Genomic DNA, 57,202 nt, shown 5'->3' with positions numbered 1-57,202 from the left:
GCCCAGATGGTCTTGCCCTCCTGGGTGTGGCGGCAGCCCCAGCGCTGGGTCAGCTGGGCGACGATGAACAGTCCGCGGCCGCTCTCGTCGAGGGTGCGGGCCCGCCGCAGGTGCGGCGTGGTGCTGCTGCTGTCGGAGACTTCGCAGGTCAGGCCGTCGTCGTGGCGGATGAGGCGGAGCCGGACCGGCGGAAGGGCGTGGCGGATGGCGTTGGTGACGAGTTCACTGACGATGAGTTCCGTCGTCGGTGTGGCGTCCGGAAGCCCCCAGGCGGCCAGCTTCCCCGCCACGTGCTTGCGCGCGTGGGAGACGGCGGCGGGGTCGGCCGTCAGGTCCCAGGTGGCGACGGCGCAGCTGTCGAAGGTGCGGGTACGGGCGGCGAGGACCGCGGTGCAGGGCCGGTCGGCCTCGGGCAGGGCGCGCAGGACGGAGCGGCACACGGCGTCGAGGGTGGGGCCGTCCTGGCGCACGCTGGTGAGGGTGCGCAGCAGTTCCTCGGTGGCCGGCCCGCCGAGGCGGGTGTCGGTGTGCACCAGCAGGAGACTGCCCGCGGGCAGGTCCAGCTCGGTGGCCTCGGAGGACGGCCGTGCCTTCCCCAGCGGCCGGGACGGCGGGAGCGCGACCGTCGTGACCGCGCCGTCGGGAGTGAGGACGACCGGCGCGGGGTGCCCGGCGCCGGCGAGCGAACACCGGCCGGACACGGGGTCGTAGACCGCGTACAGGCAGGCGGCACTGACGCCCGTGCCCGCGGGGCGCAGCCGGCCGAGCACGTCGTCGAGATGGGTGAGCAACTCGTCCGGCTGGAGGTCGATGTCGGCCAGCGTGCGCACCGCCGCCCGCAGTTCGGCGGCCGCCTCTCCCGCCGCCGACCCGTCCTCGGCGCAGACCGAGCCGGCCACGAGGGCGACCCGGGCGCCGGGCAGCGGGATGGCGTCGAGCCAGTGGGCGCTCGGCCCGGAATGGTCGCAGGCGGGCAGGCAGCGGCCGACGACCTCCACCGCCGCCGACCGCGGCAGGGACGTGACCGGAAGGCCGTCGGGGGGCGCCGGTGCGGTCTCGCTCCCGTTGTGCGGGGGTTCCGCCGACGCCGTGACGGCGGGTTCCGCGGAGAAGCACGACCCCGCGACCGCGCACTGCCGGCGCTGCAGCCACAGGCGGACCCGGCACAGGACGAGGCTGAGGGCGAAGGACAGCGCGGCCGCCAGGATGACCACGGTCCGGCCGCCCACCGACACCCCGTGGATCGCGAAGCCGTAGATCACCACGCTGGCGGCGAGCGTGGCGGCGCCGATGAAGAGGGTGCGCCTGACGGGCAGCAGGGAGGCGGCGACGAGGGGCACGAACGCCGAGTACTCCGACCAGCGGACCAGGCCGCCCGAGGACGCCTCCAACTGGACCGCGCAGATCGCCCCGAGGTAGCCGAGGAGCAGCAGGGGGCCGATGCCCCACGGGAACCGGAGCGCGGTCATGCTCGCCAGCAGCCTGCCGTGACCGGTGTGTCCGTTCGCGCGCACCGTCCGCCCGCCGTTCACGGGGCGGCCTCCGCCGGATGGTGCGACCGTGGGGCGGGCGGGCCCTGGCCGGCGCCCGGCACGGACGGGCGCTGCACCGCCACCATCGCGAGGTCGTCGTCGAGGTGCCGCCCGGTGTGGGCGTCCAGGTCCTCGCCGACGTTCCGCAGCAGTTCGTCCGGCGCCTCCCAGCCCCAGGTGCCGGCCCGTTCGTGGAGCGGGTAGAAGCCGCCCGAGGCGTCCCGGGCCTCGATGGCGCCGTCGGTGTACAGCAGGAGGGTGTCCCCGGCGCCGAACGCGAAGGTGTCGAGGTGGTAGTCGTCCGGGGCGTCGCCCGCCAGCCCGAAGGGCGGTGCGGGCCGGTGCGCCTCCAAGGTGGTGACCCGGCCGCAGTGCCGCACCAGCGGCGGCGGGTGCCCGCAGCTGACGACCCGTACGACGTCGGTGTCGTCGGGGACCTCCACCAAGAGGGCGGTGACGAAGCGCTCACCGGCCTCGGGGTCGGCGTCGGTGAGCTGGGCCAGATGCCTTTCGACACTGAGTTCCAGCGAGGCCGCCAGCCCGGGCAGGGTCGCGTGGTGGTGGGCGGCCTCGCGGAACGCGCAGAGGAGGACGGACGCGTCCTCCACGGCCGGCAGCCCCTTGCCGCGGACGTCGCCGATCAGGAACCTCGACGTCCCACCGGTGCGGGCGGCGCCGAACAGGTCCCCGCCCACCAGGGCGTGCGCGGCGGCCGCACGGTAGACCGAGGCGACCCGCAGCGGGCCCATGCGTGGCGGGATCGGCCGCAGCAGCACCCGTTGGGCCGCCTCGGACACCGCCCGCACCTCGTTGAGTTCCCTCAGGTCGCGGTCGTGCAGCGTGCGCGCGGCGATGACGAAGCCGGAGACCGCCAGCAGCGCACCGATGTGGATGGGCAGGACCGACGAGTGCAGCAGCCCGTCGTGGCGGTCGACGACCAGCATCGCGGCGCTGGCGACGAGGGCCACGAACGCGGTGAACCGGGCGCGCGCGAACGCCGCCGTGGAGGTGGGGGCGGCCACCAGCAGCGGGGACAGATGGATGGCCACGGGGGCGACGGATCCGGCCAGCGTGATCGCCGCGATCAGTCCGGCCGGCAGGGACACCTGGGTGTGGATGCCCGGCTTGGGGACGCGCTCGCCGGCCCGGCCGGTGCTGCTGAGGTGCCTCCCCCGTCCGCCGGCGGGCCGCGCTCCGGATGGGCGGATGCGGGGCCCTGCCTGCGCTGTTTTCGGGACGGGGGAAGAGAAGAGATTCATGGGGGGTCCTGCGGGTGGTTCGTACGCCGTGCGCGGACGGGACGCATGCGGTGCGCCTGCGCCTTCCGTCTTCCTGCACGGTGGGAACGCGTGGCCGCGTCCCTGCGGACGGACGGGACGTCACCCGGCCCGGTGGGGGTCCGGCCGGTCGGCCGGTACGGTCAAGGGCGGCCAGCGCGGGGGGACCGGGACGCGGCCGCCCGGGCGGGGCCGTAGGGGGCGGGCGGTAACACCGGCAACCGCCGGTCCATGACGGGGCATCCGTCGCCGCCGGGTGCCAGGGGCGGGTGAACGGAGCCGGCACCGGCTGTGTCCGGGCACGGGCAGGCGCACGGACTCGTCTGGATCATGGCTCCACCGTCCTCACTTTGCCGCATCGTGGAAGCCATTGCCGCAATGCGGTTTCCACTGTGCGACCCGCATGGGACATCGTCAAGGCAACCGGGTCGGCGCCGGGACGCGGCGGGTGCGGCCCGCGTGCGCTAGCCGTCGTTGCCCCGCCACATCCGCCCCTCGGCGATGGCCGACGCGCAGTCGATCGCCTGGACCGCGAGGTCCTTGGCCCGGGCGGAGGTGAGGCGGTGCGAGGGGCCCCCGAGGCTCACCGCGGCGATCACCCGGCCGTCGCTGGAGCGGACCGGGACGGCCAGTGAGTTCAGGCCGGGCTCGAGCTCCTCCTCGGAGAACGCCCAGCCCTGCTCCCTGACCTCCTCGAGCTGCCCCCGCAGGACCGCCGGGTCCACCACGGTCCGCGGGGTACGGGCCGTCAGGCCCTCGTCCAGGACGAGGGCGAGGACCTCCGGGTCGAAGGCCATGAAGACCTTGCCCGCCGCGCTGGGCTGCAGGGGCATGACCTGGCCGACGTGGCCCCGGTAGACGATCGAGTGCGTCGACTGCGCCCAGATCACGGTGACGCGCCTGCCGCCCTGCCGGACCTGCAGGCCGCAGCACTCGCCGCACCGGTCCCGCAGGGCCGTCACCAGGGGTCTGGCCGTGGCGATGAGGTCCGAGGCGGCGGTGGCCGCGGCTGACCAGGCGATCACCCGCAGACCGATGCTGTAGGAGGTCCCCTCGCGCTGGAGGAGGTTCTCCCGGACGAGCGTGCGCAGGATGCGCGCGACGGTGGAGGACGGCAGCCCGGTCCTGCGGACGATCTCCGACGCCTGGAGGCGGGGGGTGGTCGCGGAGAAGCAGTCCAGGATCTGGGCGGACTTCTGGACCACCTGCACGGAGCCGTTCGCCGTCCCGTTGCGATCGCGATCGGCGCTCATGGGCGCATCGCCTTCTCTCGTCCTCGCATCGCGGGAAGTGGTCCCGCATCGTGGCACCTCCCTACTGTCGGTGCCGTGCTGCGAGGGGTCAAGCAAGGCGTCCCTTGCCGTGCGGGCCGGGCCGCCGCAGGTCAGGACCGGTCGAAGGTCGCGGGCACCGGCAGCGTGGACCACCGTGGCACCGGCCAGGCGACGACGAAGGCGCGGCCGACCACGTCGTCCAGGGGCACGAAGCCCCCTCCGGGTTCGTTCACGTGGGCGCGTGAGTCCCACGAGGCGTCGCGGTGGTCGCCCATCACCCACAGGTGGCCCTCGGGGACCGTGACCTTTCCGACCGGGAGGTCGTCGCACGGCGTGGCGCCGGGGTAGACGTACGGCTCGTCCAGCGGCTTCCCGTTCACCGTGACCGGCTCGCCGCGCTCGCACTCCACGGTGTCGCCGCCGACCGCGATCACGCGCTTGATGAGGTCCCGCTCGTCGGAGGAGGGCGCCAGTCCGATGAACGCGAGAGCCTTCGTGATCACGTTGCCGCCGCTCTGCTGCGGCTGACCGTCCAGCCAGCCGCCGGGATCGCGGAAGACGACCACCTCGCCGCGCTGCGGGGTCGCCCCGAACCACGGGGTGAGTTTGTCGACCAGGACCCGGTCGCCCACCTGCAGGGTGTTCTGCATGGAACCCGAGGGGATGGAGAAGGCCTGCACGAAGAAGGTCTTGATCCCCAGGGCCATGACCAGTGCCACGACGACCAGGATCGGCAGCTCCTGCCACCAGGGACGCTGCGCCCGGACCCTTCGGGGCCGTCTCCGGCGGGCCGGCGCCTCCGGTGCGTCCTCGCCGGTGCCGCGGAACCCCGTCCGGCCGTCCTCCCCAGCGGTCATGCCTGCTCCTTCACGGTGTCGGTACGACGGGCGCGGTGCGTGCCCGTACACCTGAACGATCAGGAGTTCCCGCCGCACCCTCCCGCGGGCGAGGGAACCGGGACACCGGCCCGCGCGTGGTGAAAGGACATGATCGGGAAGAGCGAAGCGACCGCTGTGGCGGCACATCTGGCGGCGGTCTGGTGCGTGGGCTGGGCCCTGACCGGCGTCCAGTTCCAGGCGGTGCTCTTCGCGCTGTTCCTCGGCAGGCCGGCGGTCCTGGTGGTCGTGCTCGCCTGCGGGGCGGCCCTGGCGGCGGCCCTGCTCGCGGGCCTGGGCAGGGCCGCCCGGCCCGTCGTGCCGCTCACCCGCCGGGCGGCGGGACTGTGGGCCTGGACGGCCGGGGTGTACGCGTCCGGCACCGGCGGTGCGCTCGCCGTGGCGGTGGTGCTCCACCAGGTCGACCACCTGGCGGACTGGGGAGTGCTGTTCACCGCCGGAGGGACCTGTCACGCGCTCGCCGCCGCGTTCCTCCTGCCCGGCGCCAGGGCCCGGCTGACCGCTCTCGCGGTGGCCGCCGTCCTCGCGTCGGGCGGGGCGTACGCCGCCTGGGACGCCGCGCGCCCGCCCACCCTCGACGCGTGGCTGAGCGCCAACGGCGTGGACCGCGCCCTGCTGCGCGTCGGCGACCCGCCGCCCGGCTACACGCTGCACGTCGGGGGTGCGAGCGCCGACGGTTTCGGCGCCCGCTACGAGAGCACCGGCTCGCCGGCCCTGGGCCTCCATGTCGAACGGGCCGGACACGACACACGGCGCGTCGACGCGCGCGGCTGCCCCGTCCCGTTCGGCCAGGAGATCCACTGCCGCGACGACGGGGGCGGCCGCCTGCTGATCGTCCACGGCGGCGGCCATCCCACCCGCGAACTGCGGCTGCCTCGCGACGGCCTGGTCCACACCGTCACCCTGGACGGATCCGGCGAGGCCGGGCTGCCCGCGGCCCGCCGGGTCCTGTCGTCGCTCCGGCCGGCGACGCGCGCCGAACTCGCCGCTCTGGTGGAGCTGCCGATGCCGCGCTGACGGCGCCCGTTCCCGGTGGGCCGGGGCCGGCGTGCGCCCCCGGCCCACCGGACGCACCATCAGCGGCAGTCGCCCGCCGGGCGGTTGCGGGTGACCAGGTCGAAGGACGTGGTGGTCGTGTCCAGCCACAGCACACGGCCGCCGGTGGCGGCCACCGCGTGCGTCTGCCGGCCCGGGGCGCACGAGACGCGGCCCAGCGGCGCGCCCTCGGACGTGTACTGGTAGAGCTTCGTGTCCAGGTACGGCAGGCCCGTCGGGGCCATCGGGTCGACCGTGAGCGTGACGGCCGTGTCCGACGCGGTCAGGGTCCAGGCCCCGATGGTCGCGGACGAGGTCGCGGGGATGACGTCCGTCGTGCCCGTGGCGTCGAGGCCGCTCCTGCGCAGGGCCGACTGCCCCTCGTCGAAGGGGTCCTCGTCGGCGAGCCAGTACACGCCGGAGGAGGTCGCCACCGGCGGGCTGGTCCACACCGCGCGGTCCGGGGTGCCGAGCGCGGTCCTGCCCGTCCGTGTGTCGTAGACGTCGACGACGGCGCGCCGGTGGCCGGGGTCGTCGCCCCACCAGCCGCTGACGGTGTAGGCGATGCGCCCGTCCTTCACCGAGGGCGACTCGGCCCGGACGTCCGCGTCGCCCGCGGTGGCGTCGGGACGGTTCAGCGGGACGGTGCGCGGAGCGGGGTCGGAGCCCTTGAGGTAGCGGAGGGTGGTGTGGGCCTGGTCGTCGTTCTCGTACCAGGCGACCGTGTCGCCGTCCATGCTCAGGCTGCCGATCGAGGCGGAGGCGGTGCTGTAGAGCCGCTTCGCCGGCCCGCCGGTCACGGGGGCGGACATGAGGTCGTACGTGTCGCCGACGGCGAGCCACACCACGCGCTTGCCGTCGGTCACCGGGCTGAGGTGGTAGCGGCCGTCCTCCGGTGAGACCTGGCGGGGCTTGCCCTTGCCGTCGGTGCGGCCGGTCCACACGGAGTATGGTGCCGCGCTGTCGGCGCTGGAGCGGGGGACCGCCCACCAGCCGCCGCCCGTGGCGGGGCCGATGTCGTTGGCGAGACCGGTCTCCAGGGTGCCGAGCCGGCCGAGCAGGACGTCGCTGTCGAGGCCGAGGTCCTGCTCCCAGCCGGGGACGATGCCGTGGGCGTCGAAGGCCTTCTTCACCTTGGCCAGGCGGTCGCCCTTGACGTGCAGCGACTTGGCGGCGGCGATGACCGCGTCACGGCCCTCGTCGAAGCCGTCGAGGGGGGTGATGTAGGAGGTGAGGGCCGTGTAGACGATTCTGTCGGCGAGTTCGCCGCCGAGGCTCTCGCGGATGTCCCACAGCGCGCCGCCGAAGATGTGCGAGTTCAGGTGCACACCTCCCTGGTCGTTGCGCGAGCCGAGCGGCATGCTGATGAAGTCCCCGGTGCCCGCACCGTCGTTGAGGTCGCGGAAGGCGCACTCCTTCGGCGTCAGCGTGCGGCACAGGTCGCCGCCGATCAGACCGGCCTCGGGATCGTCCATGCGCGTGCGGCTGACGGTGACGTCGATGGCGTTGCCGAGGTAGTCGGCGATGGCCTCGTTCATGGCACCGGACTGGCCGGCGTAGACGAGGTCGGCGGTGTGCTCGACCACGCCGTGCGTCATCTCGTGGCCGACGACGTCCAGGTCGGAGGCGAGGGAGCGGTACTCGTCGTCACCGGTGCCGTACACCATCTTGCTGCCGTCCCAGAAGGCGTTCACCCAGGGGTAGCCGAGTTCGGCGGTGACGCCGACGAGGGAGTTGATGGCCATGCCCTCGTCGTCGAGGCTGTCGCGCCGGAAGGTGCCGCGGTAGAACTCGTACACCTTCCCGGCCGCCCAGTGGGCGTCCACCGCGCCGCTGTCGGTCATCTCCTGCGGCGCCTTCGTGGTCGGCATGGCGAACGGGACCACGCCTTCCGGCCACCCGCCGTCGAGGTCCATCCACCACAGGCTGGAGGCGTCCCAGGTCTGGATGACGTTGTGGGTCTTGGTGTCGGCCATGTGCGCGGTGTCGCGCAGCAGGTACCCGCCGGTGGCGGCGTCCTTGGTGAGGTTCAGCGGCACGGTGGTGCCGCTGAGCAGCCTGCCGCTGCCGGTGACGCCCGCCGATGCGGTCGCGGGAGCGGTGGACGTCGCGGCTCTCGTCGAAGTGCCCTTCCCTGCCGCCCCGGTGGCGGGTGCCGCGGGCGTGAGGGTGCGCAGCGCTCCGGCCTCGAAGCGGAGGACGCCGGTGGCGGCGTCGACGTAGACCTCCTGGACCACGGGGGCGCCGGTGGCCGGGTCGGTGCCGCGCACGGTGACGTGGCGGGCGAGCACGCCCTTGCCGGTGGGGAGCACGGTCAGCCCGCGGTCGGTGCCGGTCAGACCGGCCGTGGCCGCGGAGCGGGACGGTGCGGCCCCGCCGCCGGTTGCGCGCGGCCCGCGGGCGAGGGAGTCCTCCACCTGGCGCACCGCACGCTGCACGGCGGTGGGGGCGGGGAGGGTGGGTTGCGTGGTGTCGAGGTCGAGGGCGGTGAAGTAGGAGCCGGAGGTGCCGGTGACGGTGCGTTTGCCGTCCTTGTGGTTCATGCGGACGACGTACTGGGCGCCCAGGACGGGGATGCCGCGGTACTTCTGGCCCAGGCGGACGGTCTCGGTGCCGTCGGCGTCGGTGGTGACGGCGTCGGTGGTCAGGTCGCGGTCGGGGGCGGGGATGCGGTAGCGGTCCCGGTGGCCGGCCAGGTGGGTGCGGGCGGCGGTGGCGGCGGGGACGGAGGCGTCGGCCGTGTCGGTGAGGCCGTCGACGAGGGCGGGGGTGTCGGTGGCCGGCTGCGGCGCGGGCACCGCCCCGGTGCCGGTGCCGGTGCCGGTGGTGGGGTCGGCGGCGTGGGCGGGGCCGGTCAGGCCGGTGACGCCCAGGGCGACGGCGGCGGCGAGCAGGACGGACAGGCCGGTGCGGCCGGATCGGTGAACCGGTCTGGGCCGTATGCGTGTTGACATGGACGAATGCCTCCGGCAGCCCGGAGTGACCCGGGCTCGGTAGTGGGACATCGGATGCACGGCGCACCTTCGCGCCCGCGGCTCGCCCTGCACCCTCGTGGTGATCACACCCGGGTGACAAGACGAAAACCGGGGGAGTACGCGCAGTTGCACAGATGCGAAGCCGGAGGGCGGCACCGGACGCCCGCCCGTCGGGTCAGGCGTCGCCGTAGCGGACGAGCAGCGCCGCGAGGTAGGTCTCCAGGCGCGTCGCGAGCGTCGCCGGGGTGAGGTCGGTGCGGCCGAGTTCGCGCCAGGGGACGGCGACCTTCTCGGCGTCCGGCGCGAAGGCGAGGGCGTCCAGGAGCCGCCAGTAGAGGTGGGCGCGGGGGGAGTCCGCCAGCCGGCCGCCCGCGGCGGTGTAGAGGTCGGCGAAGCGCAGTCCTGCCGGGGGTCCGTGCAGCAGCGCGAGTGCCGTGGCGCAGTGGGCCACGTCGAGGTCGGCGGGGCCCCAGGAGGTCTCGACCCAGTCGACCACGCCGGAGATGCGCAGGTGGGCGCCGTGCCCGGAGAACAGGGCGTTGCCCGGGTGGAAGTCGCGGTGCAGGAACAGGCCTTCGTGGGCGGGCGGGTCGCGGTGTATGACGTCCACCGCCCGGGCCCACAGGTCCGGACGGCTCGTGGCCCCGGGCGGGCGGACGCGCTCGGGCGCCGTCCAGGGCTGGTAGGCGCGGGGCCGGTCCGTCTCGCCGACGTCGAGCCCGTGGACGCGGACGAGTTGACGGGCCAGCAGCCACGCCCGCGCCCCGGCCTCTGCGTCCTCCAGGCGTACCTCCCCCGGGAGGAGGGACATGAGCAGCGACGGATGGTCGCAGTGCTCCGCCGTCGCGTCGACGGCGTGGAACTCGGCGGCGGGGACGGCGGTCGGGCCGAGCAGCGCCAGGATCCGCGCCTCACGGGTGAGCAGGCCCTCCGCGTGCCGGAGGTAGAAGGGCTTCACGAAGGAACGCAGCACCAACTGGCGTCCGCCTCCCGGCCCCGTGACCCGCAGGCGGCGCATCTGCGAGGTCCAGCCGCCGCGGAGCGGCTCCGCGGACTCGAGGTGTTCCCCGTCGCGGAGGTGCCGCTGCACCCAGGCGCGGGTGGCCGTCCAGCCGGGCTCGTTCCCCTCCGTCGCCGTCATCCGGGCACCCTACCGGGCCCGTTGATCAGGCGGTGGCCCGCTGCCGTGCGCCGAGCACCATCGTGATCAGGGACCTCGCGGTCGCCCGGAGCCGGTCCGCGTCCTGGTAGACGCGCTCGATGACGACGGTGCCGCGGGTCATGGTGACCAGGACCCGCGCGGCCTCGGTGGGAGGGACGGCGAGCAGGCCGGCCGCGTCGCCGCGGGAGAGCCGTTCGGCCATGACGCCCTCGAGCCGGTCCAGCAGGCCGCGGATCGCGGCCCGGATGGGTTCGGCGTCCGCCTGGGTGTCGGTGGCGGTCTTGGTCGACAGGCAGCCGCGGGCGGGGGTGCCGTGGGTCATGGAGGCGATGGTGAAGTCGAAGAAGTCCTCCAGCGCCCGCCGGACGTCCGGCTGGTCCAGCGTGGCGGCGGCCTCGGCGACGAAGGCGTCGGCGTAGTCCTGGAAGACGCGCAGGAACAGCGTCTCCTTGTCGCGGTACGCGTTGTAGAGCGAGCCGCGCTGCACGCCCGTGGCGGTCGCCAGGTCCTGCATGGAGGTCGCTCCGTACCCCTGGTTCCAGAAGACGTCCAGGATCCGGCCCAGGGTGTGCTGCTCATCGAACTGACGCCGTCCAGCCATGCCCCCACGCTAATTCATCTTTGACGGCTCCGTCAAAGTTTGCAAGGCTGTCAAACATGACGGGGTTGTCAAAGATGGCCCGGAGTGCAGACGGGCCGGGCGCCGCCCGGACCCGTCGCGGCCGGGCGGAAGGCGGAAGCGAGCACATGACCACCACACCACCGGGACCCGCCGCATGGCGGGCCATAGCGGCGGGCGCGAGCGCCAGCTTCGTCGGCATCGGCCTCGCCCGGTTCGCCTACACGCCTCTGGTCCCCGAACTGATCAACGCCCACTGGTTCTCCCCGTCCGCGGTGGCGTACCTCGGCGCGGCCAACCTCGCCGGCTACCTGGCGGGCGCGCTGAGCGCCCGGTGGGTGGGGCGCCGGCTGGGCGACCGCCGGGCCCTGCGGTGGATGATGGCGCTCGCCACGCTCGCGCTGCTGGCCTGCAGCGTTCCCGTCTCGGTGCCGTGGTTCTTCCTCTGGCGCCTGGCCTCGGGGCTCGCCGGCGGCGTGATCATGGTGCGGGTGGCCGGTGCGGTGCTCCCTTACCTGAAGGGGGAGCGGCGCGGGCTGGCGGGCGGGGCGATCTTCGCGGGGCTCGGTGTCGGCATCGCCGCCACGGGGACCCTGGTGCCCCTGCTGCTGCACCTCGGACTGCGCGGGACCTGGGCGGGGCTGGCCGTCCTGTGCGCGATCCTCACCGTACTGAGCTGGCACGGCTGGCCGACGCCGGTCGCCGCCCCGTCGCCGTCCGCGGTCGCCGCGGCGCCGGTGCCGGTGCCGGGGGAGCGGAAGCCCGCCCGTTCGCCGCGGCTGCGGCTGCTGCTCGTGGAGTACGCCCTGATCTCGATGGGTCTCACCCCGGCCATGGCGTTCCTCGCCGACTTCGTCAGCCGGGGCCTGGGCCGCGGTTCCGCCGGCGGCTCCATGATCTGGATCCTGTACGGGGTCGGCGCCCTCGTCGGCCCCACCCTCTACGGCCTCCTCGGTGACCGCCTCGGCTTCGCCAGGGCCCTGCTGCTGATCACCCTGGTGCAGACGGGGGCCCTCGCCGCGCTCGCCATGGCGCACGACCTGCCCGAGATCGCGGTGCTGAGCGTGGTCATCGGCTCCTTCCCGCCCGGTGTCGTGCCCGTCGTGCTGGGCCGCGTCCACGAACTCGTACCGCGGCACCCCGAGGCGCAGTCGGCGGCATGGGGCAAGGCGACCGTCGCCGGAGCGCTGTCGCTGGCCCTCTCCGCCTACCTTTACTCCTACGTCTTCGCCCGGACCGGCCAGGACCACCGGACGCTGTTCCTCGTCGGCGCGGGAGCCCTCGTGCTGGCTCTGGTCGTCGGCGTCGCCGCGCGGTTCGTCCGTGCGGACGTGCCCCTGGAGGCGGACGCGGAAGCCGTGCACCGCGCCGCCTCGGTCACGGGCTGAGGAGGACCGAGGGCAAAGGGCGTGGCGCGCTTGCGACATGTCGCACAGTGGACACGCCGTCAGGTTCCCGCCTCGCGCGGTCCGCGCCCGGCGGGGCCCCGGCCGCCGACCGCCGGGCGCGTGCCGTGACCCCGGGCCGTTCGGTATGGCGAACGACGTGGTCAGCGGCCCCGAGGAGCCGTGGCGGCGGTGGACGCGGCGGTGGCGGCGCCTGCGGGGAGCGGAGGCGCCGGTTCCCCCTCGCTCGGGCGCCGGCATGCCGCGGCAACTTCACATATCCTCACCAGCCAACAAATGTCATCGGCGCATTGATCAACACCGCTGGCAACTCGCATATAGTGACCGCGAGTTCCCCGCGAACACGGAACCCGCCCGGGATTCGTGCCCGTGGTGGTGCCCGTTTTTGTTGGATTCCGCTTCGCCCATCCCATCCGTCCGTACGGCCCCGAGGTCCTGATCGATGACAGCGCAGACCGCGCTCCCGCGCCCGCGGACCGGGCGCCTGCGCATCCCGGCACGGCGGCGTGAGCAGCGCGCTCCGTTCGCGTACCTGGCGCGGGCCCTGGCGGTGCCCCTGGTGGTCACCGTCCCCGTCGCCGTGTGGCTGGTGGTCGCCGCCCCCGGGTCGCTGCGTGCCCCCGCGGTGACCGGCGCGGCCGCCGGGATCCTGGCGCTGGCCTGCGCCGTGGCCGTGGCGGCGCAGGAGCGCTGGCGGGCCCGGCGCCTCGCCGGACAGCTCGACGCCCTGCGGGCCGAGGCGGAACGATTCGCCGACGAGCTGCTGCCGGCCGCCGTCGGCCGGATCGCCGCCGGTGAGACCGTGGACCGGGTGCTCACCGCGGTGCGGGAGCCGCTGACCGGCCCTCAGCGCCGCATGCTGGCCCTGATCGCCGACCGGGTCGGCACGAGCGAGTCGCGCCGCGCCGCGGCGATGGCCGTCGGTGCCAACGCCGCGGGACGCATGCAGGCGCTGGCCACCGGAATGCTGGCCGACCTGCGGCAGATGGAGCACCGCCACAGCGACCCGGCCGTGCTGCACGACCTGCTGCACCTGGACCACCGCACCGCCCAGGCCGGCCGCCTCGCCGACAGCATCGCCGTGCTGACCGGGGCCCGTTCCGGACGCCGGTGGGCCAAGCCGATCCGGATGGAGTCGATCCTGCGCGGCGCGATGGGGCGTATCGCCGGCTACCAGCGGGTGCGGCTCCACTCCACCAGCGAGGTCGCCGTCGTCGGCCACGCCGCCGAGGGCGTGATGCACGCGCTGGCCGAACTCATGGACAACGCCGCCAACTTCTCCCCGCCCACCGCCGAGGTCCACGTGTACGTGGAGGAGGTGCCCGCGGGCGCGGTCATCACGGTCGAGGACAGCGGCCTGGTCATGGGCGAGGTCGCGCTGCGCCGGGCGCAGAGCGCCGTGGCGGCCGGGTCCGGGGACCTGACCGGCCTGTCCGGGACCAGGCTCGGCCTGACGGTCGTCGGCCGGCTGGCCCGCAAGCACGGCCTGACGGTGTCCTTCCGGCCCTCGGCCCGCGGTGGCACCGGCGCGGTCATGATGATCCCGCAGGAGATGCTCACCGTCCCGCGTCCCGGCATGGACGCCGGCCCCGACGCCGAGCCCGTCCTGCCCCCGGAGGCCCCGGCCGCCGCCCCGTCCGTCCCGGCCCCCGCCGAGACGTCCGACCGCGACGAGGAGGCCCGGCGCACGGCGCCGGAACTGGGCGAGAGCGGCCTGCCCAAGCGCCGCCGCGGCCAGACGCTGTCCTCCGCCGGCCACGACCGGCCCACCGCACGAGCCGGTTCGAGCTCCGGCGGCCACGGCACGGCGGCCGAACGGGCCGCACGGTTCAGCACCTTCCGCAGCGCGGTGCACGGCACCACCCCCGCCGCACCCGCACCCGCCCCCGACCACCCGTCACCCGCGTCCGCGCCCCCCGCGGACCGCGACGAGTACAACGCGACGGCCCCATCCCCAGAAAGCGACGCGCGATGACCGCACCGGCCACCGGCCACACCAGTACGGACGAGCGGCTCAACTGGCTGCTGGAGAACCTGCTGGAGCGCACCCCGGGCGCCCGCCACGCCCTGGTCCTGTCCCGGGACGGGCTCAAGCTGTGCCGCACCCCCGAGCTCTCGGTGGACCAGGCGGACCAGCTCGCGGCGATCTCCGCCGGCATCCAGAGCCTGTCGCAGGGCGCGTCCATGGAGTTCGGCGACGGCAGCGGCGGCGTGCGGCAGGCCATGGCCGAGTTCTACGGCGGGATCCTGTTCATCGTCGAGGCCGGTGACGGCGCCCACCTCGCGGTCGTCGCCGCCGACGACGCCGAGGTCGGCCTGATCGGCCACAACATGCACGAGCTGGTCGAGCAGCTCGGTGAGCACCTGAGCGCGCCCCCGCGCGAGGTGCCCGGTGAGGACGGCGACGGCGCATGACACCCCGCCCGGGCCGGGAGGAGGATCCGGACCGGCTGTACACCCTGACGTCGGGCCGCAGCCGGCCCGCGTCCGACGCGTTCGACCTGGTGACCCTGGTGGTCGCCGAGTGCGATCCGGTCCCGGGGATGCAGTCCGAGCACGCGGCGATCCTGCGGATCTGCCGCCGGCCCACCGCCGTCGTGGAGCTCGCCGCCGACCTGGGACTCCCGGTCGGCATCACCCAGGTGCTGCTGTGCGACCTGCTGGACACCGGCCGGATCAGCGCCCGGCACCCCCGTACCGCCCGGACGGCGGCTCAACTGCCGGACCCCGAGATCCTGGAGCAGGTGCTCGTTGGACTACGCAACCTCTGACCCCGGCCTCGTTCCCGGCCCGCCGGGGCCGCGGGCGCCGCTCGACGCGAGCGCCGACAACGGGCTGAAGATCGTCATCACCGGTGGGTTCGGCGTCGGGAAGACGACCATGGTCCGCTCGGTCAGCGAGATCCGTCCGCTGAACACCGAGGAGACCATGACCCAGGCCGGTGCCGGGGTCGACGACCTCGCCGGTGTGGGGGCGAAGACCTCCACCACCGTGGCCTTCGACTTCGGCCGGATCAGCGTCAACGCGCGCACCGTGCTCTACCTGTTCGGCGCGCCCGGGCAGGAACGGTTCTGGTTCCTGTGGGACCGGCTGTTCTCCGGCACGCTCGGCGCGGTGGTGCTGGTCGACACCCGCCGGCTGGACGACTCCTGGTACGCCATCGACCGCCTGGAGCACCACGGCACCCCGTTCGTGGTGGCCCGCAACGACTTCGGCGGGCCGAAGCACACCGAGGAACAGGTCCGCGACGCGCTGTCGCTGGCGGACGGGGTACCGCTGGTGGACTGCGACGCGCGGTCCCGGCAGTCCTCCAAGGACGTCCTCATCACCCTCGTCCAGCACCTGCAGACCCTGTCCGGCGCCCGCCCGCGCCCCCGGGAGAGGACCGCCCCGTGACCAGTCAGCCCTCCGCGGCCGCCGGCGCCTGCCCGTTCGCCGGGGCGGTGCCGTTCAGCGGTCCGCGCTTCCACGTCGAACCGGCCGCCCTGTACCGGGAGTTGCGCCGCGAGCACGGGGCCCTGGCCCCCGTGGAGCTCGACGGCGGCATACCGGCCTGGCTCGTGCTGGGCTACCGGGAACTGCTGCACGTCACCGGCGACCCGGTGCTCTTCAGCCGCGACTCGGACCTGTGGAACCAGTGGGACCGCATCCCCGACGACTGGCCGCTGCTGCCCATGATCGGGCGCAAGCAGCCGTCGATCCTCTACACCGTGGGCGAGCGGCACCGGCAGCGCGCCGCGATGATGGGCAACGCCATGGAGGCCATCGACGCGGTCGAACTGCGCCGCCACGCCGAGCGCTACGCCGACGGGCTGGTCGACACCTTCTGCGGCAGCGGCACGGCGGACATCCTCGACGAGTTCGCGATGCTGCTCCCGGTCCGCGTGCTGGCCCGGCTCTACGGCTTCCCCGAGGAGCAGGGCCCCCGCCTGGTGAAGGCGGTCAAGGACCTGGTCGACGGCGGCGCGGACGCCATCTCCGGCCAGAGTTACGTCTACTCCGCGATGACCGAGCTGCTCGAGGCGAAGAAGGAGCAGCCGGGCGCGGACGTGGTCTCGCGGATGCTCGCCGACCGGTACGACTTCTCCGACGAGGAGATCGTGCAGGACCTGATGGTGATGACCGTGGCCGGGCACCAGCCCACCGCGGACTGGATCGGCAACTCGCTGCGGCTGATGCTCACCGACGACCGCTTCGCCGCCTCGTTCACCGGCGGCCGGAACAGCGTGGGGCAGGCCATGAACGAGGTCCTGTGGGAGGACACCCCCAGCCAGAACATCGCCGGGCGGTGGGCCAGCCGCGACACCCGGCTCGGCGGGCGCCAGATCGCCTCCGGCGACCTGCTCATCCTGGGCTTCGCCGCGGCCAACGCCGACCCGCAGGTGCACCTGGAGGCCGGGGCCTCCACCAACGGCAACAACGCCTGGTTCTCCTTCGGCCACGGTGAGCACCGCTGCCCGTTCCCGGCGCAGGAGATCGCCGAGGCCATCGCCCGCACCGGCATCGAGGTGCTGCTGGACCGGCTGCCCGACCTCGAACTGGCGGTCGACCCCGCCGAACTGGTGCGCCGTCCGTCCCCGTGGCTGCGGGGCATGACCAAGCTCCCCGTGCGTTTCACACCCACCCCCGTGCTAGGAGAACTCTGATGGAATGCCCGGTCACCGGCCACCGCGCGGCCTCCCCGATCGTGCTGGACCCGCTGGTGGGCGACCTGGTCGCCGAGAGCGCCGCGCTGCGCGAGGAGGGCCCGCTGGCCGCGGTCGTCCTGCCCGGCGGGGTGCCGGTGTGGGCCGTGACGCACCACGCCGAGGCCCGCGCGCTGCTGACCGACCCGCGGCTGGTGAAGGACATCGCCCACTGGGACGCTTTCACCCGCGGTGAGATACCCGCCGACTGGGCGCTGATCGGCCTGGCCAACCCCGGCCGCTCGATGCTCACCGTGGACGGCGCCGACCACCGCCGGCTGCGCGCCCTGGTCGCCCAGGCGCTCACCCCCCGCCGCGTCGAGCAGATGCGGGCCCGCATCGAGGAGCTGACGGCCGGTCTCCTGGAGCGCGTCGAGGAGGCGGCACGTGAGGGCGAGGTGCTGGACCTGAAGGCCACCTTCGCCTACCCGCTGCCGATGTACGTCGTGCAGGAGCTGATGGGCATCGACGAGGCCCACCTGCCGCGCCTGAAGGTGCTGTTCGAGAAGTTCTTCTCCACCCAGACCCCGCCCGACGAGGTCATCGCCACCCTCGGCGAGCTCGCGACCCTGATGGCCAAGACCGTCGCCGACCGGCGCGCCGAGCCCGGCGACGACCTGACCAGCGCGCTCATCGCGGCCTCCGAGGACGGTGACCACCTCACCGACGCGGAGATCCAGAGCACCCTGCAGCTGATGATCGCCGCGGGCCACGAGACCACGATCTCCCTCATCGTGAACGCGGTCGTCAACCTGCTCACCCACCCCGACCAGCTCGCGCTGGTGCGGGAGGGCAAGGCGAGCTGGGAGTCGGTGGTGGAGGAGACGCTGCGCCACTCCACGCCCACCTCCCACGTGCTGATCCGCTTCGCCACCGAGGACGTCCTCGTCGGCGACAAGGTCATCGCCAAGGGCGAGGCTCTGATCGTCTCCTACGCGGCGATCGGCGGCGACGAGAAGCAGCACGGTCCGAGCGCCGGCGTCTTCGACATCACCCGCGAGCACCCCATCCGGCACATCGCCTTCGGCCACGGCCCGCACGTGTGCCCGGGCGCCGCGCTGTCCCGGCTGGAGGCCTCGGTGGCGCTGCCCGCCCTGTTCGAGCGCTTCCCCAAGCTCGACCTGGCGGTGCCGGCGACGGAGCTGCGGAACAAGCCCGTGGTCACCCAGAACGACCTGTACGAGCTGCCGGTCACCGTGAACTGACCTACGGTCGGTGTCCGGCACCGTCCCGCCCCGCTCGAGCCGGAGCGGGGCGGTGCCGGTCCCGCCCGACCCCGCGACGAGGAGGGCGCCGTGCCGTCGTACGGCAGGCCGCTGCGCAAGCTGGGCTTCCTGACCATCGGGCTGTTCGACGAGGCCGACCCGCGGCGCGGGCACGAGGCGACGCTCGAGATGATCCAGCTGGGCGAGCGACTGGGCTTCGACAGCGCGTGGGTGCGCCACCGCCACCTGCAGTTCGGCATCTCCTCGCCCGTGGCCGTCCTCGCCGCCGCCTCGCAGCGCACCAGCCGCATCGAACTCGGCACGGCCGTCATCCCGCTGGGATGGGAGAACCCGCTGCGACTGGCCGAGGACCTGGCGACGGTGGACCTGCTGTCCGGCGGCCGCCTCAACCCGGGCGTCAGCGTCGGCCCGCCGATGCACTTCGACGAGGTCGGCGGCGCCCTCTACCCGGACACGGCAGGCCAGGAGGACTTCTCCTACACCCGGGTGGAACGCCTGCTGGGCTTCGTCCGGGGCGAGCAGGCCACCGCCTTCAGCGGCACCGAGGGCTTCGAGGTCTTCTCCGACCGCGTCCAGCCGTACTCCCCGGGGCTCGGCGACCGCATGTGGTACGGCGCCGGGAGCCTGCGCTCGGCGCGGTGGGCCGGGGAGCACGGGATGAACTTCCTGACGAGCAGCGTGGTCAAGGCGGAGGAGCCGGAGGAGTCCGAGGACTTCGCGGCGATCCAGCTGTCCCACATCCGCGCCTTCCGTGCCGCACACCCCGACGGCGAGCGGGCCCGGGTCTCGCAGGGACTGGTCGTCGTCCCCACCGACAGCGCCTCGTCCGGCCAGCGCGAGAAGTACCTGGAGTACGCCCGCCGGCGGCTGCCGCGCACCGCCGGCCCGCAGGGGCCCGGGCGGCTGCTGTTCGCCCCCGACCTGGTCGGCACCTGCGAGGAGATCGCGGAGCGGCTCTCCGCGCACGTGGCCTTCCGTGAGGTCGACGAGGTCGCCTTCGCGCTGCCGTTCGCCTTCGAGCCCGAGGACTACGTGCAGATCCTCACCGACATCGCCACCCGGCTCGGACCGGCCCTCGGCCGTCCGGCAGCCATGGCTCCCTGACGGCCACCGCGGAGCGGCCCCGCCCGGCACGCCGGGCAGGGCCGTGGGGTCACACGCCGATGTCGCGGCCGTCCTTGCGCCACACCACGACGACGGAGGGGCGGGGGATCCGCTTGCCGCCGTCCGGCCAGCGCGAGGACGGGTTCTCGTACGTGGAGCCGTCGGTCTCGCCGGGGTGCTGCACCGCGACCAGGACACGCTGGTCCTGGACGATCGGGCCGCACGTCTCGGCGCCCTTGGGCACGCTCAGGAACTGCCGGACCTGACCACGCTTGTCACCCTTGACCGCGACGCCGAAGAGGGCGTCGTGGGTGCCGAGGGTGCCGGGCGCGCCGTCGGTGGAGATCCACAGGTTGCCGTGCGGGTCGAAGGCCACGTTGTCCGGGCACGAGATCGGGCTGACGTCGTCCTTCGGGAAGCCCGCGAAGTAGGTGGCGGGGTCCGAAGGGTCTCCGGCGACCAGGAACAGCCGCCACGCGAAGCGGTCGGCGGCCGGGTCGTCGAAGAACTCGGCCAGCTCCAGCACGTGCCCGTGCTTGTTGTTGCTCCGCGGGTTGGCCTCGTCGGGGCCGGCGGAGCCGGCCTTGCCGCGGTTGGTGTTGTTGGTCAGCGCCACGTAGACGCGACCGGTGCGCGGGCTGGGCTCGACGTCCTCGGGGCGGTCCATCTTCGTGGCGCCGGCCTTGTCCGCCGCCATCCGGGTGAAGAGGTAGACCTCCTCGGCGGTCATGCCCTCCACGAAGGAGGTGGTGCCGCTCGCCAGCTTGATCCACTCGCCCGAGCCGTCGAACTCGCCGTCCGAGGGCAGCTTCCCGCTGCCGTCGAACTCCGCGGCCGGGCTGTCGCCGGTGAGCCGGGCGACGTAGAGCGTGCCCTCGTCGAGCAGCGACAGGTTGTGCTCGCGGACGGCCCGGCCGCTGCCGTGCCGCATCGCCTTGCTGGCCACGAACTTGTACATGTAGTCAAAGCGCTCGTCGTCGCCCATGTAGACGACGGGGCGGCCGTCATCGGTGAGCCGCGGGTGCGCGGCCTCGTGCTTGAAGCGGCCGAGCGCGGTGTGCTTGCGCGGCGTCGAGTCCGGGTCGAAGGGGTCGAGCTCCACGATCCAGCCGAAGCGGTTGACCTCGTTGGGCTCCTTGGCCAGGTCGAAGCGGTCGTCGAACCGCTCCCACTTGCGCTCGCTGGCCGCGCCGGCGATGCCGTAGCGCTTCAGCCGCTCCGCGGTGACCGGGTCGGTGACCGAGGCCGCGTTGCCGAAGTACTGGTTGAAGTTCTCCTCGCCCGAGAGCACGGTGCCCCACGGGGTGGTGCCGCCGGCGCAGTTGTTGAGGGTGCCGAGGACCTTCGTGCCGGTGGGGTCGGCCTTGGTGCGCAGCAGGGGGCTGCCCGCGGCGGGGCCGGTCAGCCGGAAGGCCGTCTTGGTGTGGACCCGCCGGTTCAGGCCGTGCCGGTTCACCGGGTACAGGCGGCCGGAGTGCCGGTCCTCCTCGACCACGACCACGCTGAGACCGTGCGCGGCCCACGCGATCTCGACCTGCTCGCGGGTGGGGTCGGCCGCGTCGTAGCCCGGGAACATGAGGATCTCGTCGGTGTACTCGTGGTTGGCGACGAGCACCTGACGGCCGCGTTCACCGGGCAGGTCGAACAGGTGCAGGAAGTCGTTGTTGTAGCCGAACTGGCCGGCCTGCGCCGCGGCGGTCTGCCGCGCCTGGTCGAACGCGGGGGCGCCGCGCAGGATGGGGTCGCCCCAGCGGATCACGACGCTCTGCGCGTAGCCCTCGGGGACGACGAGGGCGTCCACGGTGTTCGGCTCGACGGGCCGGAAGCGCAGGCCCTTGGCGGCGTCGGGGTCGACGGTGCCGCCGCCGTGACCCCCGTGCTTCGGTTCGGGGGCGGCGGCGGCCACGTCGGTACCGGACGTGACGGCTATGCCTCCTGCGGCGGCGGCCAGGGTGACCACGGCACCGGTCCGCAGCATGGTGCGGCGGGAGAGGGCGTCGGCGACGACGTCGCCGAGGTAGGCGTTGCCGCTGGTGTTCGGGGCCTCGTGGGCGCAGGCGTCACCGCACTTGAACCGGCAGGTGAGGGCGGACCTGCCACCGTCGTGGCGGGGGAGGAGCGGAAGAAGTCTGTGCGGCCGCACAGTGCCTCCAAGTCTATGTTCCGGTATAGCGAATCCCATGGGACGGTAAAGAGCCCTGTTCTCGCGGGGGTGGCCGGAACGTGAACCGCGCATGAACCGGTGAGCGCGGCCGGGGGTGCCGCCGGGCGGTTGCCCCCGCGCGGAGGCCGCGTACACGGCCGTGGCCGTGCCCGTCCTCACGGCTCCCGACGGCACGACGCTTGCTCGTGCGGCGACCGGGGCCCGCCCGTGATCTGCCTGCTGGGGGGCGGGCACACCGCGTACCGGCGGGTCGCGGCCGGTTCCGGCAGGGCGAGCCTTGGTACGACGCGGGCTGCACGGCCTTGGAGGAGGTCGTCGAGGGGCGCGGGGAGGACGGCCGCGGGGAGGCTGTCCCGCCCTTCCCCCACGGGCGTTGGGACGCGACCGCGCGGGCGCTGGAGGCCGGAGGCGCCGAGGCACTTCCCGTGGCGGGGCGAGCGGGAGCGGTTGGTACCCGGCCGACTCGGACAGCCCGGCGCGGGCGGCGGGTTCACCGGGCGGGATCCGTCCCCGCCCGCCCCGCTCACGCCCGGTCGGCCGCCGGCAGCGTCACTTCCCAGGTGTCCACCGCGAAGTGCAGACCCATGCCGTGCGCGGTGTACAGGCGCAGGGCCCCCGTGGTGTTGTCGGTGTCCACCCCCAGGCCGAGGGTGTCGCGGCCGCGGGCGGCGTAGACCCCGAAGGCGTGGCGCAGCAGGTGGCCGGCGATGCCCCGGCCCCGCGCCTCCTTGCGCACCCCGAGGCTGCGGATCCACGCCATGGCCGCGCGGTCGTCGCGGGTCAGCGCCACGCCGACGTCCCCCGCGCCCTCCAGCGAGGCGATCCACACCAGGGACCAGTCGATGCCCGAGCCGAGGTCGTCCAGCCACTGCGGGTAGGTGCGCCGGTGGTGGTCGAAGTGTTCCGCGAAGGTCTCCTGCAGGAGTTCGTGGGCGCGGCGTCGGTCGGCCTCCTCCGTGCAGTCGCGCAGCGTCAGCCCGGGCGGCGGCTCGGGGACGGTGTCCGCGGCGGCGGACAGCGGGCGGGTCAGCACGTGGTAGCGCCGTACGGTCTTCCAGCCGCGCCGCGTCAGACGGGAGGTGTCCATGGTGGGCGCGGTGTTCAGGGAGAGATGGACGACGGCCCGGGCCACGCCGTTCTCCGCGGCGCGCCCGGCGGCCCGGTCCTGCAGGAGGTCCAGCAGCCGCTCCCCGGCCTCCTGGTGCGCGGGCAGGACGTAGTGGTCGACGTCGATGCGTTCGGCGCCGGAGTCGTCCCACAGGAGCCCGAACGCGACGGGCGTGCCGTCCTCGAAGACCAGCCAGGAGTTGTGTTCCAGGTCGGCCTCGGGGTGGACCAGTGACGACTCGACCGTTCCCAGGTCGGTCTCGGGCTGCCCTAGCTCCACGACGTCGACGGCGTTGAGCAACTCGCAGATGACGGGGGCGTCCTCGGGGGCGGCCGGCCGTACGGTGATGGGCATGCCGCCACTGTCGGTACCGGTACCGGCCCCGCGCAAATGTTTTTCGCCGCGGAGCCGGTCCGGCGGGGACGGTGTCTGCGTCAGGCGTCGGCCGCCTCGGTCGCCGGACGGTCGGCTTCCGCGTCGGCCTCGGCATCTGCGCCGCGCTGGGCGGGGACGGTGACTTCCACGGCCCCGCCGCTCTCCTCCGCCGTGTCGGCGTCCTCGGCGGCGGGTGCGGACGGTACGGCCGGTACGGACGGTACGGCGAGGGCGGACGGTGCGGTTCGTACGGCCGCCGCGACCCCCCTCGGCACGGCGGGCGCCAAGACGTCGAGGTCGGCGTCGTCGGGCCGACGGTCGCGGCGGACGTCGCCGACGATCAGGGCCACCACCGCCGCGGAACCGACGAACTCCAGCAGGCTCTGCGCGGTGTCCACGGCGGTCACGGGCATCGTGCCGACCGCGTAGCCCCACAGCTCCGTGAAGGCCGACGGCATCATGAACAGCGACAGGCCCACCGAGAAGCCCGGGGCGGTGGGCCGCCGCCGGGCCGCGAGCAGCATGCCGGCCCCGCACAGCACGGTCAGGCACACCCACTGGTACGGCGACGGCACCGCGAGGATCGCCCGCCCGCTGCCCTTGCCGACGATCAGGTCGCTGAGCACACCCGGCCCGACCTGAACGGCCGTCACCGCGTTGCGGCCGATGTAGAAGACGTTGAGCACCGCGAGCAGCAGCCCGGAGGCGGTGGCCGTCACCTTCACCGGGCGGATGCCGCCCGTCACCGAGTCCGCGGCGGCGGCCTCGTACTCCATGTGCCGGGCGAGCAGGAGGAGCGCTCCCAGGATGAGCGTGAGCACCACGGCGAGGACGGCGGTGCTGCCCACGGCGTTCAGCGAGGCACCCTTCAGGGTGCCGAACCACGGGTCGGACGGCGAGTCGAGCAGCAGGTACCAGACCGCGGGGAGGCGGAAGCCGAGGGTCACGGTGCACGCGGTCACCAGCAGGCCGCCCGCGCCGCGGGTGCGGAACAGCGCCGCCAGACCGGCGCAGAGCTGCAGCGCCGCCAGGCCGAGGTCGAGCGAGGAGGTCGCCGACAGCCCCGGCACCCACCCGGTGGTCCACAGCGACCAGGCGCCCGGAAGACCGCGGACAACGATGTCGTAGAGCAGCCAGAACGCCGTCTGGGCGAACAGCGCGAGGCTGAGCAAGGCCACGGCTATCCGCACTTGATTGATCGACATCCCCGGACGGTTCATGGCGCGCTGTCCCCTCGACGGCCAAACGTGGTTGAGTTCACAACTATCCAATGACGGTGCAGAGCATAAACGGTCCCCCATGGGCCCGCGCCAATCCGCCCCCGGCGTGCCGGGCTTGCGAAACCGCACGGGAACGCCATGCCAACGGAGAGTGAATGACGCCCCGTCAGGGAGATCCGCCACCGACCCGTGGAATGATCCGGTGCGCGACGGAACGGGCTTTGCGGGACGAGGAGTTGGCCATGACGGTGGGAGCGCTGGCGATCACGGGCGCGGCGGGCACCATCGGCTCCGTGGCGCGCGCCGCACTGCGCGGGGAGACGGCACGGCTGGTCCTGCTCGACCGGGTCCCGCTGGTCGCGGAAACCGCGAACGAGGAGGTGCACACCGTCGACCTGCGCGACGCCGACGCCGTGCGGTCCGCCCTGGTGGGCGTCGACCGGGTCCTGCACCTCGGCGGCATCCCCGACGAGGCCCCGCTGGCCGACCTCCTGGAGGCCAACGTCCTCGGCACCCACCACGTCCTGGAAGCCGCCCGGCGGGGTGGCATCCGCCGCGTCGTGCTGGCCGGGAGCAACCGCGTCACCGGTTTCTACCCCGCCGGGCACCGCACCGCCCCGGACGAACCGGTGCGCCCCGACGGCCTGTACGGGGTCAGCAAGGCGGCCGTCGAGGCGCTGGGACGGCTCTACGCCGACAAGTTCGGGCTCTCCGTGATCTGCCTGCGCATCGGCAGCTTCGAGGCGCAACCCGGCGAGCCCCGCCACCTGGCCACCTGGCTCAGCCACCGCGACGCCGTCGGCTGGATCCGGGCCGCGCTCACCGCGCCGCCCGGCGTGCGCCACGCCACGGCGTACGCCGTCTCCGCCAACACCCGCCGCTTCTGGGAACTCCCGGACCCGTCGGTACTCGACTACACCCCCGTCGACGACGCCGAGCAGCACGCCTCGCGCCTCACCGCCGCGGACGGCCACGCCGAACCGGACCCGGCCGCGCCCCAGGGCGGCCCGTACGCCCTGCCCGAGGTCACGCTCGCGCACCTTCGGCGCTGACCCGGAAGAATGTTGTCAGAGGCCTGTGATGGGATACCGGAGAACACCGCAGCCACCATCCACGGGGAGAACACGCCCATGCCTCAGTACCCTTCGCTGACCCACGCCCTGGCGGAGGCGCTCGTGGACGTCACCTGGTTCATCGACGGCACGGACGACGAACAGATGGACGAGGACGACGCCGTGACGGCACTGGAGGGCGTCGCGGCCGTGGTGGACCGCATGTCGGAGGCCCAGCGGGCCGAGTTGCTCGACGTGCTCGAGGCGATGGCGGCAGCCGAGGCCGACCCCCGGCGCCGCGCGTTCCTGGAGACGTTCCCGGAGGACTTCGGCGTCGTCGAGTGACCACCCCGGTCGCCTCCTCGGCGCGGGCCCTGCGCGAGGTCAGCCCCGCAGCAGCCGCGGGTCGAGGAGGCGGTGCAGCCGGTGGGCGACGGGACGGAAGCCGCGACGCGGCCAGAACGCCGAGGACAGCGGGTTCGCCGCCCGCCAGTCCGTCACGCACACGCGGAACCCGCGCCGGGCGGCGTCCGCGAAGGCGTGCTCGGTGAGCCGGCGCCCCACACCGCTGCCGCGGTGCTCCGGAACGGTCGCGGCGAGGAGCAGTTCGACCGAGTCGCGCGGCGCCGTCAGCGAGACCTCGTCGTCGGGCACCGGCCGCATGACGCAGAAGCCCCGGACCCCTTCCGGCCCCTCGGCGAGCCAGTACGACACGGCCGGGTCCTCCAGCAGCTCCAAGTGGCCGGGGCGCAGACCCTCGTAGAAGGACGGCTCGATGAAGGCGAAGACCGGCGGGCCCGCGTGCGCGTCGGCGACCAGGCGGAACAGCGGCTCCAGTGCGGCGAGGTCCGACGGCCCCGCGGCGCGCACGTCGTCGTGGCAGCCGGCCGCCTCCGTCGCCAGGTCCGTCACGGCGTGGACCTGCTCGTAGGCGAAGCACTGCGACAGCCAGACCGGCAGGTCGCCGGAGGCCGCGACGACGTAGTGGTGCAGCCGGCCGTCGGCGAGCCACGGACCCGACAGATCCGCGTAGAGTCCGCGCAGTACGTCCTCGCCGCGTGCCGCGTAGTGCCCGGGGCCGGTCCAGACGTGCCGTCCCCGGCCGTCGTCGCCGGGCACGGCGAGGAGGTACCCGGCGGGCGTGCCGTCCGCGGTCTCCGCGACCGCGCCCCGCGCGCCCTGCTCCCAGGCGTCCCGCAGCAGGGCCGCGCAGGCGGCCGGTTGGATGAAACCCGCGTCGAGCGCGGCGTCCCGGGCGAGGTCGCGGCGGTGGCGGGCGGCGAGCAGGCCGGCCGCGGCATCGACGTCGGACGCCGCGAACGGCCTGGTGGTCGTGGTCGGCGCGATCACAGGGGTGTCTCTCTTTCGGTGGTCAGCCCTTGCGGGCCTCGATCAGATAGCGCTGCGAGTACGCCACGAAGGGTCCGTGCCGTTCCATGAAGTCGTGCAGCCGCGCCAGCTGCTCGCGGTAGGCGTCCACCGTGAACCCGGGCACGATCCAGATGACCTTGCGCAGGAAGTGGACCACGGCGGCGATGTCGTGGAACTCCATGCGCAGCGCCTCCTGGCGCAGGTCCACGACCTCCAGGCCCGCCGCTTCGGCGCGTGCGGTGGCCTCGACCCCGCTGGAGCCGGCCGCGGTCGTGAAGGGGTCCCGTGTGTGCGTGGCGACCGGCCGGGGCCCCATCAGGTAGTCCGTCAGCTCCCGCACCGAGCCGGCGCCGACCTGCTGGGACAGGTAGGTGCCCCGGGGACGCAGCACCCGCCGTACCTCGTCCCAGCGGGTCACCACCGGATGCCGGCTGACGACCAGGTCGAAATGGCCGTCGGGGAAGGGCAGGTCGGCCGTGTCGTCGACCTCGACGACGGTGGCGCCGAAGGGCGCCAGGTTGCGGCGGGCGATCTCCAGGTTGGGCGCCCAGGACTCCGTCGCCGCGACCACCGGCGGGGCGGTGGACACGGTGGCCAGGACCTCCCCGCCGCCGGTCTGGATGTCGAGCACGGCCTGGGCCCGCGCCGTCCGCTCGGCGAGGAGCCCGGTGTACCCCCAGGACGGGCGCTGCTCGGTGGCGCGGCCGGTGAACCAGGAGAAGTCCCATCCCTCGGTCGGGACGGCCTCCCCTTCGGCGAGGAGATCTTGGAACGTGGACATGGGCGCGAGGATGGCAGAGGCGCCGGGCGGAACGCATCCGGATTACGCCGGGCCGGCGCCGCCCGGCGCTGCGCCGTCAGCAGCCGGACGCCAGGGGGGTGAAGGACATCGGGGTGCCCTCCTCGGCGCCGACGGCCGTGCCGTAGGTCGTGGCGTCCACCTTGTACCAGACGTCGTCGCGGGTGCGGTCGCCGCCGACGTCGTCCAGTTCGACGCACCAGCGTTCCGCCGACACCACACGGGTGTAGGACTCGGTGCCCTGCTGGACCTTGCGGCAGTCCTGATAGTGCTCGGTGGTGTACCAGGTCCGGGTCGACTTGCGCTTGCCGGAACCCTTGGAGGAGGTGTGCTTCACCCGCCGGGTGCGGTCGGTGCACCGCTGCACCATGTGCGGGCGCCGCGCGGGGGCCGTCCTGCGCGCCACGTGCCGGTGGTCGTCCAGCGCTCCGGTGACGGGGGGGACCGCCTTCACCACCGGGGTGCCGGTGCCGGCGGAAGCGGTGGCCGACGGTCCGGATCCGGCCACGGCGCCGGAGTCCGGGCTCCCGCAGGCACCCAGCAGGGCGGCCAGGAGCACGGCGGCCACGGCGGCGGAGTACGGGCGGCGGTGTCTGTGCACTTCTCTCCTCGATGAAGGTGAACGTGGACACGAAGGTGAACGCGAGGGTGAACGCGAAGGCGAACCCGAACGGTGCGGGCGATCGGTGCCCGCCCGGATCATGACGCATCGTGGACGGACCGGGTTCCCGTCCGCCCGGTTTCGACGGAGCTCTGACGCCGGCTGCCCGTTCCGGGCGTCCGGAAGTCGAACGCTGGGTAGGAACCGGGACGGGGATGGCTGGAAGTCGTAGTCCTTGCCCGGGTCGCCGACGGCCCGGGAAGGGGGGAATCCGGTGGGGAAGACATCTGCGTTCGTTCGTTTCGACGGCCCGGGGGCATGGGCCGCGCACAGTGGGACCGCACGGGGCCGGGCCGGGGGGCCCGTCCGCGTACCGGGCCCGTCGCTGCTCAACCCCGGCCTGCGGCAGGTGGAACCGCACGTCATGGCCTGGGCGCTGCGGGCCGGGTTGCTGTCCGCGCTGACCTCGGGGCAGGCCGGCCGGGAACGGCAGGTCGCCATGGCCGCGCACGTGTGGCCATGGGCGACCCCGGCCCGTCTGACGGAGCTGGCCCGGCTGACGCTGTGGATGTTCGCCGTCGACGACGGCAGCGACGTCGGCCCGTCCAAGGGCACCGGCGCGGAACTGGAGGCCATGGCACGCGCCGTCGGCGGCTGCGGGTGGGAGGTCCCCGCGTCGGCGCCGCCGGCCGTCCGCGTCCTGGGCGAACTCATGCCGCGGGTGACCGGCGCCATGGGGCCCGCCTGGGGCGACCGTTTCCGCCGTCACCTGCTCGGGTGGATCCGTACCAACCAGGACATGATCAGGATCCGCGCCGGCGACGAGGTGCCCACCCCCGAGGCCTACGTCTCCTGGCGGCGGGTCTCCGGCGCGACCGGCTGGTGCTTCGACCTCATCGAGTACGCCCAGGAGGCGGAACTGCCCCCGGCGATCTGGTTCTCGCCGGCCTGCCGCGCGCTGCGCGAGGCCGCCGCCGACGTCATCGGCTGGACCAACGACCTGTTCTCGGTGGAGAAGGAGCTGCGCTCGGGGGAGACCACCAACCTGGTCCTCGTCCTGCGCCACCACCACGGCCTGACGCTGGACGAGGCGATCGACGAGACACGGCTGTGGCACGCCCGCCGCGTCGCCGCCCTGCGCACCGCGACACGCGACCTGTACGCCACCGCCCTCGCGACCGACCTCACCCCGGGGCAGCTGGCCGCGGTCTGCCAGTACGCGGACGGCATCCACGCCTGGGCCCGCGGCTTCCTCGACTTCTCCCTGGCCTCCGCCCGCTACCACGCCCCCGGTGGGTAGCCGGCGGCGCCACCGGGAATGCACCACGGCAGGGGACGACCGGGGGAACGGGGGAGTACGCGATGGCTGCCGGGAGGGACCGCACCACGGGCGCCGCGGGTTACCTGCTCAGGGTGTTCTCCGGTCTGGCCCGGCCCGCCCTGACCCTGCTGTTCGGCCCGGCGGGAGCGGTCGCCGGGGCGGCGACGGAGACCGTGGCCGCCTCGGGAGGCAGGGCGCTGGAGCAGTCGGCGGGCCGTAGACGGGCGCTGCCGGGTCTGCTGCGGATCTCCCGGCGCGGCACGGCGCCGCTGGTGGCGGACGTGGACGACCCCATCGGTCTCGGCGTCCACCCGGCCGCGCCGGGCGGCGGCGGGACGGCCGGCTTCGGCCGTGTCCCGGTGTTCGTCGGCCGGGACGCCATGCCGCAGGCGGAGGCGGTGCTCAGCGGGGGCCAGGGCTTCCTGCTGCTGGTGGGGGACTCCACGGCGGGCAAGACGCGCCTGGCCTACGAGGTGGTGCGCAAGCACTTCCCGCGCTACCGGCTGGTCGTCCCGGACAGCCGTGAGGCGATGGTCGCCCTCGCGGACACCGTGCCACGGCTGAAGCAGGCCGTGGTGTGGCTGGACGACCTGGAGAACTACCTCGGCGCGGGCGGGCTGACGGCAGGTCACGTGCAGCGGCTGCTGGAGGCCGGGCCGGCGCGGGTCGCCGTCGTGGCGACCATGAGCGCGCGTCAGCACATCCGCTTCGGCGCCCGCTCCGCCGCCGACGACGAGCCCGGCGGTGACGTGCTGCGCTCGGGGCGCGAGGTGCTGCGGCTGGCCTCGGTCGTCCGGGTGGACCGTACCTGGAGCGAGGCGGAGCTGGCCCGGGCCCGGCGCCACACCGACGACCCGAGGATCAGGGCCGCCGTCAACGACGCCCGGTCCGGCAGCCGCGGGGTGGCCGAGTACCTCGCCGCGGCGCCCCAGTTGCTCGACGACTTCAGCAACGCGTGGGCGGCCGGCGCCCGTCCCCGGGCCGCCGCCCTCGTCGCAGGGGCCGTGGACGCCCGGCGCGCGGGCTACCACCAGCCGCTGCCCGAGGACGTGCTGCGCCGCCTGCACGAGATCCACCTGGACCTGCGCGGCGGCACCAGCCTGCGGCCGGAGGCGTGGGAGGAGGCACTGCGCTGGGCCACCGACCCCCTGCACGCCACCTCCAGCCTGCTGCTGCCCCGTGACGACGGCGCCTACCTGGCCTTCGACTACCTGCACCAGACTCTGGACGAGCAGGTGCCGCCGCCGCGCATCCCGGACGCCGTGTGGGAGATCCTCATCGACCACGCCGACCCGGTGCGCGCCCTCGACATCGGCGCGACCGCCTACCAGCGCGGTGACCTGCACCACGCCATGGCCGCCTTCGACAAGGCCGGTGCCGACCCCGGGCAGTTGCCCCGGCAGTGGTACGCCACGTGCGTGGGGGAGGCCGGAGATCCCCGGCGCGCGGCGGACCTGTACCGCGAACTGGTCGCGGAGGCCGAGCGGCGCGGCGGCCCCGACGTCAAGGAGACGCTGGAGAACCGCAACTCCCACGCCCGCTACGTCGGCATGGCCGGCCACCCCGCCGAAGCCGTGGACCTGCTGCGCGGCGTCATCGAGGACCGCACGCGCGTCCTCGGCCGCGAGCACTCCCACACCCTCAACAGCCGCAACAACCTGGCGCTGTTCCTCGGCGAGACCGGACGGCTCGAGGAGGCGGTCGCCGAATACCAGTCCGTGCTGGCCGACCGGACCCGCCTGCTGGGCGCAGACCACCCGCACACCCTCAGCAGCCGGTACGGCTACGCCTACCTGCTCGGCGACGCGGGCCGCCCCGCACAGGCCGCCCGGCTCTTCGACAGCCTCGTCTCCGACCGGTCACGCACCCAGGGCCCGTACCACCCTTACACCCTCAACAACCGCCGCCACCACGCCCACTTCCTCGGCGAGGCGGGGCATGCCGCCCGCGCCGCCGGGCTGTTCGAGGAACTCCTCCAGGACTGCCTTAAGGTCCTCGACCCGCTCCACCCGGACACCCTCGCCTCCCGGCACGGCCATGCCCGTTTCCTGGGCGAGGCCGGCGACCCCGGCCGCGCATCGGCACTGCTCAGCGACCTGATCGAGGACGGCCGCGGAGCCGCCGTGCACGGGCCGGACAGCCCGATCCCGCTGCTGTGGCGGCGTTACCAGGCGGTCTTCCTCAGCGAGGCCGGGGCGGCCGAGGAGGCCGTACGACTCCTCGGCGCGCTGCTGACCGAGAGCGGCGAGATCCTCGACGACGGGCACCCCCAGCTGTTCGCGGTCCGTGCCGCCCACGCCCGCTGCGTCCTGAGGGCGGGCAGGGCGGCCGAGGCGACGGCCCGGTACGAGCAGCTCGTCGACGACTGCCGCGAGCGCCTGGGCGACGACCACCCCCAGACGCTCACCGCACGCGGCGGGCGCGCCCGCTGCCTGGCCGCCACCGGCCGTCACGGCGAGGCCGCGGACCTGCTGGAGATCCTCGTCCAGGACCGCACCCGCGTCCTCGGCGACGACCATCCCTCCACCCTCAACAGCCGCAACGCCCACGCCTGTTCGGTCGGCGCGGCGGGCGACGCCCCACGCGCCGCCCGGCTGCTGCGCCAGGTCCTCCAGGACCGCGTGCGCCACCTCGGCGAGGACCACCCCTGGATCGCCCGTACCCGGGAGGAACTCGCCCGTTTCCCGTGACGGGGCCGGCCGCGCCCGGCGGTTCAGTCGCGGGTGACCTGCCCGTCGACCAGCCGCCACAGCCCCAGCGGGTTGGCCGGGACCAGAGCCTCGGGGAGCAGCGCGTCCGGGAAGCCCTGGTAGGTGACGGGCCGCAGGAAGCGGTCGATCGCGCTCATGCCGACCGAGGTGAAGCGGCTGTCGGTGGTGGCCGGGAACGGGCCTCCGTGGATGGTGGCGTGGCCGACCTCCTGCGGGTGGGCGAAGGCGTTCACCACGATCCGGCCGGTACGGCGCTCCAGGACCGGCAGCAGGCGTGCGGCCTGCGGGTGGTCCTCCTCCTCGAGGTGCATCGTCGCCGACAGCTGGCCGCGGAAGCTCCGGGCCACCCGCGTCATCTGCTCGACGCCGGACAGCCGGACCAGCAGCGCGGCCGGTCCGAAGACCTCCTCGGCCAGCGCGGGTTCGGCCAGGAACCGGTCGCCGTCGACCTCGAGGAGCTGCGCGCGGCCCTCGTAGGCGCCCTCGGGCTCCGGGCCGACCGTCACGGTCGTGGCCCCGGAGTCGCGCAGGCGCTGCGCTCCGCGGCCGTACGCGTCGTGGATGCCGGGGGTGAGCATCGTCCGCGCGCCCATCACGCCCACCCGTGCCGCGGCCGCCTCGCGCATCGCGGCGTAGCCCGGGCCGTCGACGGCGAGCAGCACGGCCGGCTTCAGGCAGGCCTGGCCGACGTTGACGAGCATGCGCTCGGCGAAGCCGTCGCCGATCTCGCCGCCGCGCGCCGCCAGTGCCGCCGGGAGGACGAAGGTCGGGTTGACGCTGGTCATCTCGGCGAAGACCGGGATCGGGTCGGGGCGCAGCTGGGCCCGGCGGTACAGGGCCATGCCGCCGCCCTCGGAGCCGGTGAAGGTGACCGCCTTGACCAGCGGGTGGTCCACCAGGGCCTCGCCGATCGCGTTGCCCGCTCCCCGGACCATCGAGAACACGCCCTCGTGCAGCCCGGAGTCGGCGACGGCGCCCTGGATGACGCGCCCCTGCAGCTCCGAGGCGCCGGGGTGGGCGTTGTGGGCCTTGAGGATCACCGGGCAGCCCGCCGCGAGCGCGGCGGCGGTGTCGCCGCCGGCGACCGAGTACGAGATCGGGAAGTTGCTCGCGCCGAAGACGGCCACCGGACCGATCGCGATCTTCTGCATGCGGTGGTCCATGCGCGGCCTGGGCTGCCGATCGGGCCGGGCCGGGTCGACGGCGGCCTGCCGGAACCGGCCCTGGCGCACCACGTCGGCGAACTGCCGGAACTGCCCGGCGGCCTTGGCCGCCTCGGCCTCCAGCTGCGCGGCCGGAAGGCCCGTCTCCAGCGCCGCCCGCTCGGCCAGTTCGCCCTTGATCCCGTCCAGCCGGTCCGCGACCAGCTCCAGGAAGGCGGCGCGCTCCGTGAGGCCGGTGCGGTTGTAGGTGTCGTAGGCCTCGTCGGCCAGGCGGGCGGCACGGTCGACCTCGGCCGCCCCGCCGAGCGCGAACTCCGGTCCGACCGGTTCGCCGGTCGCCGGGTCGAGGGCCTTCATCGTGCCTTCGGACGCGGGGACGGACGACGCGCCTATCAGCATCTCTCCGGTCAGTCGCATGTCAGTGGTCTCCGTTCTCCAGGGTTCCCAGCAGGTCGGCGGTGGTGGTGATGGAGTGGGCGTAGGTGGGGCCGTTGAGTTCGTGGGCGGCGTGCATCATCTCCGGGCGGTAGGCCGCGGTGGCGTCGCGGACGAGCGTCACGTGGTAGCCGAGCTCCATGGCGAAGCGGCCGGTGGACTCGATGCAGGTGTTGGCGAGCAGGCCGACGACGATCACGTGCGTGATGCCGTGCTGCTTGAGCCGGAAGTCCAGGTCGGTGTTGGCGAACCCGCTCTGCGACCAGTGCTCCTGGATGACCACCTCGCCGTCGGCGGGCCGGAAGTCGGGGTGGAACTCGCCTCCCCAGGTGCCGAGGGCGAACGTGTGCCGTTCCTGGATGATGCGGTGCGTGGGGTTGGGGTGCTCCCAGTCCTCGTAGTCGCCCTCCTGCCAGCGGCGGTGGGGGACGAAGAAGACCTTCTGGCCCGCCGCGCGCCCCGCGCCGACGACGGCGCGCAGGTTGTCGAGCAGGCCGACCTCGGTGGCGACGCCCTCCAGCGCGGGCCAGACCTTGCCGCCCTCCGACAGGAAGTCGTTGTACGGGTCGACCAGCAGGATCGCGGTGCGCGTGGGGTCGTAGGTGTCGGTCATGACGAGTATTACTTTCCAATCTGGAGTATTTGCATCATCCTCATTCCTCATTCAGGATTACTCTCGTCATCCTGAAAGTCAAGGACGGCGCCCCCGGGCGCCCGGCATGTGAGCGAGGTACGGCGATGACCCCCGATGAACTGCGCACATCCCTGATCGGCGCCTGGCGCCTGGTGTCCTACGAGGCCACCGACGTCGGGACCGGGGAGGTCGTCGAGCCCTTCGGGCCGCGGCCCCGGGGACTGATCGCGTACGGGCCGGACGGCCACATGGCGGCCCAGATCATGCGGGTCGGGCGGCCGGGCTTCCGCCACGGGCGGCTCGAGGAAGGGCTGCCGGAGGAACTGGCGGCGGCGGCCGCGGGCTACCTCGCGTACGCCGGCACCTTCGAGGTCCCGGCGGGGGACACGGTCGTCCACCACGTCGAGCTGAGCCTGTTCCCCAACTGGGTGGGAGGTTCCCAGACGCGGATCGCCGACCTGGACGGCCGCAGGCTCCGGCTGAGCCTGCCCGGCGCCGCCAGGATCTGGGGGGCGCTGCGCACCGGCGTCCTGACCTGGGAGCGCGACGGGCGGTAGTGGCGGCCCCCGGGAAGGGGGGTGCGGAGCGCGGGCGGTGGGGCCCGCGCTCCGAGGGGGAGCGCGGCTATCGCCGCAGGGCGGGAGCGGTGGCGGTGTCCGCGCCGGCCTGTCCGGGCTCGGCGTCGTCGCTGTGCCGGGGGTCGGTGTGGTGGGCGCGGAGGCCGTGCCAGGCGAGCGTGAGGCCCGCGAGGAGCAGGAAGCCCAGGCCGCCCGCCACCACGCCGCGCCAGCCGAAGGCGGAGAAGAGCACCCCGGCGACGGCGGAACCGGTGGCGCCGCCACCGAAGACCGCGAACATGTACACCGTGTTGAGTCGCCCCCGGATCTCCGGCCCGGCGTTGAAGATGCGTGCCTGGTTCGCTATCTGACCGCTCGTCACCCCGTAGCCGAGGAGGTTGCAGCCGACGGCGAGGACGAGGAGCGACCGCCCCGCGACCCCGAAGAGCACGAAGGCGGCCAGTGCCGAGGCGACGGCGAGGGCGTTGACCCCCAGCGGCCCCCACCGGTCGGTGAGCCGCCCCGAGTAGCGGGCGGCCAGGGCGCCCGGCGCGCTGCACAGGCCGAAGAGGCCGACCACGGCGGGGCCCAGCCCGATCGGCGGCGCGGTGAGGTGGAAGGCGAGCGTGGACCAGAAGGCCGAGAAGGAGGCGAACGCCGTCGCCCCCAGCGCGGCCGACAGGCGCAACGGGGCGTGGACCACGAGCAGTCGGGGGAGCGAGGCGAGCAGGCTCCCGTAGCCGCCGGAGGCCGCGGCCCCCGGCGGGCGCCCGGCCGGCATGTAGCGGGGGAGGACCAGCAGCAGCGCCGCCGTGGCCGCCGCGGCGACGAGGAAGCCGGCCCGCCAGGTGCCCGCGGCCTGGGCGATGAGCCCGGAGGCGGTGCGCGAGAGCAGGGCGCCCATCGTCAGCCCCGTGCCGACCGCCCCCAGCACCCGGCCGGCCTGGCCGGGGGCGGCCATGGACGCGACCGTGGGCATGATCACCTGCGGGAGCACGGTGCTCGCCGAGAGCACGAGGGTCGCCATCCCCAGCAGGGCGACGGACGGGGCCAGGGCGCCCCCCAGGAGCGCGACGGCGGTCACCGCCAGCAGGACCCTGGACAGCCGGCGCAGCCGGGCGCGGTCCGCGAGCGGGACGACGGCCACGATCCCCAGCGCGTAGCCGATCTGTCCTGCCGTGGCCACGAGGCCGGCGGCGGAGGCGGAGATGCCGAAGCTGCGGGCGATCTGGTCGAGGAGGGGCTGGGTGAAGTAGATGTTGGCGACCGTGATCGCCGTCGCCGTGGCGAAGACGGGGAGGGTTCCCCGCTTGACGTCCGGGCGGGTTGCTGCGGTGGTCATGGGTCCTCGCGGAGGGTTCGCGGGCGGGAGGGAGGGGCGGCGGGCCTGCTCGGTGGAGGCTCGTGCCGAGGTCTGGATGATTTCTGTCATCCACACATGCAGGATGATGCGTGTCATCCTGCATGTCAAAGCCCCGGGCGAGGTTCCGGGAGCGGTGTATGATGTCCGTCATCCACATTGGGTCGGGTCAGCCCGACGCACACCCGGGAGGTCATGCGATGGGTCACTCGCAGGCAGCGAAGGCCGAGTCGCGCGAGAAGGTCCTGCGGATCGCCGCCCGCCGGATCCGCGAGGAGGGCATGACCCGGCCCGGCGTCGCGGACCTCATGAACGAGGCCGGACTGACCCACGGCGGGTTCTACAAGCACTTCGCCTCGCGCGAGGACCTGATGGGTCAGGCGGCGGCGCTGGCCCTGGCCGACGGCGAGGCCAAGATGGCCGAGGCCGCCCGCCGGGACCCCGATGAGCCCCGCTCGGGCCTGATCGACGCCTACCTCAGCGCCCGCCACCGGGATGCTCCCGGCACCGGCTGCGCCCTGGTGACCTTGGGCGCCGCGGCCGGTCGCGGCGATGCGGAGTTGCGGGAGGCGTACGAGAAGCAGGTCCTCAGCTACCTCGCGCTCATCGGTGAGGCGGCGCAGGGCGACGACCCCGGTGAGGCCAGGGCCGACGCGATGCTCACCCTCAGCGCCCTGGTCGGCGCCTTGCTGATCTCGCGCGCGGTCGCCGACCCGGAGCTGTCCGACGAGTTCCTGGCGACGGTCGCCGGGCGCCTGAAGGACGCGCACGTACCCGCGGAGGCCTGACCGAACCGGCCGGAGCCCCGAAGGCCCGTGCCACCGGCCTCGGCGGCACCCGCGCGGCCTGCCCCCGGGCACAGGGCGACGTCCGCGTCCACGCACGCCTGCCGCCGGCGGTGCCGGCCCGGCCGTCCGGCGGGGCACGGGAGGGTCCCGGTACGTCAGGGCGCCGCTCGCGGACGGCCGGACGGCGCTGCTGCGGGGGCGTGTTCCGCGACGGCGGCGTCCCGCGGTTCCGCGCAGGCGTGGGTCAGGGCCCGCACAAGGCCCTGCCGGTGCAGGGCGTCCAGCCGGGCGGCGGCCACTTCCTCCGACATCGCCCGCCGGGTGCCGGCCGCGCAGCGCGGACCGGTGAGCCGGGGCTGGGCCGCCGCGACGGCACGCACCAGGGCTGCGTCCACCGCTTCCAGGCGTGGGCGGACCTCCGTCGTCAGGTCGGGCCGCTCACGCGGGGCGCAACGACGGGTCACGCTCCCAGAGCCGCAGCAGGCCGCGCTGGACGACCTTGTTCGCCTCGATCCGGTCCGGCGAAGACCCGCCGGACCACCGCAGGGTCAGCCCCGAGGTCCTGTGCCCGGGCCGCCGCGGCCGCCGGGTCGTCGACCGCCTGGGCGGTGCCGTACTCGGCCGCCGCCACCTGGTCCGCCACCGCCGGCCGCTCCGCCGGCAGTCGCGCCAGGCCCGACAGGGCCGACAGGGCCGCGTCCGCGGAGGACGTCCCCGGACTGTCTGCCATAAGCGGCATAATGAACCCTTTCACCCCCTTGTACGGTGGTTCGTGTACGAGTACCGGGACACCGCGAGGGCGGACCATGGCGACACGGATCCCCTCCCTGATCGGCAGACAGGCCGAGACCGAGGCGATTGACGCCCTCCTGCGCCTCGCTGACGGCCGCGGCGGCGCCCTGGTGCTGCGCGGCGAGGTGGGGATCGGCAAGACGACGCTGCTGGCGCTCGCCCGGGAACGGGCGGCGGAACAGGGCCGGCGGGTGCTCGGCCTGGCCGGTGTGCAGTCCGAGTCCCACCTGCCGTTCGCCGGACTCCACCAACTGCTGCGCCCGGTGCTCCTGGAGACCGGCCGCCTCCCGGAGCCCCAGCGTGAGACGCTGCTGGCCGCGGTCGGCCTCCACGACGTGGGCCGCCCCGAGCCCTTCCGCATCGCCCTCGCCGTGCTCGACCTCCTCGCCGAGTGCGCCTCCGACCGGCCGCTGCTCCTGCTCGTCGACGACCTCCAGTGGCTCGACCGGTCCACCAGCGACCTGCTCGCCTTCGTCGCCCGACGGCTGTCCTCGGACCCCGTGGTGCTGCTGGCCGCCGCCACCCAGGACGAGACGGAGGCGCCCGCCTGGGAAGGCGTCGAGGAAATGCCGGTCAGCCGGCTCGACGCCGACCACGCCGCGCGGCTGCTGGACGCCGGCGCGCCGGCACTCGCGCCCTTCGTCCGCGCACGGTTGCTGGAGGAGGCCGACGGCAATCCCCTGGCCCTCGTCGAACTCCCCCTGGCGGCCGGGGGCCTGGAATCCGTCGCGGTCATCCCCCGCTGGCTCCCGCTGACCGTCAATCTGCAGCGCGCGTTCGAGACCCGGATCCTGGAACTCCCCGACGCCACGCGCACCCTGCTGCTCGCCGCCGCGCTCGACGCCGAGGCGGCGACGGGTGACGTCCTGTCCGCGGCCGGCGCCGTGTCCGGCGCCCCTGTCACCGTCGACGGCCTCGTGCCCGCCGTGGACGCGGGGCTCGTCCGTGTCGACCGGCACGCCGTGCGGTTCCGGCACCCCCTGGTCCGCTCCGCGATCCACCAGGCCGCGTCCGTCACGCAGCGCAACGCCGTGCACGCCGCGCTCGCCGCGGTCCACGCCGGCCGTCCCGACCGCGGGATCTGGCACCTGGCCGCCTCCACCCTCCCCCCGGACGGGACCGTCGCACGGGGACTGGAGCGGTGCGGCGACCACGCGCTGCGACGCGGCGCCGTCGTTGCCGCCGTGCACGCCTTCGAGCAGGCCGCCGCCTTCACCCCCGACGGCGGCCGACAGGTCGACCTCATGCTGCGCAGCACGGAGCTGGCCGTCGGCCTCGGTCGACGCGACCTCGTCCGTCGCCTGGTGCGGACCATCGAGCGGCTGGAACTGACCGGCAAGGACACCGCCCGCCTGCTGTGGATCTCCGAGTCGCGCACCGTCTGCGGGGGCCGGGAGCCGGTCGCCGTCCGGACGCTGCTCCGTACGGCCGAACGCATGCGGGCCGACGGCGAGACGGCCCTGTCGGTCCGGCTGACGAGCGCCGCGGCCGCCCACCTCTACCGCGGGAACGGGGAGTCCACGCTCCACGGGGAGGTCCTGCGCACCGCCGACCGGCTGGCCGCGGAGCTGGACGGCCGGTGCGAGACCGGGGGCGCCGCCATGGCGCTGATCGCCGCGCAGGCCGCACCGGTGGAGCGCGCCTCCTCGGTGCTCGAAGCCGCCCGCGCCGTGACCCGGCGGACGGACGACGCCGCGGCGCTGCACACGACGGCCCGCGCGCTGTGGTGCGTCGGCGCGCCCGAACACGCGGACCCCTTCCTCACCGCGGCCGTCGAACGGCTCAGGCACCAGGGGCGGCTGGCACCGCTGGCGGAGGCACTGGCACTGCGCGCCTCGGGACGCGCGGCCACGGGCCGTTGCGATCCGGCGCGGCTGGACGCCGACGAGGCCCGCAGGCTCGCCCGGGAGACCGGTCAGCCCGAGTGGGAGGCGACCGCCCTCACCGTGCTCGGCTGCCTCGCCGCCCTGCGCGACGACGCGCCGACCGCCCACCGGCTGATCGGGCAGGCCCGGGCCATCGCCGTCCGGCTGAACTCCCCGCTGCTGCACGCGACGGTACGCATGGCGTGCGGCACCGCGCTGTCCTGCAGCGGGGACCACGCGCAGGCGTACGCCCAGTTGCGGCGGCTGACCGACCCGGCCGACGCCGGGCACCACGTGATGACCGCCCTGTGGACCGTGGGCGACCTCGCAGAGGCGGCCGCGCACTGCGGCGAGAAGGACGACGCGCGAGGGGTCCTGGAGCGGCTCGCGCCACTGGCCCGCCGGACGCCCGCGGCCCGCGTGCGGCTGGCCGCACGCCACGCCCGGGCGGTCCTGGCCGGGGAGGACGAGGGCGAGGCCGCCTTCGCGGCCGCCTTGGAGGCGGACCTCACGGGCTGGTCCCTGGAGCGGGCGCGCCTGCGGCTCGCGTACGGCGAGTGGCTGCGCAGGCAGCGCCGCGTCCTGGAGTCCCGCGCACCGCTCAGGGCCGCCCGCGACACCTTCGACGACCTGGGAGCCGCGGCGTGGAGCCGCCGCGCGCGGCAGGAACTGGAGGCCACCGGCGAGACCACCCGTCAGCGGTCGCCCCGGGCCGCCGACCGGCTCACGCCGCAGGAACTGCAGATCGCGACGCTGGCCGCCGAGGGCCTGTCCAACAAGGAGATCGGCGCGCGGCTCTACGTGTCCCACCGGACGGTCAGCACCCACCTGACGCGGATCTTCCCCAAGCTCGGCGTCACCTCGCGCAGCCAGCTGGCCCGCTTCTTGCCACCGGGCTCCTGAGGCCGGAAGGGGCACCGTTCACGCGGCGGCCCGCCCGGTCAGGCCGTCGCCGCCCTCGCCCCTGATGAGGTCGGCCGCCCGTTCCGCGACGGCCAGCACGGTCGCGTTGGGATGCGCGGACACCGCGGACGGCATCACCGACGCGTCGGCGACCCGCAGCCCCGACACGCCGTTCACCCGGAGCTCGGGGTCGACGACGGCTTGGTCGTCCGACCCCATGCGGCAGGTGCCCCCCGGGTGGTAGAAACTGCCGACGCTGCGCCGTACGTAGTCCTCCAGGAGTCCGTGGCTGAACGCGGCGGGCCCCGGCAGGACCTCTTCCTTCCGCCATACCTTCAGCACCTGCTCGCTGCCGATCTCCCGGGCCATGCGCACCCCCCTGATCAGGCTCTCCACGTCGGAACGCGCGGACAGGAAGTTCGGGTCGACCAGCGGCGCGGAGCGCGGGTCGGCCCCGGCCAGCCGGACCGAGCCCCGGCTGCGGGGCGTCATCAGACCCACCACGAAGCTGTAGCCGTTCTCCGCGCCCTCCAGCGGCGGCGGCACGTACGGCGCGCACAGGAACAGCACCTGGATGTCGGGGGCGGTGTCGGCATGGGTGCTGCACAGGGCCGCGGCGGCGTCGAACGCGGGGCCCGTCGGCGTCGGCACCGTCCGTGCCGCGGAGAAGTTGACGACCGTGACGGGGTGGTCGTGCAGATTGCTCCCGACCTCACGGAGGTCCGCCTCCACGCCGATGCCGTGGGACCGCAGCTCGTCGGGCGGCCCGACGCCCGAGAGCATGAGCAGGTGCGGGGAGCCGACCGCCCCGGCGGCGAGGACGACCTCCAGGCCGGCCTCGGCCCGTTCGAGCACCCCGTCACGGCTGTACTCCACACCCGTGCACCGCCCGTGGTGCAGCAGGAGCCGGTGGACCTGCGCCCCGGTGACCACGGTCAGGCCCGGCCGGTGCAGCACCGGCCGCAGGTAGGCGTCGGCGGCGCTCTGCCGGGCCCCGTCGACGATGTTCAGGTCCAGCCAGCCGCCGCCCTGCTGGTGGCGGCCGTTGAGGTCGGTGCTGATGGGGTGCCCGGCCGCCTGCACGGCGCTCAGGCACGCGGGGGACAGCGGGTGGACCCGGTGCGGCGGCGCGACCCGCATGGGGCCCTCGGTGCCGCGGAACTCCGGGTCGCGCCCCGCCGCCCGCTCGCTGCGGCGCAGGTAGGGCAGCAGGGTGTCGAAGTTCCAGCCGGTCGCGCCCGCCTTCTCCCACGCGTCGTAGCCGGCCCGGTGCCCCCGCAGGTGGACCATGGCGTTGATGCTGCTCGATCCGCCCAGCGCCTTCCCCCGCGGATAGGGCAGCACGGCACTGCCGGCTCCGCGCTGTGCCACGGTCCGGTCGCCCCAGTCCATCCCGCTGCCGATCAACCGCATCCACCGCGGCGGTGCGGCCGAGCGCTTCGCCGCCCGGGCCGGCCCCGCCTCGAGGAGCAGCACCCGGACCCGCCCGTCCTCCGAGAGACGCGCGGCGAGCACGCACCCCGCGGTCCCGCCACCGACGACGATGTAGTCGTATGCCGCCATCCCAGACCTCCGAGTCGACCCGTCCGCGGTCGCCCGGCCCCCGGCCGCGGACACAGCAAAAACTAGGGCGAAAGACGACGAAAGGCGTCCGTCAAGCTACGTAACGGCGGTCCGCCGCGCGCCCGGCCATGCGTACCGCCGTACGTCATCGGCGCGCCCGGTGCCCCGGTCAGGGCCCGTGGATGACGGGAAGCGACCGTTATATCACTTATGGGTGGTATGCGTACGATGGGAAAGGTTCGAGGCGGGGGCCACCCGGCCCGGGCGAGGCCGCCGGAACCCCGGACCCGCCGACGGGTGGCGAGGAGCAAGGGTGACGCAGGACAGGGATCGGCGCAGTCGCCGGATGCTGGCGGGCCTGCTGGCCGAAAGCCACTTGATGCCCCTGGAACAGCTGCCGGCGAAGGTGGCCGAGCACGCGGAACCCGCCGGCCTCGCCCACGTCACGATCTACCTCTCCGACCTCCAGCGCCATGTGCTGCGCAACCTCGCCGAGGAAGGGGCGGGCGAGTGCGGCCACCGGAACCACAGCTCCGAACTGCGGATCGAGGGCACGGTGCCCGGCCGCGCCTTCCAGTACGGCCGGCTGCTCCCCGCCGTCTCCGCGTGCCCCGGCAAGTGCCGCTGGTGGGCACCCCTGCTGGGCGGTTCCGAGCGGCTGGGCCTGCTCCGCGTCACCACCGAGGGGGACGACGACCGCACCCGCGAGGACGTGCAGTCGCTGGCCGACGCGGTGGCGCTCATCGTCACCGCCAAGCGCGACTACAGCGACGCGTACGCCCGCACGGTGCGCACCGAGGCCATGAACGTGGCCGCCGAGATGCAGTGGCGCCTGCTGCCGCCCCGTTCGTACTCGGACGGCCGGGTCGTCATCTCCGCGGCGCTGGAACCCGCCTACCGGGTCGGAGGGGACGCCTTCGACTACGCGCTCGACGGCCCGCTGGTCCATCTGTCGATCTTCGACGCGATGGGGCACGACACGGCGGCCGGCCTGACCGCGAGCCTCGCCATGGGCGCGAACCGCAACGCCCGCCGCCGCCACGCGGAACTGGTCGAGATCACCGAGGAGATCGAGAAGGTGCTGGTCGAGCAGTTCGAGGGGACGCGCTACGCCACCGGCGTCGTCGCCCGGCTCGACACCGGCTCCGGCCTGTTCGAATGGGTCAACCGCGGCCACCACCCGCCGATCCTCATCCGGGGCGGGCGCTGGGTCGCCGAACTCGCCTGCTCGCCAGGCGACCCCATGGGCCTGGGGCTGGGCGTGGCACCGCAGGTGTGCCGTGAGCAACTGGAGCCGGGCGACCGCCTCGTGTTCTACACCGACGGCATCCCGGAGGCCCGTACCACCACCGGCGGGGAGTTCGGGCTCTCCGGGTTCCTGGACTTCCTCATCCGCCACCACGCCGACCGGTTGCCCCTCCCCGAGACCCTGTGCCGTCTCATGCGCCGGGTCTCGGACCACCAGGTCGGCGAGTTCCAGGACGACGCGACCGTGCTGTTCTGCGCATGGCTGGGCTGCTCCCCGGACAGCACCGAACGGGCGGCGGCCGTCGCCGGGGTACCGCTGCCGTTGTGCCCGACGGACGGAGCCCCGGACCCGGTCCCCGTGATCGGCGGTGAACTCCCCGGACCCGCCGACGTCATGGCGCAGGACCGGCGCTCCTGACCGGGCACCCCGCAGATCGGCCGTCCAGGGCGAGCCTTCACGAAATCTCTCCCGTCGCCCCGGCCCGGACCATGCGTCACGGGGCAAACGCACGGCAACGACATGCTGCTGAACGGCGAACGCGGCCGAACCGGGCCCACGAGGGGGCGTCCATGCGAGCACTCACGGAACACCTGTCCCTGCGGCTGATCACCGGGACCCGGCGGTTCCTCGATCTGTCGGCGGACTGCCGGTACCGTTCCGACGACCCCTACATCGTGCGGATGCGCTTCGGCGACGGCGACGGTGCCGATGAGGCGGAGTGGGTGCTCTCCCGCGAACTGCTGCTGGCCGGGCTCGCGGCCTCCGCCGGGGACGGCGACGTGCACGTCGAACCCGGGGACCACGCCCACACCCTGATCACGCTCGCCGCCCCCGGCGGCACGGCCGTCCTGCAGGTCGCCACGGGTGAACTCGCCCGGTTCCTGGCCGCGACCGCGGAACTCGTCCCGCTCGGCACCGAGGGCGGCCACATCGACTGGGACGCCTGCATCGCGGGACTCCTCTCGGCCTGAGGCGTTTCTCAGGGGGCGGGCACGCCCATCGGGTTCGGGTACGGCAGCGCCCCCGCGCAGGCCCGTGCCGCAGCGGACAGCACGGTGACCAGGCGCTCGACGGCCTCGGGTGCCAAGGCCTCCCAGGGCCGCCCGGCGGCGCGGTCGGTGGCCTCCTCCAGCGCGCGGTGGGCCTCCCGCCCCGCGGCGGTCGCGGCGCCGTCCGCGCCGAGCAGGCCTCGGGCGGCGAGACGGGCCGCCGCACCGGCCCACTGCTCGTCGGTCCATCCGCGGTGCGGCTGCAGCTCGGTTCGCGGCAGGTCGATGCCCGTGCGCAGCACCAGCGCCTCGCATCCACCCAGACCGGCCGCGACAAGCGCCGCGACATGACCGTCCCCGCGGTGCTCGCGCAGCAGCGTGGCCTGGTGCCAGAGCGCGTCGACCGGGTCGCCGGGGGAGGGGAGCGCCGTATTCGCGGCGGCGAGCACCCGTCCCGCGACGTCGAGGCCGGCGACGACCGGAGCCAGCAGGTCCACCGCCTCCGCCACCGCCGTCTCCTGTCCCGCCAGCAGCCGCCGCAGTGCGGCGCCCGCGCCGCGCCGCCGCGCCTCCAGGGCGCGCTCGGGCGGGGCGAGCGCCCACACGCCGGGCAGCGCGCGGGCCACCATGGCGGGCGCGAAGCCGAAGAAGGCGGCCACGACGGGCTCCGGGCCCACCGGGCCGAGGGGGGCCGCGCGACCGGCGAAGTAACCGCGCCAGTAACCGCGCAGCCCCGCCTCCTCGTACGCGGCGCGTGCCTCGGGCGTGAAGTAGGTGACGGCGTGCACCGGTTCGGCGAGCCGCCACATGCGCCGGGCGGTGACGGCGGCCTCCGAGGGCGTCACGGTCCGGCTCACCGGACGCCTCCGCCCCGTACCTCGGCGACCAGGTCGCCGGCGACGTCCGTGCGGGCTTCGATCGCCCGCAGGACGGCCACCATGTCCGCGCGGCCGTCCCCCTGTTCCACGGTCTCGTCGAAGAGGGCGTGGCAGACGTCCAGCAGCGGCGAGGCCAGGCCCGACGCGCGGGCCGCCTCGGCGATGAGGCGGTTGTTGTGCAGCACGTCGGACGCCGCGGCCTGCGCGGAGAAGTCGCGCTCCCTCAGCTTGGGCGCCTTCATCCGCGACACGGCGCTGGCCATGGGCCCGGCGTCCAGGACGGAGAGGAACTGCCCGGTGTCCAGGCCCTGCCGTTCCGCGAAGTGGAACGCCTCGGTGAGCCCGGTGACCATCGTGATCAGGAAGAGGTTGACCGAAAGCTTCATCAGCAGCGCGCCGGGCACCGGCCCGCAGGCGAAGGACTCCCGGCACATCGGCGCGAGCAGCGGCCGCACCTCCTCCACCGCCGCGGGATCCCCGGCGAGCATCGCCACGAGTTGCCCCGCCTCGGCGGGCTTGCGGGAGCCGGAGACGGGAGCCTCCACGTAGCGGCCGCCCGCCGCGCGGACGGCGGCCTCCAGCCCGCGCGAGTACGCCGGCGAGGTGGTGCCCATGTGGACGACGACGTGCCCGGCCACACGCCCGGCGAAGTCCGGGGTGCCGCGGCCCAGGACGGCGTCGACGGCGGCGCCGTCGGCGAGCATCAGGACCACCACGCGGGCCCGGTCGAAGACCTCGCCGGGCCCCTCCGCGAACTCGGCCCCCGCCGCGCGCAGCGGGGCGCACCGGGCGGCGGTGCGGTTCCAGACCACCAGCCGTGTTCCCGAACCGGCCAGACGGAGCGCCATGGGCTGCCCCATGATCCCCAGACCGATGAAACCCACGTCCACTGCCCACCGCCGTCCCGGCCGTCCGACCGCTCGACCCGCGCGTTATGACGGCTGTCATAGCGCGTATGACAGCCGTCATAATAGACCCCGGGGCGCCGGACGCCGGCCCGCGTGCGCGAACTGCGTCGCCGAGCCGACGCGCACCGAGGAGGGCCGCCACCCCTTACGCGGGCGGGCGGGAGGGCAGACGGTGGGAGGTCGGAGATGGCCGGTTCCGAGCGGGGTCCCCGCGAGCGCATGGTCTTCAGCGCCGCACAGCTGATCCGCCGCGGCGGCGTCACGGCGACGGGCCTGCGCGAGGTCGCCGCCCACGCGCAGGCGCCCCGGGGATCGCTGCAGTACTACTTCCCGGGCGGCAAGGAACAGATGGTCAACGAGGCCGTCGGCTGGGCCGGCCGCTACGCCGGCAACCGCGTGGCCCGCTTCCTCGCCGCCCTGCCCGAGCCGACTCCCGGCGGGCTGTTCGCCGCCATGGTCGGCCAGTGGACGGACGAGTTCCTGACCTCCGGCTACGACGCCGGCTGCCCCGTCGCGGCCGCCACGGTCGACTGCGCCGGGACCTCCGAGGCCACCCGTACGGCGGCGGCCGCCGCCTTCGCGACCTGGACCGGGCCCGTCGCCGGGGCACTGGAGGAGATGGGCGTGCCGGCCGGGCGGGCACCGTCGCTGGCGACGCTGATGATCAGCGCCATCGAGGGCGCCGTCGTCATCGCCAGGGCGGAGCGCGACGTACGCGCCCTGACCACCGTGGCCCGCGAGCTCGGACCGCTGCTGGACGCCTCCGTGGCACCCGAGCGCTGAGCCGTCTCGACGCGCCGGGACTCCGCCCCGGCACTACGGTTTGACCAACGGCGTACTCATCCCGGACGGGGCCGGGCTTGGGTATGGGCAACCCCGGAACCCTGCGTTCCCCCTGGAGCGAGAAGGACTCAGGATCATGCCGTATGCAACAGCGAAGGACGGGACCCAGATCTTCTTCAAGGACTGGGGGACCGGCCAACCCGTCGTGTTCTCCCACGGGTGGCCGCTGACCGCGGACGCCTGGGACCCGCAGTTGAAGTGGATGGTGGACCACGGTTTCCGGGGCGTCGCCCACGACCGTCGTGGCGGTGGGCGTTCCGGCCAGCCCTGGGAGGGCAACGACCTCGACACCTACGCCGACGACCTGGCGGCCGTCATCGAGGAACTCGACCTGCGCGACGTCATCCTGGTCGGGCACTCGACCGGTGGCGGCGAGGTCACCCGCTACATCGGGCGGCACGGCACGGGCAGGGTCGCCAAGGCGGTGCTGGTGGGTGCGATCCCCCCGCTGATGCTGAAGACGCAGGCCAATCCCGAGGGCCTTCCGATCGAGGTCTTCGACGAGATCCGCGAGGGCGTGGCCAAGGACAGGTCCCAGTTCTACAGGGACCTCAGCGGCCCGTTCTACGGCGCGAACCGCGAAGGGTCGACCGTCAGCCAGGGCACCCGCGACGAGTTCTGGCTGTGGAGCATGACGGTGGGCATCAAGGGCGCCTACGACTGCGTCAAGGCGTTCTCCGAGACGGACACCACCGAGGACCTCAAGAAGATCGACGTCCCGACGCTGATCGTGCACGGGGACGACGACCAGATCGTGCCCATCGTGGCTGCCGGTGCCAAGAGCTCGAAGCTGGTCAAGGGAGCGGTCTACAAGGTGTACGAGGGAGCCCCGCACGGGCTCGCGATGGTGCCCAAGTTCGCCGAGCGGTTCAACGCCGACCTGCTGGACTTCGCGCGCGGCTGAGCCGTCCGCGGCGCCGCGACCGCGCCCCGACCCGTGTCACCCCGAGCGCGACCGGTCGCCCGCCGGACGACGCCGGTCCCCCGGCGCCCGGCCCGGCCGGTCCGCCGCCCGGGCCAAGGGCACGGGCGGTGGTCCGGTCCGCGTCTCCCCGCCGGACGCGCCGCGCCCGTGACGACAGCGCCGGACGCGTTCACCGCGGGCCACGAGCCGGAGCCTGGCCGGCACGGCGAAGCGGTCCTGTTGCGCCCGGGCGGCCTCGTCCAGCTCCTCCATCAGCCGGTGGGAACGGTGCTCCAGGGCCAGCTCGTCCAGGATGCGGTCCACCTCGGCGAGCAGGGACCCGTGCAGTTGCCAGGCCCCCGGATGCTGCCGAACCCGGTCGAGCAGCATGTCCGCGGCCTTCTCCCGGCTCGCGCGGGCCGCCGCGAGCTCCGCGGCCAGCCGGGCCTCGGCCTCCTCGGCGTTGCTGCTGACCTGCGTGGTCACCAGGACGGCGAAGCTGACGAGCGCCCCGCCGAGGTGGGCGAAGAGCTCCTCCAGGGCGACCGCCACGTCGCGGTCGAACAGCGGATCGTCCGCGCCGCGCCGCTTGGCGAGATCCGTCAGCGACCGCGCGAGGACGCGCAGGACCACCACGCAGATCTCCAGGGTGTCCAGACCGGTCCTCAGCACCACCCGCGACAACAGCGCTTCCCTGACCCGGGGATTGAGCCGCAGGCTGTCCTCGGCCCGGCGCAGCGCGGTGTCCACCTCGGCGACGTCCTGGTCCAACCGTCGCGCCTCGTGCAGCCGTGCCGCGGCACGCTCCACCGCGGCGGGGGAGTCCAGTTCCTCGGCGCAGCACAGCAGGAGATGACGCATGCGGCGGGCGAGGTCCTCGATCGACGCCCCGGCGGTCCCCACCCACACGGGCGGTGCGAACAGGACGTTGAGGAGCAGGCCCACCCCTGCCCCGATGAGGGTCTCCAGCACGCGGTCCCATGCCTGCTCCGTCAACTGGCTCACCCCGAGCACCAGCATCGCGCTGATGGCCACCTCGTTGACGAACTCCTCGACCCGCACGAACTGCCCGATGACCAGCGCCGCGAGGATGATCAGCCCCAGGCTCCACCACGTCAGGCCGACCAGCGCGCTGAACCCGACGGCGATCAGCACACCGACCACCACGGAGTTCACCCGGCGGATGCCGGTGGTGAGCGTGGAGTAGAGCGTCACCTGCACGACGAGCAGGGCGGTGAGCGGCGCCGTCAGCGGGGCAGACTCGCTACTGACGTGCACGGCGATCACGTAGGAGATGGTCGCGGCGACGGTGGCCCGCGCCGTCAGGGTGACCACCGGGTCCCGGCTGCGGCGGGCCAACCAGGTCATGGCATCACGTAGAGGCATCTTCTGCCTTTTCCCGAACAAACACCGCGTACACCTGCGGATGTGCCGCGGGAAGCGGTGGCTACGCCGGGAAGCTGTCGAGCGGCGCCGCCTCCAGCAGTGCCGTCAGTTCCGCGCGGTGCAGGCCCGCTATCGGGGCCAGCAGGTCCGGGTGGCGCAGGAGGGCGGCCGCCGCGCGGTCGTGGGCGCCGGGGGTGGTGAGCCGCAGGGCGTCACCGGCGAGGGAGGCGCCGTGTTCGGTGGCCGTGAGGGCCGTCACCGCGGAGGCGGCCAAGTCCGGGTCGGCGAGCAGGCAGGCCGCCCAGCTCACGACGACCTCGTCTACCCAGGTGCGCCAGCCGGCCTCGGTGTCCCCGGCGTCCTCGTCGACGACCCCGGCGCCGGCGACCCGGTCCAGCCGGCCCGTGCCGCCGGGCGGCAGCAGTCCGAGCAGGGCGGCGTCCACCGCCGTCGGGTAGCGCAGGGCGGCGGCGACCATGGCGGCCTGGCGGGCCTGCGCCTCGGCAAGGGCACGGCTGAGGGCTCCGCCGGTCGCCGGATAGGCGGCCAGCAGCCACCGGGTGGCCGCGGCGATGACCGACGAGAGCTCACTGTGCATGCCGAACGAACCGTCCTCCGTGCGCATGGGTGCCGCACCCGTCCGGCGCGCGGCGCGCCCAGCGTACGCAAAGTCGCGCTTTCGCGACATGAGCCGCATCACGCCCGCTCCCGGCGAGGACACGGCGCAGGGTTCCCGGAGGAACGGGGACCCTGCGCCGCCGCCCCTGGGGGTCAGGACCGGCCGCGGCCGCTCACGAAGTCGCGGGCCCGGTCGACGAGGCCCGCGCCCGGGGCGAGGAGCTTGTTGGCGGGAGGGGTGTGCGGTGCCGCCGGGTGGGGCCGGGTGGGGGCGAGGGACTTGGCGCGGCGCACCTTGTCGCCCAGGTCGTCGAGGGCCTCGGGGGAGCAGGCGCTGCTGAGCCCGGGGAAGAGCGTGCCCTCCTCGTCCTGGACGTGCGCGGTGACCTCGTCCATCAGCCGCATCAGCAGGGGGTGGAACCGGCCGTCGTTCGGTGGCAGCTGCTCCAGCTCCTTCAGCAGTTCCTCGATCCTGGCGTGGTCCGCGATCTCCTTGTCCGCGATGCGGTCCCCGCCCTCGACGTGCTCGCGGACGGCAGGGTAGAGGTACTGCTCCTCCGCCACCGAGTGCCGCACCAGCTCGATGGTCACCTCGTCCACCAGCTCCCGCAGCGCCGGGTCGCCGGTCGACATCGACTGCATGCGGTCGAAGATCTCCTCGACCTCGCGGTGGTCGGCCAGCAGCTCAGCGATCACGTTTCCGCCGTGTCCCATTCCCTCACGCCTTTCCGTGCGGCAGTACGGCCCGGGCGTGCGCCGGGGCCGAACCCCATGCATTCCACCCTGCCGGTGCCGAGCCCACCCGGGGACGCGGTCACCACCCGCCCGGCGGCACCTGATCACAAGCGCCCCCGCGGCCGGCGGTGCGGGTCCGCGCGGGCGATCAGGAGGGCGACGTCGTCGTGGTCGTCGGCGCCCCTCAGCTCCCGCAGGAGCCGGTCGCAGGTCTCCTCCACCGAGGCGTCCGGTGTGCCGAGCAGGGTCAGGAGCAGTTCGAGGCGCTCGTCGATCGGGTCGTCGCGGGTCTCCACGAGCCCGTCGGTGTACAGCACGAGACGGTCCCCGGGCGCGAGCGTGATGCTCGTGCTCTCGAACGGAACGCCGCCGACGCCCAGGGGCGTCCCCGTCGGCAGGTCGAGCAGTTCGGGGGAGCCGTCGCCGTGCACCAGGACCGGGGGCAGGTGCCCGGCGGTCGCCAGGTGGCACTCGGCCGTGCGCGCGTCGTACAGGGCGTACACGCACGTCGCGATGTACGGGTCGAGGCCGCGCGTGATCTTGTCGAGGTGGCCCAGCACCGTGGCCGGGTCCAGGTCGAGCTCGGCCAGTGTCGAGGTGGCGGTGCGCAGCCGGCCCATGGTCGTGGCGGCGTCGATGCCGCTGCCCATGACGTCGCCGACGACCAGCGCGGTCCGCTCGTCGTCGAGCGGGATGACGTCGTACCAGTCGCCGCCGACCTTGCTCCTGGCCTGCGCGGGCCGGTAGCGGGCGGCGACCTCCAGGCCGGGATGGTACGGCTGCGGCTGCGGGAGGAGGCTGCGCTGCAGGGTCTCGGCGGTGTTGCGCACCTGCTGGTACCAGCGGGCGTTGTCGATGCACACGGCGGCGCGAGCGGCCAGCTCGCAGGCGAGGGTCAGGTCGTCCTCGTCGAAGGACGCGTGCGTACGGGCCCGGCTCATGCCCAGCACGCCCAGCACCTCGCCGCGGGCGATGAGCGGGATCGCCATGCACGAGTGCACACCGGCGTCGGCGAGGAGCCGCGCCGACTCGGGGTCGGGGGTGATGCGCTCGAGGTCGTACTGGCCTGCGTGCGCGATCATGTGCGGGCGGAGCGTGCGCACGCACTGGGCGGAGAGGTGCTCCGCGTGGTAGGTGACGACCTCGCCCGGGGCCGGGACGGCATGGGCCGCCTCCGTGGCGTAGGCGGTCCTGATCGCCAGGGAGCGGAACACCGGCGCGTCCTGCCGGCCGGCGGGGGCGCGCTGGTCCAGGACGCTGTCGAGGATGTCGACCGCCGCCAGGTCCGCCAGGTCGGGCACGACGACCTCGACGAGTTCCCGTACCGTCGGCTCGACCTCCAGGGCGGTGCCGATGCGGGCGGAGCCGTCGGCGATCATCGCCAGCCGCCGCCGCGCCCGGTCGGCCTCCGCGGCCGCGCGGTGCCGCTCGGTGATGTCGACGACGACCTCGGCGAGGCCCAGCACGTGCCCGCGGTGGTCCTCCAGCCGGTAGAGGGACACCGCCCAGGCGTGCTCGCTGCGCGGGTCGGACGGGGTCCGGCCGACGGTGTAGCGGTCGACCATCGGTACCCCCGACGCCAGCACCTGCCGCATCTCCGCCTCCACCGCCCGGTAGTCGGGGCCCGGGAGGACGCTGCGGAACGGGCGCCCCAGGTGGTCCTGGACCGAGGTGCCGTGGAACCGCGCCAGCGCGGGGTTGAGGCTGAGGTACCGCAAGCCGGTGTCCAGCACGGCGATGCCGATCGGCGACTGCGAGATCAGCCGCGTGGACAGGGCGACCTCCTGCTCCACCTCGCGCATGGTGGACTGGTCGGTGGCGAGCCCGAGGATGTAGTAGTCGCCGAGGCTGTCCATCAGCCGCATGTTGCGGAACTCCACCAGCCGGCGGCCGCCGTCCTTGCAGCGCACCGGGAAGGACCCCGCCCAGCTCTCGCCGGTCTTCATGATCTCGGAGAACAGCCCGATGACGAGCTTGCGGTGCGTGTCGTGGACCAGCAGGTGGGCGGCGTACTGGCCGACCGCCTCCTCCGCGGTGTAGCCGAACAGCGCCTCGGCCTGCGGGCTCCACATGTCCACCCGGCCGTCGCCCTCCAGGAGCACAGCGGCCACACCCAGGAGGTCCATCAGCCCGCTCGGGCTCGTCGAGACCCCGTCCAGCCGCTCCGGGCCGGTCGTGTACCGATCCGTGTCGCTCATGGTGGGCGCCTCTTCCGCCTGCCGTTCCGGCCGGTCGGTCCGCCGTCCCCTCTCGCCCGTGCCGACGCGATTCCATGGTCCCCCCGAAGACGCGGCGGCGCACCCCTCGCAAGGGCCCGTCCCGGGGCGCGTCCGGACGCGCCGTCCCCGGCGGGCGTCGGCTTGCGGGGACTGTGAGGGGGACGCACACAATGGTCAACAGGTGGGGCTTCTGAAGCGACCGGCGACGCGTCCGGCCGGGGTGCCGGCCCGGGACGAGTGGAGGAAAGCCCTGTGAGCGTTCTACCGCCCTCGCTCGCCCGCCCCGAGGGCCCGCCCTCGGGCCCGCTGTCCGGACCGGACGGGACCGACGAGGCGAGGTCGCCCGGCCAGGACCGGGACTCGCCCGGACGGCGGCGCCGGACGCCGACGGTCGTCGTGGGCGGACCGCCCCCGCCACCGGGTGGACCACCGGACGACGGCGGCGGAGGCGGCGGAGGCGGCGGAGGGGGCGGCGGACACGAACGGCCCTGGTGGCGCTCGGTGCCCAAGGTGGCCGCGATCACCGCGGCCGTGGTGGCGGCGGTGGCAGTGGCCGTGGTGTTCACCCGGCCCGGCGGCGTCTCGGGCGGGAAGCAGGGCGAGCTGTTCCTGCAGACGGCGGGCAGCGCGGGACCGAACCCGTTCACGGGGTCGACGGCCGAGGAGACCGCCGCGCCCTCGGCGACACCTGCACTGCCGACCCCCTCGACGACGGGGGGCACCGTACGGCAGGTCTACAGAGGCGGCATGCCCGGTCTGTACGGCGGCACGCGCGACGCCGCCAGCTGCGACGTGGAGAAGCAGATCACCGCCCTGTCGTCGGACCCGTCGAAGAGCAGGGCGTTCGCCTCGGTGCTGGGCCTCGCCCCCGCGGGCGTCCCGGCGTACCTGCGCGGCCTGACCCCGCTTCAGCTCCGCGCGGACACGCGGGTCACCAACCACGGCTACCGCGATCGCAGGCCCACCGCCTTCCAGTCGGTGCTGCAGGCCGGGACCGCGGTCCTGGTGGACGACCGGGGGATGCCCCGGGTGCGCTGCGCCTGCGGCAACCCGCTGACCGGGCCGGTCGAGCAGAAGGACGGTGCCAGGACCGTCGGCCGGGCGTGGCCCGGTTACCAGCCGTCGAGGACGGTGGTGGTGGCTCCGGCGACCGAGCCGGTGAAGGAGTTCGTGGTCCGCGACCCGGGCACCGGCGAGTGGTTCACCCGCGACAGCGGCGACGGCAAGGCCTCCGGCGACGAGCGGACCACGCCCCCGCAGAACGCGCCGTCCGGCGGCCCGTCCGGGTCGCCGCAGGACGGCTCACCGGCCGCCCCGGAGGAGGGCGGCGGTTCGACGGGCCCCTCCGCACCGACGGGGGAACAGGGCGGGACCGCCCCGCAGTCCCCGCCGCCCGGCACGGGCCCCGCTCCGCAGAGCCCGGTCCCCGGCACCCCCGGGCCGCCGGGAGGGGAGAGCCCCCCGCCCGGCGGCACCGCCCCCGGACAGCCGTCCGGCCCGGCCGCGTCCTAGGCCGTGTCGTCAAAGTCCCGCCTGCCCAGCGGCGCCTGGCACGGCACCTCGCTGCGTTGTCGAATCGTCCGAGTAGCCCACTACGAGGACGACTCTCCGCCTTGCGATGCACCGCACCAGACGCCGCTGGGCCCGCCCTCCGGGCGGCCGGCGCTCCTTTGACGACACGGCCTAGGTGTATTGACCCGCAGCGTTGTTGACGCGGCTGATTGGGGGCTTGCCTCCGAGTGCGGTGTGGCAGCGATGGTGGTTGTAGGTGTGGAGGAAGTCTGCCAGGGCTTTGGTGCGCTCTGCGTTTGAGGTGTAGGGCCGTAGGTAGGCCCATTCTTCGAGCAGGGTGCGGTTGAAGCGTTCGACCTTGCCGTTCGTCTGTGGCCGGTAGGGCCGGGTGCGTTTGTGGGTGATTCCGGCCGCGACGAGGGTGTCTCGCCAGGCCTTGGATTTGTAGCAGGAGCCGTTGTCGGTCAGGACACGCTCGACGGTGATCCCGTGGGCGGTGAAGAAGACTTGCGCCCGTTGCCAGAAGGCGATGGCGGTGTCCTTGCGCTCGTCGGGCAGGACCTCGCTGTAGGCCAGGCGGGAGTGGTCGTCGATGGCGGAATGGATGTAGCTGTAGCCGATCACCGGCGTGCAGTTCTGCCGCTGGGTGGTGGTGGCTTGCCGGTTTCGGTCTCCCGCGGCCCTGCCCACGGTGCGCCAGCCGCCTCCGTCTGGGATGTTGCCCAGTTTCTTGATGTCGACATGGACCAGCTCGCCCGGCTGGGCCCGTTCATAGCGGCGGATCGGCTCGCCGGTGGGTCGGTCGATCCAGGCCAGCCGGTGCAGGCCGTGCCGGGTCAGGATCCGGTGAACTGTCGAGGCCGGCATCCCGAGGATCGGCCCGATCCGTGCCGGGCCGAGCTTACGAGTGGTCCGCAGGTGACAGACCCGGGCCTCCATGGCGGCCGGTGTGCGGTGGGGGACGGTGTGTGGCCTGCTCGTACGGTCGTGCAGGCCGGCGTCGCCCTCGGCCCGCCAGCGGCGGACCCACTTGTGCGCCGTGGCGCGCGAGATGCCCATCTCCGCCGCGACATGAGCGACCGGGCGACCCGCGCAGACACGCTCGACCAGTAGCCGCCTGCCGTGCACGGTCAGGCGGGCATTACGGTGGGACACGAAGACCTCCGGTGCGGTGCAGTCCTAGACAGCTCCACCACACCGGAGGTCTTCGCCGTGATCAAGACCCAGCAGGTGTCAACAACGCTCGTGGTCAATACACCTAGGACACCGCCGGGCCGGGGCCGCCGTGCCTCAGTGCGTGGTGAAGTCGGCCATCATCGCCATGTCCTCGTGCTCGAGGTTGTGACAGTGGATCATGAACTTGCCTGCGTAGTCGGTGAAGCGGACCGCCACCTCGACGGTCTCGCCCGGGCCCGTCGCCACCGTGTCCTTCCAGCCCGCGTCGAACGCGCCCGGCTTCTTGCCGTTGCGGGACAGCACGCGGAAGGCGTCCAGGTGCACGTGCACCGAATGGAAGAACACCGAGGTGAACTTCCAGATCTCGATCGTGCCGAGCTTCACGTCGGCCAGCGAGCGGCCGGGCTTGTACGGCAGGCCGTTGATCGTCCAGCCGTCGCGCGAGTGCCGGAAGGCGAAGGTCCGGTGCGCCACGGCCTTGCGGGGGTCGAGGATGGTGGCGGGGCGGCGTGACAGCCGCTTGGGGATGTGGGTGTCGTCGTGCGGCTTCCGGGACGACGGTGAGACGTCGAAACGCATGACCTGTGCGGTGCTGCCGCTGCCGAACCGGTTGACCAGGCGCACCTTGGTGCCGGGCCGGTAACGGGCGAAGTCCACGATGACGTCGAAGCGTTCGGCAGGGGCCATGCGCAGGCTGTCGTGGGCCAGCGGGCTGCCCAGCAGTCCGCCGTCGCTGCCGATCTGCAGCAGGCCCTTGCCGCCCGGCGGCGGGGGGTCCAGCTCCAGGCGGAAGTCCCGGACGTTGCAGCCGTTGAGGAACCGCAGCCGGTAGCGCTGCCGCCTGACCCGGTGCACGGGCCACGGGGCGCCGTTGACCAGGATGACGTCGCCCATCATGCCGAAGTGGTGCGCGTGCACGACACCGGGCTTGTGCATGCCGGAGTCGACCGCGGGGTACATCAGCGCCCCGTTCTCGGCGAACGCCCGGTCCGCGAGCAGCAGCGGGATGTCGCGGGAGCCGCGCGGCAGGTCGAGCCGGTCCTCCTCGTCGTCGGTCACGAGGTGGAACCCGGCCAGTCCGCGGTACACCGCCGGGCCCGTGTAACCCATGCGGTGGTCGTGGTACCAGAGCGTCGCCGCGCGCTGCAGCATCGGATACGTGTAGCTGCGCTGGCCGTGGCTGAGCTGGCCGGCGGAGCCGTGCATCTCCGGCATGCCCTCCATCGCGTCGGCGTACGACATGCTGCTGCCGACGGGCATCGTCAGGTCGATCGGGTAGCCGTCGCTGTCGGAGGGCGTGTGGCCGCCGTGCAGGTGGACCACGGTCGGCTGGGGCAGTTCGTTGCGGTGCGTGACGACCGTGCGGCGCCCCGAGCGGGAGACGACCGTGGGCCCGGGGAAGAGGCCGTCGTACGTCCAGCAGCTGGTGCGCAGTCCCGGGAGGATCTCCAGTTTCGCCGCGCGCTGGGTCATCTGGTAGTAGTCGGTCGTCGCGGTCCGCAACATGGGCTCGAGGACCGGCGGGACCGGCAGGGGTACCTGGTACGGGCGCGGGAGCCGAACCTTGCTCCGCAGGACCCCGCCCGGTGGTACATCGGCGAGCGGTGCGCCCGCCCAGGCCCTGCTCGTCGCGCCCGCCCCGACGACGGCCGCCCCCGCGGCGAGAAAGCGGCGCCTGCCGATGCCTTCGATCACGTAGGGCTCCAAAATGTGACGATTTGCGCAATTTATTGGTCGGCGTCACAATAGCCCGCCGGAGCCGCGCGCGACGGCGCCACACGCGGGCCCCGCGAACAACCTTCGGAGCCGCCC

At 74.0% G+C, this 57,202-nt stretch carries 48 protein-coding genes (1 of these 48 cut by a window edge); 21 read left to right on the top strand and 27 right to left on the bottom strand.

Annotated elements, in window-relative coordinates:
* The 4 genes from AC1VWI_RS02585 to lepB all read right to left on the bottom strand — a co-directional run.
* A protein-coding gene (locus AC1VWI_RS02585) for a SpoIIE family protein phosphatase (RefSeq protein ID WP_499509248.1) crosses the window boundary here: on the bottom strand, positions 1–1,469 show its 5' portion. It extends 16 nt beyond the left edge of the window; only the first 1,469 of its 1,485 coding nucleotides appear in the window; its start codon is at positions 1,467–1,469; its stop codon lies off the left edge, out of view.
* A gap of 59 nt (positions 1,470–1,528) precedes the next feature.
* Positions 1,529–2,638: a PP2C family protein-serine/threonine phosphatase gene (locus tag AC1VWI_RS02580; protein ID WP_499509247.1), complete on the bottom strand. Its 1,110-nt coding sequence runs from the start codon at positions 2,636–2,638 to the stop codon at positions 1,529–1,531.
* A gap of 635 nt (positions 2,639–3,273) precedes the next feature.
* On the bottom strand, positions 3,274–4,062 hold the full coding sequence (locus AC1VWI_RS02575) for an IclR family transcriptional regulator (RefSeq protein ID WP_499509246.1): 789 nt from the start codon (positions 4,060–4,062) through the stop codon (positions 3,274–3,276).
* Between the two features lie 131 nt (positions 4,063–4,193).
* Positions 4,194–4,940 (bottom strand): signal peptidase I, encoded by a 747-nt coding sequence (lepB, locus tag AC1VWI_RS02570; protein WP_499509245.1) that lies wholly within the window; start codon positions 4,938–4,940, stop codon positions 4,194–4,196.
* 129 nt (positions 4,941–5,069) lie between these two features.
* On the opposite strand from lepB, the gene AC1VWI_RS02565 reads away from it, so the two are divergent.
* Entirely contained in the window at positions 5,070–5,996 is a 927-nt protein-coding gene (locus tag AC1VWI_RS02565; protein ID WP_499509244.1) for a hypothetical protein, read from the top strand.
* 59 nt (positions 5,997–6,055) lie between these two features.
* Here AC1VWI_RS02565 and AC1VWI_RS02560 read toward each other — a convergent pair whose 3' ends face one another.
* The 3 genes from AC1VWI_RS02560 to AC1VWI_RS02550 all read right to left on the bottom strand — a co-directional run bounded on the left by AC1VWI_RS02560 (position 6,056) and on the right by AC1VWI_RS02550 (position 10,752).
* A complete protein-coding gene (locus tag AC1VWI_RS02560; RefSeq protein ID WP_499509243.1) occupies positions 6,056–8,968 on the bottom strand; it encodes a M4 family metallopeptidase in 2,913 nt (970 codons plus the stop codon).
* A 196-nt stretch (positions 8,969–9,164) separates the two neighbouring features.
* Complete coding sequence (locus AC1VWI_RS02555) at positions 9,165–10,130, bottom strand: phosphotransferase family protein (protein ID WP_499509242.1); 966 nt, start codon at positions 10,128–10,130, stop codon at positions 9,165–9,167.
* A 25-nt stretch (positions 10,131–10,155) separates the two neighbouring features.
* A complete protein-coding gene (locus AC1VWI_RS02550) occupies positions 10,156–10,752 on the bottom strand; it encodes a TetR/AcrR family transcriptional regulator (RefSeq protein ID WP_499509241.1) in 597 nt (198 codons plus the stop codon).
* A 146-nt stretch (positions 10,753–10,898) separates the two neighbouring features.
* On the opposite strand from AC1VWI_RS02550, the gene AC1VWI_RS02545 reads away from it, so the two are divergent.
* The 8 genes from AC1VWI_RS02545 to AC1VWI_RS02510 all read left to right on the top strand — a co-directional run bounded on the left by AC1VWI_RS02545 (position 10,899) and on the right by AC1VWI_RS02510 (position 19,191).
* The gene (locus AC1VWI_RS02545) at positions 10,899–12,158 is read left to right on the top strand and encodes a YbfB/YjiJ family MFS transporter (RefSeq protein ID WP_499509240.1); all 1,260 of its coding nucleotides are present in this window, start codon (positions 10,899–10,901) and stop codon (positions 12,156–12,158) included.
* 460 nt (positions 12,159–12,618) lie between these two features.
* Entirely contained in the window at positions 12,619–14,151 is a 1,533-nt protein-coding gene (locus AC1VWI_RS02540; RefSeq protein WP_499509239.1) for a sensor histidine kinase, read from the top strand.
* A complete protein-coding gene (locus AC1VWI_RS02535) occupies positions 14,148–14,591 on the top strand; it encodes a roadblock/LC7 domain-containing protein (RefSeq protein WP_499509238.1) in 444 nt (147 codons plus the stop codon). Before AC1VWI_RS02540 ends, AC1VWI_RS02535 begins: the two co-directional genes overlap by 4 nt.
* Positions 14,588–14,947, top strand: coding sequence for a DUF742 domain-containing protein (locus AC1VWI_RS02530; RefSeq protein ID WP_499509237.1), 360 nt, complete (start codon positions 14,588–14,590; stop codon positions 14,945–14,947). Before AC1VWI_RS02535 ends, AC1VWI_RS02530 begins: the two co-directional genes overlap by 4 nt.
* On the top strand, positions 14,928–15,572 hold the full coding sequence (locus AC1VWI_RS02525) for a GTP-binding protein (RefSeq protein WP_499509236.1): 645 nt from the start codon (positions 14,928–14,930) through the stop codon (positions 15,570–15,572). The genes AC1VWI_RS02530 and AC1VWI_RS02525 overlap by 20 nt, the downstream gene beginning before the upstream one ends.
* Entirely contained in the window at positions 15,569–16,822 is a 1,254-nt protein-coding gene (locus tag AC1VWI_RS02520; RefSeq protein ID WP_499509235.1) for a cytochrome P450, read from the top strand. Before AC1VWI_RS02525 ends, AC1VWI_RS02520 begins: the two co-directional genes overlap by 4 nt.
* Positions 16,822–18,066 carry a cytochrome P450 family protein gene (locus AC1VWI_RS02515; protein ID WP_499509234.1) on the top strand — a complete coding sequence of 415 codons (1,245 nt, stop codon included), beginning with the start codon at positions 16,822–16,824 and terminating at the stop codon, positions 18,064–18,066. Before AC1VWI_RS02520 ends, AC1VWI_RS02515 begins: the two co-directional genes overlap by 1 nt.
* A 90-nt stretch (positions 18,067–18,156) precedes the next feature.
* The gene (locus tag AC1VWI_RS02510) at positions 18,157–19,191 is read left to right on the top strand and encodes an LLM class flavin-dependent oxidoreductase (protein WP_499509233.1); all 1,035 of its coding nucleotides are present in this window, start codon (positions 18,157–18,159) and stop codon (positions 19,189–19,191) included.
* 49 nt (positions 19,192–19,240) lie between these two features.
* Here AC1VWI_RS02510 and AC1VWI_RS02505 read toward each other — a convergent pair whose 3' ends face one another.
* The 3 genes from AC1VWI_RS02505 to AC1VWI_RS02495 form a co-directional block, all read right to left on the bottom strand.
* Positions 19,241–21,334: a PhoX family protein gene (locus tag AC1VWI_RS02505; RefSeq protein WP_499509232.1), complete on the bottom strand. Its 2,094-nt coding sequence runs from the start codon at positions 21,332–21,334 to the stop codon at positions 19,241–19,243.
* Between the two features lie 544 nt (positions 21,335–21,878).
* Positions 21,879–22,817, bottom strand: a complete 939-nt coding sequence (locus AC1VWI_RS02500) for a GNAT family N-acetyltransferase (RefSeq protein WP_499509231.1) — start codon at positions 22,815–22,817, stop codon at positions 21,879–21,881.
* Positions 22,818–22,897: 80 nt separating this feature from the next.
* On the bottom strand, positions 22,898–24,043 hold the full coding sequence (locus AC1VWI_RS02495; protein ID WP_499509230.1) for a hypothetical protein: 1,146 nt from the start codon (positions 24,041–24,043) through the stop codon (positions 22,898–22,900).
* Between the two features lie 257 nt (positions 24,044–24,300).
* On the opposite strand from AC1VWI_RS02495, the gene AC1VWI_RS02490 reads away from it, so the two are divergent.
* Positions 24,301–25,110, top strand: coding sequence for an NAD-dependent epimerase/dehydratase family protein (locus AC1VWI_RS02490; RefSeq protein ID WP_499509229.1), 810 nt, complete (start codon positions 24,301–24,303; stop codon positions 25,108–25,110).
* Positions 25,111–25,188: 78 nt separating this feature from the next.
* Positions 25,189–25,455: a hypothetical protein gene (locus AC1VWI_RS02485; RefSeq protein ID WP_499509228.1), complete on the top strand. Its 267-nt coding sequence runs from the start codon at positions 25,189–25,191 to the stop codon at positions 25,453–25,455.
* 39 nt (positions 25,456–25,494) lie between these two features.
* Here the strand turns inward: AC1VWI_RS02485 and AC1VWI_RS02480 are convergent, their stop codons facing one another.
* The 3 genes from AC1VWI_RS02480 to AC1VWI_RS02470 form a co-directional block, all read right to left on the bottom strand.
* Positions 25,495–26,460, bottom strand: coding sequence for a GNAT family N-acetyltransferase (locus AC1VWI_RS02480; RefSeq protein ID WP_499509227.1), 966 nt, complete (start codon positions 26,458–26,460; stop codon positions 25,495–25,497).
* Positions 26,461–26,482: 22 nt separating this feature from the next.
* Entirely contained in the window at positions 26,483–27,262 is a 780-nt protein-coding gene (locus AC1VWI_RS02475) for a class I SAM-dependent methyltransferase (protein ID WP_499509226.1), read from the bottom strand.
* Between the two features lie 76 nt (positions 27,263–27,338).
* Entirely contained in the window at positions 27,339–27,881 is a 543-nt protein-coding gene (locus AC1VWI_RS02470) for a hypothetical protein (RefSeq protein ID WP_499509225.1), read from the bottom strand.
* Between the two features lie 274 nt (positions 27,882–28,155).
* On the opposite strand from AC1VWI_RS02470, the gene AC1VWI_RS02465 reads away from it, so the two are divergent.
* Positions 28,156–29,181, top strand: coding sequence for a terpene synthase family protein (locus tag AC1VWI_RS02465; protein WP_499509224.1), 1,026 nt, complete (start codon positions 28,156–28,158; stop codon positions 29,179–29,181).
* Between the two features lie 62 nt (positions 29,182–29,243).
* On the top strand, positions 29,244–31,892 hold the full coding sequence (locus AC1VWI_RS02460; RefSeq protein WP_499509223.1) for a tetratricopeptide repeat protein: 2,649 nt from the start codon (positions 29,244–29,246) through the stop codon (positions 31,890–31,892).
* Between the two features lie 23 nt (positions 31,893–31,915).
* On the opposite strand, the gene AC1VWI_RS02455 is transcribed toward AC1VWI_RS02460, so the two are convergent.
* Complete coding sequence (locus AC1VWI_RS02455; protein ID WP_499509222.1) at positions 31,916–33,493, bottom strand: aldehyde dehydrogenase (NADP(+)); 1,578 nt, start codon at positions 33,491–33,493, stop codon at positions 31,916–31,918.
* Position 33,494: 1 nt separating this feature from the next.
* Entirely contained in the window at positions 33,495–34,124 is a 630-nt protein-coding gene (locus AC1VWI_RS02450; RefSeq protein WP_499509221.1) for a cysteine hydrolase family protein, read from the bottom strand.
* A gap of 125 nt (positions 34,125–34,249) precedes the next feature.
* On the opposite strand from AC1VWI_RS02450, the gene AC1VWI_RS02445 reads away from it, so the two are divergent.
* A complete protein-coding gene (locus AC1VWI_RS02445) occupies positions 34,250–34,702 on the top strand; it encodes a lipocalin-like domain-containing protein (RefSeq protein ID WP_499509220.1) in 453 nt (150 codons plus the stop codon).
* 67 nt (positions 34,703–34,769) lie between these two features.
* On the opposite strand, the gene AC1VWI_RS02440 is transcribed toward AC1VWI_RS02445, so the two are convergent.
* Positions 34,770–36,044, bottom strand: coding sequence for an MFS transporter (locus tag AC1VWI_RS02440; RefSeq protein WP_499509219.1), 1,275 nt, complete (start codon positions 36,042–36,044; stop codon positions 34,770–34,772).
* Positions 36,045–36,262: 218 nt separating this feature from the next.
* Here AC1VWI_RS02440 and AC1VWI_RS02435 point away from each other — a divergent pair, with 218 nt between their 5' ends.
* The gene (locus AC1VWI_RS02435) at positions 36,263–36,850 is read left to right on the top strand and encodes a TetR/AcrR family transcriptional regulator (protein ID WP_499509218.1); all 588 of its coding nucleotides are present in this window, start codon (positions 36,263–36,265) and stop codon (positions 36,848–36,850) included.
* A 155-nt stretch (positions 36,851–37,005) separates the two neighbouring features.
* Here the strand turns inward: AC1VWI_RS02435 and AC1VWI_RS02430 are convergent, their stop codons facing one another.
* Entirely contained in the window at positions 37,006–37,314 is a 309-nt protein-coding gene (locus AC1VWI_RS02430; RefSeq protein ID WP_499509217.1) for a chorismate mutase family protein, read from the bottom strand.
* Positions 37,311–37,580, bottom strand: a complete 270-nt coding sequence (locus AC1VWI_RS02425) for a hypothetical protein (RefSeq protein WP_499509216.1) — start codon at positions 37,578–37,580, stop codon at positions 37,311–37,313. The genes AC1VWI_RS02430 and AC1VWI_RS02425 overlap by 4 nt, the downstream gene beginning before the upstream one ends.
* Before the next feature lie 76 nt (positions 37,581–37,656).
* Here AC1VWI_RS02425 and AC1VWI_RS02420 point away from each other — a divergent pair, with 76 nt between their 5' ends.
* Positions 37,657–40,410: a helix-turn-helix transcriptional regulator gene (locus AC1VWI_RS02420; protein ID WP_499509215.1), complete on the top strand. Its 2,754-nt coding sequence runs from the start codon at positions 37,657–37,659 to the stop codon at positions 40,408–40,410.
* Positions 40,411–40,428: 18 nt separating this feature from the next.
* Here AC1VWI_RS02420 and AC1VWI_RS02415 read toward each other — a convergent pair whose 3' ends face one another.
* The gene (locus AC1VWI_RS02415; RefSeq protein WP_499509214.1) at positions 40,429–41,973 is read right to left on the bottom strand and encodes a GMC family oxidoreductase; all 1,545 of its coding nucleotides are present in this window, start codon (positions 41,971–41,973) and stop codon (positions 40,429–40,431) included.
* Positions 41,974–42,319: 346 nt separating this feature from the next.
* On the opposite strand from AC1VWI_RS02415, the gene AC1VWI_RS02410 reads away from it, so the two are divergent.
* Together AC1VWI_RS02410 and AC1VWI_RS02405 are read left to right on the top strand one after the other, a co-directional pair.
* The gene (locus AC1VWI_RS02410; RefSeq protein WP_499516699.1) at positions 42,320–43,639 is read left to right on the top strand and encodes a PP2C family protein-serine/threonine phosphatase; all 1,320 of its coding nucleotides are present in this window, start codon (positions 42,320–42,322) and stop codon (positions 43,637–43,639) included.
* 152 nt (positions 43,640–43,791) lie between these two features.
* A complete protein-coding gene (locus tag AC1VWI_RS02405) occupies positions 43,792–44,193 on the top strand; it encodes an SsgA family sporulation/cell division regulator (RefSeq protein ID WP_499509213.1) in 402 nt (133 codons plus the stop codon).
* Positions 44,194–44,201: 8 nt separating this feature from the next.
* On the opposite strand, the gene AC1VWI_RS02400 is transcribed toward AC1VWI_RS02405, so the two are convergent.
* Both AC1VWI_RS02400 and AC1VWI_RS02395 read right to left on the bottom strand, forming a co-directional pair.
* Positions 44,202–45,068: an SCO6745 family protein gene (locus tag AC1VWI_RS02400; protein ID WP_499509212.1), complete on the bottom strand. Its 867-nt coding sequence runs from the start codon at positions 45,066–45,068 to the stop codon at positions 44,202–44,204.
* On the bottom strand, positions 45,065–45,979 hold the full coding sequence (locus tag AC1VWI_RS02395) for an NAD(P)-dependent oxidoreductase (protein WP_499509211.1): 915 nt from the start codon (positions 45,977–45,979) through the stop codon (positions 45,065–45,067). The genes AC1VWI_RS02400 and AC1VWI_RS02395 overlap by 4 nt, the downstream gene beginning before the upstream one ends.
* A gap of 204 nt (positions 45,980–46,183) precedes the next feature.
* Between AC1VWI_RS02395 and AC1VWI_RS02390 the strand changes: the two genes are divergently transcribed.
* Both AC1VWI_RS02390 and AC1VWI_RS02385 read left to right on the top strand, forming a co-directional pair.
* Complete coding sequence (locus AC1VWI_RS02390; RefSeq protein WP_499509210.1) at positions 46,184–46,780, top strand: TetR/AcrR family transcriptional regulator; 597 nt, start codon at positions 46,184–46,186, stop codon at positions 46,778–46,780.
* A gap of 136 nt (positions 46,781–46,916) precedes the next feature.
* Entirely contained in the window at positions 46,917–47,744 is an 828-nt protein-coding gene (locus AC1VWI_RS02385; protein ID WP_499509209.1) for an alpha/beta fold hydrolase, read from the top strand.
* Positions 47,745–47,780: 36 nt separating this feature from the next.
* On the opposite strand, the gene AC1VWI_RS02380 is transcribed toward AC1VWI_RS02385, so the two are convergent.
* From AC1VWI_RS02380 to AC1VWI_RS02365, 4 genes are all read right to left on the bottom strand, one after another.
* On the bottom strand, positions 47,781–49,112 hold the full coding sequence (locus AC1VWI_RS02380) for an FUSC family protein (protein ID WP_499509208.1): 1,332 nt from the start codon (positions 49,110–49,112) through the stop codon (positions 47,781–47,783).
* A 79-nt stretch (positions 49,113–49,191) separates the two neighbouring features.
* A complete protein-coding gene (locus tag AC1VWI_RS02375) occupies positions 49,192–49,728 on the bottom strand; it encodes a hypothetical protein (protein ID WP_499516698.1) in 537 nt (178 codons plus the stop codon).
* A gap of 173 nt (positions 49,729–49,901) precedes the next feature.
* Entirely contained in the window at positions 49,902–50,462 is a 561-nt protein-coding gene (locus tag AC1VWI_RS02370) for a hemerythrin domain-containing protein (RefSeq protein ID WP_499509207.1), read from the bottom strand.
* Positions 50,463–50,587: 125 nt separating this feature from the next.
* Complete coding sequence (locus AC1VWI_RS02365; RefSeq protein ID WP_499509206.1) at positions 50,588–52,681, bottom strand: SpoIIE family protein phosphatase; 2,094 nt, start codon at positions 52,679–52,681, stop codon at positions 50,588–50,590.
* Positions 52,682–52,954: 273 nt separating this feature from the next.
* Here AC1VWI_RS02365 and AC1VWI_RS02360 point away from each other — a divergent pair, with 273 nt between their 5' ends.
* The gene (locus AC1VWI_RS02360; protein ID WP_499509205.1) at positions 52,955–54,214 is read left to right on the top strand and encodes a DUF6777 domain-containing protein; all 1,260 of its coding nucleotides are present in this window, start codon (positions 52,955–52,957) and stop codon (positions 54,212–54,214) included.
* Between the two features lie 171 nt (positions 54,215–54,385).
* Here the strand turns inward: AC1VWI_RS02360 and AC1VWI_RS02355 are convergent, their stop codons facing one another.
* Both AC1VWI_RS02355 and AC1VWI_RS02350 read right to left on the bottom strand, forming a co-directional pair.
* Positions 54,386–55,369: an IS481 family transposase gene (locus AC1VWI_RS02355; protein WP_499509204.1), complete on the bottom strand. Its 984-nt coding sequence runs from the start codon at positions 55,367–55,369 to the stop codon at positions 54,386–54,388.
* A gap of 135 nt (positions 55,370–55,504) precedes the next feature.
* Positions 55,505–57,085, bottom strand: a complete 1,581-nt coding sequence (locus tag AC1VWI_RS02350) for a multicopper oxidase family protein (RefSeq protein ID WP_499509203.1) — start codon at positions 57,083–57,085, stop codon at positions 55,505–55,507.
* Between the last annotated feature and the right edge of the window lie 117 nt (positions 57,086–57,202).

This window comes from Streptomyces sp. TOM-9 (assembly GCF_056858595.1).
The sequence above is the reverse complement of the archived record's forward strand: the minus strand, read 5'-3'. Positions and strand labels throughout refer to the sequence as shown.

Bases quoted from the DNA above. Each gene is read 5' to 3' on its own strand.
- AC1VWI_RS02575 (WP_499509246.1), bottom strand. From the start codon at position 4,062: ATGAGCGCCGATCGCGATCGCAACGGGACGGCGAACGGCTCCGTGCAG.
- lepB (WP_499509245.1), bottom strand. From the start codon at position 4,940: ATGACCGCTGGGGAGGACGGCCGGACGGGGTTCCGCGGCACCGGCGAG.
- AC1VWI_RS02565 (WP_499509244.1), top strand. From the start codon at position 5,070: ATGATCGGGAAGAGCGAAGCGACCGCTGTGGCGGCACATCTGGCGGCG.
- AC1VWI_RS02560 (WP_499509243.1), bottom strand. From the start codon at position 8,968: ATGTCAACACGCATACGGCCCAGACCGGTTCACCGATCCGGCCGCACC.
- AC1VWI_RS02555 (WP_499509242.1), bottom strand. From the start codon at position 10,130: ATGACGGCGACGGAGGGGAACGAGCCCGGCTGGACGGCCACCCGCGCC.
- AC1VWI_RS02550 (WP_499509241.1), bottom strand. From the start codon at position 10,752: ATGGCTGGACGGCGTCAGTTCGATGAGCAGCACACCCTGGGCCGGATC.
- AC1VWI_RS02545 (WP_499509240.1), top strand. From the start codon at position 10,899: ATGACCACCACACCACCGGGACCCGCCGCATGGCGGGCCATAGCGGCG.
- AC1VWI_RS02540 (WP_499509239.1), top strand. From the start codon at position 12,619: ATGACAGCGCAGACCGCGCTCCCGCGCCCGCGGACCGGGCGCCTGCGC.
- AC1VWI_RS02535 (WP_499509238.1), top strand. From the start codon at position 14,148: ATGACCGCACCGGCCACCGGCCACACCAGTACGGACGAGCGGCTCAAC.
- AC1VWI_RS02530 (WP_499509237.1), top strand. From the start codon at position 14,588: ATGACACCCCGCCCGGGCCGGGAGGAGGATCCGGACCGGCTGTACACC.
- AC1VWI_RS02515 (WP_499509234.1), top strand. From the start codon at position 16,822: ATGGAATGCCCGGTCACCGGCCACCGCGCGGCCTCCCCGATCGTGCTG.
- AC1VWI_RS02500 (WP_499509231.1), bottom strand. From the start codon at position 22,817: ATGCCCATCACCGTACGGCCGGCCGCCCCCGAGGACGCCCCCGTCATC.
- AC1VWI_RS02495 (WP_499509230.1), bottom strand. From the start codon at position 24,043: ATGTCGATCAATCAAGTGCGGATAGCCGTGGCCTTGCTCAGCCTCGCG.
- AC1VWI_RS02490 (WP_499509229.1), top strand. From the start codon at position 24,301: ATGACGGTGGGAGCGCTGGCGATCACGGGCGCGGCGGGCACCATCGGC.
- AC1VWI_RS02485 (WP_499509228.1), top strand. From the start codon at position 25,189: ATGCCTCAGTACCCTTCGCTGACCCACGCCCTGGCGGAGGCGCTCGTG.
- AC1VWI_RS02475 (WP_499509226.1), bottom strand. From the start codon at position 27,262: ATGTCCACGTTCCAAGATCTCCTCGCCGAAGGGGAGGCCGTCCCGACC.
- AC1VWI_RS02460 (WP_499509223.1), top strand. From the start codon at position 29,244: ATGGCTGCCGGGAGGGACCGCACCACGGGCGCCGCGGGTTACCTGCTC.
- AC1VWI_RS02455 (WP_499509222.1), bottom strand. From the start codon at position 33,493: ATGCGACTGACCGGAGAGATGCTGATAGGCGCGTCGTCCGTCCCCGCG.
- AC1VWI_RS02450 (WP_499509221.1), bottom strand. From the start codon at position 34,124: ATGACCGACACCTACGACCCCACGCGCACCGCGATCCTGCTGGTCGAC.
- AC1VWI_RS02445 (WP_499509220.1), top strand. From the start codon at position 34,250: ATGACCCCCGATGAACTGCGCACATCCCTGATCGGCGCCTGGCGCCTG.
- AC1VWI_RS02440 (WP_499509219.1), bottom strand. From the start codon at position 36,044: ATGACCACCGCAGCAACCCGCCCGGACGTCAAGCGGGGAACCCTCCCC.
- AC1VWI_RS02435 (WP_499509218.1), top strand. From the start codon at position 36,263: ATGGGTCACTCGCAGGCAGCGAAGGCCGAGTCGCGCGAGAAGGTCCTG.
- AC1VWI_RS02425 (WP_499509216.1), bottom strand. From the start codon at position 37,580: ATGGCAGACAGTCCGGGGACGTCCTCCGCGGACGCGGCCCTGTCGGCC.
- AC1VWI_RS02420 (WP_499509215.1), top strand. From the start codon at position 37,657: ATGGCGACACGGATCCCCTCCCTGATCGGCAGACAGGCCGAGACCGAG.
- AC1VWI_RS02415 (WP_499509214.1), bottom strand. From the start codon at position 41,973: ATGGCGGCATACGACTACATCGTCGTCGGTGGCGGGACCGCGGGGTGC.
- AC1VWI_RS02410 (WP_499516699.1), top strand. From the start codon at position 42,320: ATGCTGGCGGGCCTGCTGGCCGAAAGCCACTTGATGCCCCTGGAACAG.
- AC1VWI_RS02405 (WP_499509213.1), top strand. From the start codon at position 43,792: ATGCGAGCACTCACGGAACACCTGTCCCTGCGGCTGATCACCGGGACC.
- AC1VWI_RS02390 (WP_499509210.1), top strand. From the start codon at position 46,184: ATGGCCGGTTCCGAGCGGGGTCCCCGCGAGCGCATGGTCTTCAGCGCC.
- AC1VWI_RS02385 (WP_499509209.1), top strand. From the start codon at position 46,917: ATGCCGTATGCAACAGCGAAGGACGGGACCCAGATCTTCTTCAAGGAC.
- AC1VWI_RS02380 (WP_499509208.1), bottom strand. From the start codon at position 49,112: ATGACCTGGTTGGCCCGCCGCAGCCGGGACCCGGTGGTCACCCTGACG.
- AC1VWI_RS02375 (WP_499516698.1), bottom strand. From the start codon at position 49,728: ATGCACAGTGAGCTCTCGTCGGTCATCGCCGCGGCCACCCGGTGGCTG.
- AC1VWI_RS02370 (WP_499509207.1), bottom strand. From the start codon at position 50,462: ATGGGACACGGCGGAAACGTGATCGCTGAGCTGCTGGCCGACCACCGC.
- AC1VWI_RS02365 (WP_499509206.1), bottom strand. From the start codon at position 52,681: ATGAGCGACACGGATCGGTACACGACCGGCCCGGAGCGGCTGGACGGG.